Source organism: Arsenicibacter rosenii, assembly GCF_001870735.1.
Classification (GTDB): Bacteria; Bacteroidota; Bacteroidia; order Cytophagales; family Spirosomataceae; genus Arsenicibacter; species Arsenicibacter rosenii.
In genome coordinates this window covers 115,343-173,013 of the sequence record NZ_MORL01000007.1, presented here as the reverse complement: position 1 = coordinate 173,013, position 57,671 = coordinate 115,343, and the positions used below count along the sequence as shown (strand labels likewise).

The following is a 57,671-nucleotide window of genomic DNA, read 5'->3' as shown; positions in this document are numbered from 1 at the left end:
CCGGATCGACCTTAATGACGACCGTACGCGAGTTGCCCCCGAACGGCGCGGGAGCAACAAGGCCCGGAATCGAACTGAAACCAGACCGGACATAGACGTTGGCCATGTCCTGTAATTCGTTGTTGGTTCGCTTCGGGCTACTCAGAACGAGCTGACCGACCGGCAGCGTTGAGGCATCGAACCGGAGAATAAACGGCGGCTGTGACCCGGGCGGAAAGATCGCCTGCGCCCGGTTTGAATAGGCCGACACTTCGGCCGCGGCCTGCGCCATGTTGGTTCCCTCATAAAACGTCAGTTTCAGCAGCGTAAGCCCCTGAATGTTTTTCGTTTCAATGCTCTTTACCCCCGACACATACAACAGCAGGTTGACATACTGTTTGCCGAAAAACGACTCCATCTGATTGGGCGTATAACCGCCGAATGGCTGGGAGATGTAAATGACCGGCAGGTCGAGGTTCGGGAAAATGTCAATTTTAATGGTACGGACCGCTTTGATACCGAAGAAAAACAAACTCATCACGATCACCAGAATGGTAATCGGTTTGCGTAACGCAGCACGTATTAAATTCATAAGGTAATTGAGTTAATGAAGAGACTCCGGCACGCTTTCCGTCCTGCTGACAGAAAGAATCAGACAAAAGTCAATTTTTTCCAGAATACATCACATGATTCAACGTTCGGTCCTAAAAGTTACGAATTTGTCGTCTATTTTGCACATTCGATAGACATTTGTACCTACATGATAAGGGTAAAGCCGCGCAATTTTAACATCGCAGGGCTACTCCTTTTTCGGTGAGCACCCGTGTGATATTTATCACTGAACGGTCTGCCGTCACTCATTTACTTTGTTGTCTTTATAACAGTGTAAGCCTTTCTCCGTATCCGGAGTAAGGGGAATTTAACTCATTTTTAACCGACAGAACTTTATGAGGCCTGTTTCCGGTTTTTCACAGATAACGGCATCGAGCATCCGGAATCAACCATTCAGTATCCAGCGCTTATGAATCGGTCTTTACTTGACGGCTTAACCGGGCGTTTTGAACCGGCCCTGATTGACGAAATTGCCCGCGTCGGTATTTATCAGGAAATAGAAGAAGGAGCCTATCTGATCCGGCCGGGAAGTTATATCCGGTCGGTACCCATTCTGCTCAACGGGTCGGTCAAGATTATGCGGCCCGATACGGAAGGGCGTGAGGCACTGCTGTATTACCTCGGCGGCCTCGACTCCTGCGCCATGTCGCTGACCTGCTGTCTGGAAAAGAAGCAAAGTGAGATTGTGGCCGTGGCGGAAGAGAAAACGCAGCTGATTGCCATACCGGTTGAAAAGGTCGAAGAGTGGATCTGCCGCTTCGCGACCTGGAAGCAGTTTGTGTTCAAGACCTACCAGCGGCGCTTCGACGATATGATTGCCACCATCGACAGCATTGCCTTCCAGAAGCTCGATGAGCGGCTGCTGGCGTATCTGAAAAAGAAAGCCCAAAGCTGCCAGTGTTCGGTATTACAGATCACGCACGAAGAAATTGCCAACGAACTGGCGACCTCCCGCGAGGTAATTTCCCGTCTGCTGAAACAGATGGAAAAGATTGGCTATGTAAAGTTGTCGCGGAATAAAATTGACATTTTATAGTACGGCCCTGATTGTGTAACAATTATCACGGACTCAACAAACGAACTTGCGTTGATTTGCTTACCGGTTCGGATAAGCGTCAACTTTTAAACGGAATACAGCGATGAAAATCGAACAAATCTATACGGGCTGTTTAGCTCAGGGGGCCTATTACATAGAATCAGCCGGCGAAGTGGCCATCATCGATCCGCTGCGCGAAGTAAAACCATACATCGAAAAAGCGGCCAAAGAAGGCGCTGCCATCAAATACGTGCTGGAAACCCACTTCCACGCCGATTTTGTGTCGGGCCACCTCGACTTGGCGAAGCAAACCGGTGCTCCTATCGTTTACGGTCCCAATGCCAGAACCGGTTTTGATGCCCACGTGGCAACCGACGGCGAAGACCTGCCGCTGGGCAAGGTAAAAATCCGTGTGCTGCATACGCCGGGCCATACCATGGAATCGACCTGCTACCTGCTGATCGACGAGAATGGCAAGGAAAAGGCCCTGTTCAGCGGCGATACCCTGTTTATCGGTGACGTAGGCCGCCCTGACCTTGCCCAGAAATCAGACCTGACCATGAATGATCTGGCCGGTTACCTGTTTGATTCCCTGCGGCACAAAATCATGCCCTTGCCCGATGACGTGATCGTCTATCCGGCCCACGGGGCGGGTTCGGCCTGTGGCAAAAATATGAGCAAGGAGACCACCGATACGCTGGGCAACCAGAAGCTGTTTAACTATGCGCTGCGCGCCGATATGACACGCGACGAGTTCATCAGGGAGGTTACGGACGGCCTGCTCGCCCCGCCGAAATATTTCCCGCAAAACGTGATGATGAACAAGGAAGGGTACGAAAGTATTGATACGGTGCTGAGCCGCGGGGCCCAGCCGCTGAGCCCGGAAGCGTTCGAGGCGGCCGCTAACGAAACCGGCGCGGTAGTACTCGACGTGCGGGCGGCCCAGACATTTGCCAAAGGGTTTATTCCGAATTCGATCAACATCGGCCTTGGCGGGCAGTTCGCCCCCTGGGTGGGCGCGCTGATTCCCGACGTTCGGCAGGAACTGTTGCTGGTTTGCGAACCGGGCAAGGAGCAGGAAACGCTGACCCGGCTGGCCCGTGTGGGCTACGATCAGGTACTGGGGTATCTCGAAGGTGGTTTCCCGGCCTGGGCAGCCAGCGGCATGGAAGTCGATACAATCACGTCGATTTCGGCCGATGAACTGGCCGACCGCATGGACCAAGGCACAATTACGGTAATCGACGTCCGGAAGCCCGGCGAATTTGCGGCCGAACACATCGACGGGGCCAAAAGCCTGCCGCTCGACTATATCAGCGAACTGATGGCCGAATTCCCCAAAGACGAAACCATGTACATCCACTGTGCCGGTGGCTACCGGTCGATGATGGCCGCGTCGATTCTTAAATCACGGGGATATGATAACCTCGTCGACATCGACGGCGGTTTCGGAGCTATCCAGAAAACCGGCCGGTTTAAAACTACCGATTTTGTATGCCCGTCGACGCTGAAAAAAGCGTAATCGTGCTATAATAAAGCGAAACGGGGGAGCATCGGCCGATGCTCCCCCGTTTCGCTTTATGTCAGATTATTACAGATTCCCTTTCCGGAATTCGCTGGCAGCATAATTGGCCGCACGGGCCGTGATGGCCATAAAGGTCAGCGATGGGTTCTGGGTCGAGTTGCTGGTCATGCAGGCCCCGTCGGTAACGAACACGTTTTTGCAGTTATGGAACTGGTTCCATTTGTTAAGCATCGACGTTTTCGGGTCTTTACCCATCCGGACACCACCCATTTCGTGAATGTCGAGGCCCGGCGCTTTATCGGGTTTATCGTGCGTCTGGATATTTTTGAAGCCCGCAGCGGTATACATTTCCGTCAGTTGTTCGTGGAAATCCTTAATCATCTTCTCATCGTTGTCGTCGTAACCCACGTTGGTCCGGATGAGCGGCACGCCCCAGGCATCGACCTGCGTTTTATCGAGCGTCACAAAGTTTGACTCCTTCGGAATGGTCTCGCCCATCATGTGGGAACCAACCCGCCAGTTACCGTATTTTTTGGTATTAAGGCTGTTTTTCAGGTCTTCGCCGATACCAGCCGTATCGTTGTAGGTCATCCGGGTGGCGCTGAAGCCCGCCGCATAGCCCCGCAGGAAGTCGGTTTCCTGCTTAAATACGTTCCGGAAACGCGGAATATAGCTGCCGTTTGGCCGGATGCCATCCGTTGTCATATCCTGATAGCCTTCGTATTCTCCCGAAATCGTTGTCCGGAAGTTGTGGAACGCCACGTATTTACCCAGCAGGCCGTTGTCGTTGCCCAGCCCGTTCGGGAAGCGGCGTGAGGTGGAATTGAGCAGGATCAGGTTAGTGTTTACGGTAGCCGCGTTTACGAAAATAATCCGGGCGTAGTACTCCGTCATTTGCTTTGTATTGGCGTCGACCACCCGCACGCCGGTAGCCTTCCCTTTGGCTTCGTCGTAAATAATTGAATGCACGACCGAATGCGGGCGCAACGTCAGATGGCCCGAATTCAACGCCCACGGAATGGTCGATGAGTTGCTGCTGAAGTAACCGCCATACGGGCAACCGCGCTGGCACAGGTTCCGGTGCTGGCACTGCCCCCGCCCCTGCTTCAGGTGAATCGGCTGTGGTTTGGTCAGGTGCGCACACCGGCCGATGACCACCGGACGCGTATTGTTGTAGAGCTTATTCATCTGCGTGGTGAAGTGCTTTTCCACACATGTCTGCTCATGCGGCGGCAGAAACTCGCCGTCCGGCAGTTGGGCCAAGCCGTCGCGGTTACCGGAAATGCCGGCAAACTTTTCGACATGGCTATACCACGGCGCAATATCGTGGTAGCCGATCGGCCACTCTACCGCAAAGCCATCCCGTGCCGGCCCGTCGAAATCATATTGTGACCAACGTTGCGTACCGCGTGCCCACATCAGCGACTTGCCGCCTACATGGTAGCCACGAATCCAGTCAAACGGTTTGTCCTGAATGTAGGGGTGGTCCGCATCTTTCACAAAAAAGTGGGTAGTATCTTCATTGAGAGCGTAACACCGGCTGGCAATCGGGTTAGCATCTTTAAACGCCTTTGGCAACTGGTTCAGGTGCTCAAACTCCCAGGGCGACATCATCGTCGTCGGGTAGTCGGTAACGTGCCGTACATCGCGGCCCCGTTCGAGCAACAGCGTTTTCAGTTTTTTATCAGTCAGTTCCTTGGCGGCCCAGCCACCACTGATACCCGAACCGATCACAATGGCGTCGAAGGTCCGGTCTTTAACAGAATCAATAGTCAGAAATGCCATGAAATACGAAGGTTGAACGATTGTTGATGGACTATTTGGCACTCACCGGCGTCAGCGAACTAACCGGCACACAGCCATGGAAATAGCCGGGCGCCATGTTGTATTTCAGTACGTTGACCATGTAGTACTCGGAGTTGGTGTACCCGCGAATGGTCAGGCCCTTGACCAGGTCGGCAAACTGTTTTTCGGCAGGGTTGGCCGATGCCGCCATTTTCACCAGCAGGTCAGTACGCTGCGTTTTATCGCAGGCAGCAAACGGTTTGCTGTAGGCCTGTTGCGCCAGCTCATCGGTTTTCAGCAGCCCTTGCTGAAAGACAGTCTGTACGGGTTCACCGTAACAATCGTTAATCATGCGGTAAACAAAGCGGTGAACGTTGAGTGTTTTGGCGCCCGGCGATGTCGTTTCGGGAATAATCGTTTCCACGATTTCGGCCAGCAAAGCATCATCGGCCGCCGTTACCCCGGCATTGGCGCCAATGGATTCGGGCGTCCACTGTGTGGCCCAGGCAGGCAGACTAACCAGTCCGCCAACGGCTACCGAGAGGCTTTTAAGGGCTGTGCGTCGTTTCATGTTGATCAAGTTTATATGCGTTCCATCGAATCAAAAAGCGACAATCAGAAAAAAACTACCGCCCGCCAGGCAATGTGACAAAAATCACATTCCGGGGTTTATCATGTAGTTACCTTTGTTGCAGTCAGAAAGCCTGCGGGTTTTCTTCACCATAAAACGAGCCAACGCCATGTTAAAGGGGACCAAACTATATAGCATTCTGTTCAATAAATGTCCTCGTTGTCAGGAGGGTGATTTTTTTATCACCAACAATGCCTACGACCTGAAACGCTTCGACAAAATGCATACCCACTGTAGCCATTGTGACCTCCGGTTTGAGCCGGAACCCGGCTTTTTCTTTGGGGCGATGTATGTTAGTTACGCATTTTACGTAGCCTTTATTATCAGTACATTCGTGCTTTTTAACGTACTGCTCCAGATTGACCTGACGTATTACCTGATCGGGTTGATTCCGGCACTTATTATGCTGACCCCGTTTTTCTTCCGGCTGGCGCGCCGTACGTGGATCAACATCTTTGTCCGTTATAAGCCCGATCAGGCAAAAGCACATTCATAGATTTTACTTTATTGAACGTTGACTGAGCCTTGACGCTGATCGACAGGTTTAGCGTCAGACCTATCAGGCCTGGCAATAGATTTCGCATAACAAAACGGGATTAATAACTACATAAAAGGGTGATTGATTTACCAAAACGGCGAATGTATGACGAAAATTAGTGCGCCATTGTGATAATTGTCACAGAGTTTCCGTCCGGTTTCTGCTTCCTTAGAAACAAAAAAAGAAGCTATGAAAAAGAACATTGGTGCTACCGACCGCTACATACGCATTGCGCTGGCCGTTATCCTGATTGCGTTATCTGCCGCTGACGTTCTGACCGGCATCTGGACCCTGGCTGGGTTTATTGCTGCCGGTATCCTGCTGCTGACCAGCCTGGTCAGCAGCTGCCCGCTGTACCTGCCCTTCGGCATCCGGACTAACCGCGCCCACAAATTGCGGTGACCGGCAAAGAAACGGGCTCTGTGTAACAATTATCACGGAAAAGCGGCTTGTTGATGGCGTGATTTGCTGAAAAATACGGCAGATCATGCATACAGTTGAAATAATAGGTTTTTCCGCCTCGATCCTGATCGGGGTCAGCTTAGGGCTGATCGGCGGTGGAGGCAGCATTCTTACCCTGCCCGTTTTGGTTTATCTGCTGGGGATCAATCCGGTAATATCAACAGCGTATTCGCTGTTTGTTGTCGGTACAACCTCGCTGGTAGGTTCGGTCAATTACATGCGCAAACAGCAGGTCAATTACAAGGCGGCCATGGTGTTTTCGATTCCGTCGTTTCTGGCGGTTTTCCTGACACGAAAATACGTTGTTCCGGCCATTCCCGATCCGGTATTCAGCAGCGGAGCTTTTGTGCTGAGCAAAAGCGTAACAATTATGATGTTCTTTGCGCTGATCATGCTGGCGGCGTCTTTCTCAATGATCCGCGACAAAAAGGGAGAAACTACCATAACCGAAGGTCCGATCAGGTTTAACCTGCCGCTGATTGCCCTGGAAGGGGCACTGGTGGGTACCCTGACCGGCTTCGTCGGGGCGGGCGGTGGCTTCCTGATTATTCCGGCGCTGGTTTTGCTGGCCCGGCTTCCCATGAAAATGGCGGTTGGTACATCGCTGCTCATCATTGCCGCCAAATCCCTGATCGGGTTCCTGGGCGACCTCTCCAACATGGCCGTTGACTGGACGTTCCTGCTCGAATTTACGGCCCTGTCAGTCGTCGGTATTTTCGTCGGCTCTTACCTATCCAGATTCATCGCGGGTGAAAAGCTGAAACGGGCATTCGGCTGGTTTGTGCTGGTAATGGGAATCTATATTCTTGTTAAGGAAACGATGTTTTAACTAATTCGCTCAATTACTTAACAGAAACTATGGTTGATCTAAAGAACCGGGGGCTGATGCGGATTATCCGGCTGGTGGCAGGTGGTCTGGTGCTGTGGAGTGCCGTTGTTGATCAGCAGCCAATGCTGGGTATCCTCGGCGGATTATTTCTGATGCAGGCCATCCTGAATGTCGGCTGCGCGGCCGGTAGCTGCAGTGTACCGGCGCCCCGCCATTCGGTAAAACCGGACGAAGCCCATTAGGATATCCCGTATGAAGAAGTTCATTAAAGGCTGTGGCATTTTTTTGCCCACCTCAACTTGTTACCAATGAAAGAATTCTGGGAAACCCGCTATAGTAATCCGACCTATGCCTACGGGACCAAACCCAATGCGTTTTTTAAAGAATGTATTGACAAACTTCAGCCCGGCCGGTTGTTGCTACCCGCCGAAGGCGAAGGCCGGAATGCGGTCTATGCCGCCCTGCGGGGATGGACTGTCGACGCCTTTGATTTCAGCGAAGCCGCCAAAGAAAAAGCCATGGCACTCGCGGGCGGGGCCTGCACCACCATTCAATACGACATTGTAACGCTTCAGGACTTTGACGGTCAACCCGATACCTACGACCTGATCGGACTGATTTACGTACACCAGCCACCTGTCCTGCGCCAGCAGTTTCACCGGAAACTGGTCAGCTGGCTCAAACCGTCGGGGTATCTGGTGCTGGAAGCCTTCCACAAAGAGCAGCTTGGCAATTCGTCGGGCGGGCCGCAACAGGCCGATATGCTCCTTAACCGGACTGAACTGCTGGATGATTTCAAGGAACTGGACATTCTACAGATTGATGAGCGTTACACTGACCTGAACGAAGGACCGTTTCACAACGGGTCTGCCTGCGTGATCCGGCTCATTGCCCGAAAGCAAGTATAAAACAGGGTTGGTAGCTGATAAAGCCCGTTGCCACGTAGCGACGGGCTTTATCAGCTACCTCGTCAATGAAATCCTGTACCCGGGCTGGCATAATTACTTCTACTGGCTCGTCGGCTTATCGCTCGCGGTCCGGGCACTCGAAATCCTGTTTCCGTGGCGCAAAGACCAGCCTGCTTTCCTGAAAAACTTCCGGGTCGATCTGTTTTTCAACTTTTCCTGTTTTCGCTGATTGGCTACAACGCCCTGTCGAACGTAGCGGTACAGGCCTTCAACGATTTTCCGGGACTGTTTGGCATCCGCAATGATGCACCTGTTGCACCACGTACATGACCTGCCCGAAAATCATCCTGACGGGATTAATTACCGCGCCCGGCAAAAGATCTCCGCAAAGACTGGCCGGACATCGCCGGCAAGCCGGTCGATCACCCGCTTGAGCCGTATGCTGATTCTTTCCCCGAAAAGCAGCATAAATACGGCCCGTATAAGCCCATCGATGCATTTCGAAAAACACATAGCAATGAGAAAAAGGCAGTTACACGATAACCAAAGCAGCCGGATAAAACCTGACCACCATCATATCTTCTCCGTAACAAACATCACAGAATACCCATCCGCAGATGGCCAATTTTGATCCATCGTTTAAACACAGAGAAGACATGAAAATCGAACAAATGTACACGGGTTGTCTGGCAGAAGCCGCTTATTATATTGAATCAGCCGGTGAGGCGGCCATCATTGATCCGCTGCGCGAAACCAAACCGTATATCGAACGGGCTCATGCAGACGGAGCCCGCATCAAATACGTTTTCGAAACCCACTTCCACGCCGACTTCGTATCGGGCCACCTTGACCTGGCCGCCAAAACCGGCGCGACCATCGTTTTCGGGCCAACTGCCCAACCAAACTATCCGGCACACGTAGCGACGGACGGAGAGCTCTTTACCATCGGCAACATTCAGATTAAAGTGCTGCATACGCCGGGCCATACCATGGAATCATCGACCTTCCTGCTGCTGGATGAAACCGGCAAGGAAACGGCCCTCTTCACCGGCGATACACTCTTCATCGGCGACGTTGGCCGCCCCGATCTGGCCGTCAAAAGCGATCTGACCCGCGAAGACCTGGCCGGTCACCTGTTCGATAGCCTGCACCAGAAAATTATGACGCTGCCGGACGACGTCATCGTGTATCCCGGGCACGGAGCGGGATCGGCCTGCGGCAAGAATATGAGTAAGGAAACCACCGATACGCTGGGCAACCAGAAGCGGTTTAACTACGCCTTACGGGCACAAACCAAAGAGGAATTTATTAAGGAAGTCACCACGGGCCTGACAACCCCTCCGCAATATTTCCCGAAAAATGCAGTGCTGAACAAGATGGGCTACGGCTCTGTTGACGAGGTTATCCGTCAGGGAACACAAGCACTGTCGCCGGCCGCCTTTGACGCCGCTGCCAACGAAGAAGAAGCGCTGGTGCTCGACGTACGCGGGGCACAGGTGTTTGCCAAAGGCTTTATCCCGAACAGCATCAACATCGGCCTTGATGGTCAGTTTGCGGGCTGGGTCGGTACATTGGTTACTGACCTGAAACAGCCGATTCTGCTTATCACGCCCGAAGGCCGCGAAGAAGAAGCGGTTCTCCGCCTGGCCCGCGTTGGCTATGACAACTGCATTGGTTATCTGAAAGGTGGTTTTGCAGCCTGGGTTGCCGATGGCCGTCACACCGACACCATAGAATCCATTTCGGCCGACACGTTTGCAGAACGGTTTACGGCTGATAACGGTCTGCCCGTTTTTGATGTGCGCCGGCAAAGCGAATATGACTCCGAACACGTTGTGGGCATTGAGAACCTGCCGCTTGAAAGCCTTAACCAGAACATGGCCCGTCTCGACCGCAACCAAACCTATTACCTGCATTGCGCCGGTGGGTACCGGTCAATGGTTGCCGCGTCGATTCTGAAAGCACGTGGCTACGGCAAGCTGATCGACGTAGCGGGCGGCTTTGCGGCCATCAAGCAAACCGGCAAGCTGCCCCTCACTGATTACGTTTGCCCGACTACTTTACTGTAATTCATTGATTTTGCCACGAAGACACCAAGACCTGACGTAACACAAAGACCCGAAATCGTTGTGCACCTCTGGTTCTTTGTGCTTTTGTGGCCAGCCATAAACCAATACAACCATGACACCGCATTATTACGACGTACATCTTGGCTGGCAGTATGCCCGCCTCGGTCAGCTAAGCTCACCGGCCCTGACCGATACCATTGAGGTTGCCACCCCACCGGAATTTGCCAAAGGCATGCCGGGTGTCTGGTCGCCCGAGCACCTGCTGGTGGCGGCGGTATCCGGCTGTTTCATGACCACCTTCCTGGCCATCGCCGAAAATTCGAAACTCGACTTTTCGGACTTCGACTGCCGCGCCACCGGTAAACTCGAAGAGACCGAAAACGGGTTGATGATCTCGGCGGTGCACCTCTTCCCGAAAGTGGTGGTGTTACACGACAGCGACATCGAAAAGGCCCGACGCGTCCTGCTTAAAGCCGAACGCCACTGTCTGATCACCAATTCCGTGCGGTCTCAGGTCACAATGGAACCAACTATAGTGGTCGCCATTACCGAATTCGATTAAGAATGCCAGCCTTTGTAACTATTGTCACGGAAAGGGGGGAAATGTCGGTCTAGTTTTGTCAGGTAAATGATTCAACCTGTCACCATGTCAAGGCATTTTTTACTGATTTTATTAATAATGTACAGTGCTGCCGGCACGGGCTTTTCTTCGGAAACGGACGGACTCGTTCCTGAGGATCAGCCGGTACCGGCAGACTCGGCTAAAGCGATGGCCCGCTTGCTGAAAAAAGGAATTTTCTCTGGCCATGTCCGCTCCTATTTCATGGCTACCGACAACAAACCGGGTTTGACCGATTTCCACGCCCTCGGTATCGGGGCCGGTATCAGCTACCACACCCCCCGGCTTTTCAAGCATGTCGAACTGGGTATCAGCGGCTTTTTTACGTTCAATGCCCTGTCGTCGGACCTGGCAGCCCGCGACCCGAAAACCAATCAGACCAGCCGCTACGAAGTCGGTCTGTTTAACCTGGCCGACCCGAACAACCGGCGCGATCTCGACCGGCTGGAAGAACTCTATGCGCGTATTTACATCGGTCATCAGTCTAAACTGACCGTTGGCCGTCAGCTCCCCCACTCGCCGTTTATTAATCCGCAGGATGGCCGGATGCGACCAACCCTGACTGAAGCGGCGGTGCTGGAATGGAATGAGTGGAAAAACACCCGCTTTCAGCTTGAGTATATCTTCGGTATTTCGCCTCGCTCGACCGTACGCTGGTTTACGGTTGGGGAAAGCATCGGGCAGTATCCGGTTGGCGTTGACCTGAATGGCAAACCCTCGCAGTATGCCGGCCACATCCGGACGAGCGGTATTCTTCAGGCTGGTCTGACGCGGAAGGCAGGCCCCCTTTCGCTGCAGCTCTGGAACACCTATGTCCCGAATGTCTTTAACCTGCTGTATGGCAATGCCGAATGGCGTTCGTCGCAGACAAGCCCTGCTTACTGGATGGCCGGCCTTATGGGTGGCTACGAAGAGGCGATTCGCAATGGCGGCAGCGAGGTGATTACTCAAACATATATTACACCGGGCGCCACGGCCGGCTTTGTCTCCGGCCGGATCGAATACCAGCGTCCGCACTGGCTTGTTAACCTGAATGCCACCCGCATTACGGCCGCCGGGCGGTTGCTGATGCCCCGCGAATGGGGACGCGAGCCGTTATACACCTTTATGTTTCGTGAACGCAATGAAGGGACCGGCAACACCACTGCCTTTACTGCCAATATCCGCTATTCCCCCGTCAAGAATCTGAAAGTTGATCTTGGCACCGGGTATTACCACCTGCCGGACGTGACGGATTATACGCTCAATAAATATGGCCTTCCTGCTTACATACAGGTTAATTTAGGAACCACTTACCAGTTTACCGGGTTATGGAAAGGACTTGATGTACAATTACTTCTGGTCCGGAAAGATCCTCTCAATTCGCCGGTCATTTCAGACCGGTACATCATTAATAAGGTGAGTATGACCCAACTAAACGCAATAGCCAATTTTCATTTTTAATAAACAACTTTCCCTATGGATTTTTTAGAGTTAGTTCGTCGGCCCTGGCCGTGGTACGTTGCCGGCCCACTTATCGGCCTGACCGTTCCGACGCTGTTGCTGATCGGCAATAAGTCTTTTGGCATTTCCTCGTCACTGCGGCATATCTGTGCGGCCTGTATACCGGCCAATATTTCGTTTTTTAACTACGACTGGAAAAAAGAAATCTGGAACCTGGTTTTCGTATTCGGGATATTTATCGGCGGCATCCTGGCCACCAATTTTCTGGCGAACCCGAATGATCTGGTGCTCTCTCCGGACACGGTGGCTGATCTGAAAGCGCTTGGTATCAAAGACTTTGCAGGGCTAATGCCGACTGATCTGTTTGAGGTCTCGAACCTCTTTACACTAAAAGGGTTTATCTTCTTTATCGTTGGCGGGTTTCTGGTCGGCTTCGGGACGCGCTGGGCCGGGGGCTGTACGTCGGGACACGCGATTATGGGCCTTTCGACGCTGCAATGGCCCTCTCTGATTGCCACCTGCTGCTTTATGATTGGTGGTTTCACGATGACACACCTGCTTTTACCGTACATTTTCAACCTGTTTTAAACGCCTCATAACATGCAGAAAGTAGAATTTCCGGAGCCGATGGTGTGCGACGCACCCAACGACATGGCGAAAAAAGAAAGCATTTTTGCAAACGTAAAATACATGGTGGTCGGCATTATGTTCGGAATTGTGTTTGTGAAAGCCGAAATCATTTCCTGGTTCCGGATTCAGGAAATGTTCCGCCTGCAAAGCTTCCACATGTACGGCGTGATTGGTTCAGCCGTTATCGTGGGGATGCTTTCAGTTTATCTTATTAAAAAATTCAATATCAAGACTTTGTCCGGCGAGACCGTGCAGTTTCATCCCAAGAAATTCAACCGCGGGCAGATTTTCGGCGGACTGATGTTCGGTCTGGGCTGGGCTATCACGGGCGCCTGTCCGGGTCCGTTGTTTGCCCAGATCGGCAGCGGCTATGTGGTAGTGATCGCTACGCTCCTGAGCGCCATCGCCGGTACGTGGACCTATGGCCTGCTGCGCGACAAACTGCCGCACTAACACAGTTGCTGGATGCAAGGCGGCAGCGGGCCGTTTAAGTTCCCGACTGGCATAAAAAAGTGGTGGCACGACTCTAACAGGGCCGCCTGGCGGTCGTGCCACCACTCGCTCTTTCGCTCTTTTGCCGCAGCGGCGGCCACTCTTTCACTCTTTGACAGCGCGTCGGCCACTCTTTCGCTCTTTAAATATTCCGCCAGCTACCGGCGTCGTACAGGTCGGTGATGCCCTGGCTGGTCAGAAATCCTTTGGCACGGGCACTGCGCATGCCGGATGCACAACACAGAACAATGGGTTTCTGGTAGGCTTTTATTTTGCCAAGTTTAGCTTCCAGCTGATCGAGCGGAATATTTACCGCCCCTTTGGCATGGCCACCGGCAAACTCTCCGGCTGAACGAACATCAATAATAACGCCCCCCTGCGCGATTACCTCGCCGATTTTTGTATTGTCAGATCCACCACCGAATACGGATTTCAATAGATTCATCATGGTCGTACGTGTTTAAATGATGCCGTAAAACTAGCATCCCTACTCCCGTGATTCCGTGACAAATATCACGAACGGAAAATCATTTGCCGTACAGGTTCTTACTTAAGAAATCGTTGCGGAATTTACCTTGCGGGTCGTAGGTTTCAACCAGTTTTTTGAAATCGTCCAGACGCTCGTAGCGGGATTGCAGTACCGACGGCGCAATGCTGAAGAGTTTCCCCCAGTGCGGGCGCACGTTATACGGTGCCAGCGCCTTTTCGATCTGCGGCAGCACCTTGCTGACGGCCGGCCAATCCTGCTGCCAAGTAAAGTGAATGGCCACGCTGTCCTGTTTATAGCAAGGGCTCATCCAGAGCGTATCGGCCGCAATCGTCCGGATTTCGGTGATCATCAGGTGCGGGCTGATTTGGGCGTGCAGGCGCTCTACCGCCAGAATCGCATCAACCGCGTTCCGTCTCGGCACAAAATACTCGGACTGTAATTCCTTGCCGCTACTTGGCGTAAAGCCCATCTTAAAGTGCGGTAGCCGCTCAAACCACGGGCCGGCTATGCCCAGCTGCTCCGTACAGTTTTCGGCCGACAGTTCGGCTATCGGATGCAGGTTCTTTGCCGATTTTTTGGCCCCGTAAAACTCAGCCTTCGCCTCAAATGGCTTGTCCTTGCCAACGCGGCTCTTGATCCATACCTCGTTGAACCGCTTGTTTTTCCAGTCCGTAAAGAGGCTGACGCTGTAGGCACTTCCGGTAATGTCGTCAAAATGGGCCTTCAGCTGATCCAGCGGCAGGTTTTCGTACACATACTGACGTACCGAAAACGTCGGTTCAATGTCAAGCGTCACTTTGGTAATTACCCCCAGTGCACCGAGGTTGACTACGGCTCCGTTGAACGTATCGCCGTCTTTTTCTTTGGATAGCTGAATAACATCGCCCTTGGCATTGATCAGTTCGAGACCGGAAACCGCCGTAGCCAGATTGCCGTTTTTATTCCCCGATCCATGAGTCGCAGTAGCACAGGCACCGGCCACCGAAATATGCGGCAGCGAGGCCAGGTTATGAACCGCGAACCCCTTGCCGTGCAGATACGGCGACAACTGTCCGTAATTCATCCCTGCCTGGATCGTTACTTTTTTAGCCTTTGCATCCAGCGAAATTACCTCATGCAGGTCTTTCAGCGACAGCAGTTCGGTCGACGTATCGGCAATGATATTGAAGCAGTGGCGTGTACCCAGCACCTTAAACTTAGCATGCTGTTTCACAAACACCTTCGCCTGATCAAGCGATTTTGCAGCTGTCAGCCGGTCGGTACTGTAGGTCAGGTTACCGGCCCAGTTTTTTAGTTTTTCGCCGGCACTCCAGGCCGATAAGGGGGAAAGTAGTGGTGCTGCCAGCATGGCAGAAGAGAGTTTTAAAAAGGTACGTTTATGCATGGTTAAGGGGCTCAGTTACTGCATAAAAGTAAGGAATAGTATGAAATTACGTATCGTTGTCCGACAATAATTCAAGAAGGCTCCTGAAAAAAGAAGACAGTAAAAAATGCCCTTTTTTCGCTTATTTTAGCACATTGACGCTATTCCGTCAGCTTTACTAGTCAGAAGAATACATGAACCTTACCAAGTCGATCCTGCTCACCGTATGCCTCGGGGCAGCGCTGGGCGCGCAAACGCTGTTCGCGAAGCCCCGGCCAGAACGCCCGGCCGCTACGTCTAAGTTTTACGAAATCCGTGTGTATCACGCTGCTCCCGGCAAATTCGACGCCATCGTTGACCGCTTCCGGCAGTACACGACTAAGATTTTCGAGAAACACGGCATGGAAAACATCGGATACTGGCTGCCAACCGATACCAGCCGCCACGAAATCATTTACATCCTGGCTTACCCGAGCCGCGAAGCCCGCGACGCTTCCTGGAAAGCCTTCGGAGCCGATCCGGAATGGAAGGCCGTTGTGGCCAAAACCGAAGCCAACGGCCGTCTGGTGTCAAAAGTCGATCAGGTATTTATGACCGAATGGGAGCACTCGCCCAAGCTGAAATTAAAGGAGAAAACGCCGAACCGTACGTTTGAACTACGGACCTATACGGCAAGCCCCGGCAAGCTCCCGGACCTGCTGTCGCGCTTCGAAAACCATACGATGAAGCTGTTTAAAAAGCACGGTATGGAAAACATTGCCTACTGGATCACCACCGACCCAACCAAACCCGACGATTCGGGTCAGCCACGGTTGGTGTATCTGCTGGCGCACCCAAGTGCAGCTGCGGGTGAAGCCGCTTTCAAAGCCTTCCGGGCCGATCCGGACTGGGTGAAAGCCAAAGGCGAATCCGAAAAGAACGGTTCGCTGACGGTGAAAGTCGAATCAACCTATATGACCCCAACCGATTATTCGAAAATTAAATAAAGGGTAAGTAGTCACAAATCGGGAACCGGTACAAAACCGGTTCCCGATTTGTTTTTACGCTACATGTTCCGCCGGTATTGCCCGCCGACCGCATACAGCGCATTCGATAACTGGCCGAGCGTACAGACCTTCGTCGCCTCCATCAGCGCGGCGAAGACATTGCCGTTTTCGAGCGCCGTCTGTTGCAGAACCGAGAGTGCCGTTACGGCTTCATCGCGGTGCCGCTCTTCATACGCCCGGCATGCCTCTACCTGAAACGTTTTTTCCTCCGTGGTCGAACGAATTACCTCAGCCGGTACAATCGTCGGTGAGCCGGCCGGATCCAGGAAGGTATTCACCCCGATAATCGGCAGTTGCCCGTTGTGTTTCAGCGTTTCGTAATACATCGACTCTTCCTGAATCTTACTCCGCTGGTACATCCGTTCCATCGCACCCAATACACCGCCTCGCTCATTGAGCGACAGAAATTCCTGATACACTGCTTCTTCCACAAGGTCCGTCAGTTCTTCGACCACAAACGACCCTTGGAGCGGGTTTTCGTTTTTGGTCAGCCCGAACTCGCGGTTAATCACCAGCTGGATCGCCATTGCCCGCCGCACCGATTCTTCGGTCGGTGTGGTAATGGCTTCGTCATAGGCGTTGGTATGCAGCGAATTGCAGTTGTCATAAATGGCCAGCAGTGCCTGTAAGGTGGTCCGGATATCGTTGAAGGCAATCTCCTGCGCGTGCAGGCTCCGGCCCGATGTCTGGATGTGGTATTTCAGTTTCTGCGACCGGTCGTTGGCCCCGTATTTGTGTTTCATGGCCTTAGCCCAGATGCGCCGCGCCACCCGGCCCAGCACCGTATATTCGGGGTCCATGCCATTGGAGAAAAAGAACGACAGGTTCGGGGCAAAATCGTCGATATGCATCCCGCGGCTCAGGTAATATTCGACAAACGTAAAGCCGTTGGAGAGCGTAAAGGCCAGCTGCGAAACCGGATTGGCACCGGCCTCGGCAATGTGATAGCCGGAAATCGACACCGAATAAAAGTTACGCACCTGCTGTTCAATGAAATAGGCCTGAATATCGCCCATCATGCGGAGGGCAAATTCGGTCGAGAAAATACAGGTATTCTGCGCCTGATCTTCCTTGAGAATATCGGCCTGCACCGTACCCCGTACCCGCCGGAGCGTATCGGCTTTGATTTTTTCGTAAACATCGCGGGGCAGCACCTTGTCGCCGGTAGTGCCGAGCAACAGCAGGCCAAGACCGTCGTTGCCGTCGGGCAGTTCTCCGTTATAGGCTGGTTGGCCTCCTGCCTGTTGCGGGAGTGGCAGGTTATGCTGTCGGATATAGCGTTCGCACTGCTGATCAATGGCCGCATTCAGGAAAAAGCCCAGCAACATCGGCGCGGGCCCGTTGATGGTCATCGACACCGACGTGGCCGGATCGCAGAGATTGAACCCACTGTAGAGTTTTTTGGCGTCATCCAGCGTACAGATGTTCACGCCTGAGTTGCCGACCTTGCCGTAGATGTCAGGCCGGTAATCCGGATTTTCGCCGTAGAGCGTCACCGAGTCAAAGGCCGTCGAGAGCCGTTTGGCGGGCATGCCTTTCGAGACGTAGTGGAACCGGCGGTTGGTGCGCTCCGGCCCGCCTTCCCCGGCAAACATCCGCGTCGGGTCTTCGCCTTCGCGCTTCAGCGGAAACACACCGGCGGCATACGGAAACTCGCCCGGTACGTTTTCGGTCATCAGCCAGCGAAGCACATCGCCCCAGTCGTGGTATTTGGGCAGGCTGACTTTCGGAACGCGCAGGTGCGAGAGCGTTTCGGTAAACAGCGGTTGCCGGATTATCTTGTCCCGTACCTTAAATTCGTAAAAGTCAGCGGTGTACTGTGCCTGCATCTCCGGCCAGCGTTTCAGCAGGTCACGGCAATCCGGCAATAACCGGGCTTCAAGCTGATGATAAATAGCTTGTAGTGCTTCCCGGAGTGATGTCTGTTCCGGTTCCGTCAGCGACTTTATTGTACCATTTATCTGGTACAGCTGCCGGGCAATGGCTGCCTGATCACGCACCAGCGCATCGTACCGGCGGCTTTCTTCAACGATTTCGGCCAGATACCGTACCCGTTCGGCGGGCATGACCGGCTGCGATACCGTACCACCCTGACCGACAGGATCACCTGCTTTGACGCCAAAGCCTACCTTCTGCATCAGGACCGTAAAGAGCTGATTCATGCCGGCATCGTTGAACTGAGCCGCAATCGTACCGATAATCGGCAGGTCTTCATCGGCAGTTGTCCAGTCGGTATGATTGCGGCGATACTGTTTCCGGACATCGCGCAGGGCATCCAGCGAACCGCGCTTATCGAATTTATTGATGGCAATCACGTCGGCATAATCCAGCATGTCGATTTTTTCGAGCTGGGTAGCTGCCCCGTATTCGGCCGTCATCACGTAGAGGCTTACATCGGCGTGCTCCGTGATTTCGGTATCGGATTGCCCGATGCCCGAGGTCTCCACAACAATCAGGTCAAAATGTGCCGCTTTACACACATCAACGGCATCCTGCACATACCGGCTCAGGGCCAGGTTTGACTGCCGCGTAGCCAGTGAGCGCATGTAGACCCGCCCGCCGCTCGCTACCGGATGGATGGCGTTCATACGGATACGGTCGCCGAGCAACGCCCCGCCGGTTTTCCGCTTCGACGGATCCACCGAAATAATGGCCATCGTCTTATCGGGATAGGTTCGCAGAAAACGCAGTACCAGTTCATCCACCAGCGACGATTTCCCGGCCCCGCCTGTGCCGGTTATGCCTAACACCACCGATTGACTGCCGGCCGGTGCGGTAAACACCTGCGTGAACTGTTCAGGAGTATTTTCGGCGGTAGTAATCAGTCTCGGAATGGCATCCCGGCTGATGGGCTGTGTGCCTGATGCCGGCGGCAGGGCATAATCACACTGTTGCAGCAGATCGTCGATCATGCCCTGAAGTCCCATTTCCCGACCGTCGTCGGGCGAATAAATGCGGGCGATCCCATAGGCGTGAAGTTCGGCAATCTCCGCAGGCAGAATCGTTCCGCCGCCCCCGCCGAATATTTTTATATGCCCTGCCCCGCGTTCGTGCAGGAGGTCATACATATACCTGAAAAACTCAAGGTGTCCGCCCTGATAGCTGGTAATGGCAATGCCCTGTACATCTTCCTGAATGGCACAGTCGACGATTTCGGCCACAGACCGGTTATGCCCCAGATGAATGATTTCGGCACCGGATGCCTGCATGAGCCGGCGCATCAGGTTGATGGCTGCGTCGTGTCCGTCGAACAGCGAGGCCGCCGTGACAATCCGGATTTTATGGTTATACGATGGTTTCATGATTGTGTTTATGCTGATGAAGCTTTGAAAAGTCAAAGTTAATCATCGGATCAGCACAAAAGTATGCAGCATCAGGCTTTAAATACGAGGGCTTTAATTGGCTGGATGCGGTTGATAACAAACGTTGGCAACCACAGTACGGCCGCAATCACCAGCACCGTACCGATGTTGAGGACTAAAATAAAGGGCCAGTTCCAGACAATAGGCACATAGCTCATGTAGTAATTTTTAGGATCGAGCGGAATGATCCGGAAGGTGTCCTGAAGCCAGCAAAGCCCGATACCGATGACGTTGCCGAGCACCAGCCCCCACACGACCATGTTCAGGCCGACGTAGAGAAACATGCGCCGCAGCAGCCCGTTGGTGCCGCCAAAGGCTTTCAGGAGTCCGATCATCGGCGTGCGTTCCATCATCAGCACCAGGAGTACCGAGACCATGTTAAAACTGGCCACAAACAGGATCAGGACCAGAAAAACGGCCGTGTTGGTATCAATCATCAGCATCCAGTCGAACAGCGCCCGATAGTTGTCGGTCACCTTGCTGATGCGCATGTCGGGAGTGATTACATTCATTACCTGCCGGTAGGTGTCATCGAGCTTATCGAAGTCCTTGACAAAAATTTCGTAGGATGCGACCGTATCGGCTCCCCAGTTGTTCAGGCGCTGGATCATGCGGATATCGCCCATCAGCACCGTATTGTCGAACTCCTCCAGCCCTGTTTCGTAGATGCCCGACACAGTCAGCTTACGCGGGCGCGGGGCATTGGTTTCGCCCCCCAGAAAATACATAATCACATGGCTGCCTGTCTCCAGCCGCAGCTGATCCGCGATCTTTTTGCTGAGTAGCACACCCGTCGAATAGGCCGTGTCTTTCGAAAAATCAGGCACACGACCCGCTACCAGCGACTCTTGCAGCATCGACCAGTCATAATCGGTACCCACGCCTTTCAGGACCACACCCGCCAGCTCGTCGGGGGCTTTCAGGATACCGGCTTTCATCGCCACGGCCTGGATGTGGCGCACACCGGGAATACCGGCCGCCTGATCATACACCTTCGTATGCAGCGGCAGCGGACTGCCTTCGTAGGAGCGGTTGAGCGAAAATTTAGATACCTGCAGATGCGCACCAAACAGAAAGACTTTCTGCGCAATGGTTTGTTTAAAGCCAAAAAGAACCGCAAAGGCAATAATCATTACCCCCAAGCCAATGGCGATACTGGCGATACCAACTTTGGTGACGGTCGCCGAAAAGCTGGCGATAGGAGCATGACGGATGCGTCGGGCAAGAAAAAAAGGGACGTTCAAGGGATCAAAACCGTTTGTTTGTTGTGGGCTGGCGCTGGTGCACCAGGCGAACAGCGCCGTAAAAATAACGGTTTTGGCAGGCGAAATGATTTGCAGGCAGCTTTTCTTGTGTTTGAACTCATCCACGAGGACATTCTATCCAACTGTTACCTTAACGCTGCTTGCTCCCCCTCGTTATTATTTATATATTTGACTACAAACAGTTTTGGTAGTGTAATGATTATAACGACGGCCACATCCGGATTCCCGACTTTTCTGAGGACGATTGAGGAGTTTGAAGCCTGGGAGAAACAACAGCCTCATGAGGGCAGCTATGAGTTTGTCCGCGGACGCATCATTCCTAAACCCTCAATGAAACAGGAAGAGTTTTATATTGCCGATTTTCTGACTCGTAAATTTATCAGAACGAAAGCTTTTGAAGCAGGCCATACCCTTATGGCCGAAGGAGATTCATATATTGACAACGTCCGGAAGCGGATTCCGGATTTAACCTATACCACGGCCCAACAACATAAAGCAATACGTTGCGGAGAGCGGATAAACACGTTTTTTGCGATTGAGATCCTTTCGGAATCAGAATCGTATGACGACGTATTGGAGAAATTACAGGATTATTTTGACGGTGGCACAAAACTTGTCTGGTACATTATTCCCAAACGCCGGAAAATTTTTGCCTATACATCGCCGGATGAGTCAAAAGCCTATAAAGAGCAGGATGTTATATCAGCATCTCCCCTTTTACCAGACTTTTCCTTTACCGTATCAGATTTGTTCGCGTAAGTACCTGAATGACCTTTTGTAGCCGCTGGACGGGCGGCTGGTGAACGGGATTTGATACCCCGCCTCATACGACTGCTTTTGATGACTATCTCCCTGCTAAACCACCCTCTCTCTTCTCTACTTTTAAAAATAACTTGCCCACCTCGTTCAAAATGCAGAACTTTGCGTTTTGAAGACCTGTCATGGCAACCGAACAAATTCTGATTCTTGATTTCGGTTCGCAATATACCCAACTCATTGCTCGCCGGGTACGCGAACTGAACGTTTACTGCGAGATTCATCCCTACAATCACATTCCTGCGATTACGCCCGAGGTTAAGGGTATCATTCTTTCCGGCAGTCCGTGCTCTGTACGCGACCAGGATGCCCCCATGGTTCATCTGGCGGCTTTCCGTCACAAACTACCTGTTTTAGGCGTTTGCTACGGGGCTCAGTTACTGGCCCATACCAGCGGCGGCGAAGTACAGCCCTCCGCCCACCGTGAATATGGTCGTGCGAAATTAGGTACCGTAGATGCGGAAAGCCCGCTGATGCAGGGTATCGACCAGCATTCGCAGGTATGGATGTCGCACGGGGATACCATCACGCAGATTCCGGATAACTTCCGGATCATTGCCTCGACCGAATCGGTACGGGTTGCCGCGTTCCAGGTAGAAGGCGAACAGACCTACGGCATTCAGTTCCACCCTGAAGTGACCCATTCGCTGCAAGGTAAACACCTGCTGCAAAACTTTGTGGTCGACATCTGCGGTTGCTCACAGGACTGGACATCAGCGTCATTCGTAGAAAGCACCGTTGCCGGCCTGAAAGAAAAACTCGGCGACGATAAAGTGGTTATGGCCCTGTCGGGTGGTGTCGATTCATCCGTAGCAGCCATGCTCGTACACCGTGCCGTCGGTCAGAACCTGTTCTGTATTTTCGTCGATAACGGTCTCCTGCGCAAAGACGAATACGAAAACGTTCTCGAATCATACAAACACCTTGGTCTCAATATCAAAGGTGTCGACTCAAAAGACCAGTTCTACCATGCGCTGGAAGGCTTAACCGATCCGGAAGCCAAACGGAAAGCCATCGGTAAAACCTTTATCGATGTGTTTGATCAGGAATCTCACCTGATTGAAGATGTCGTCTGGCTGGGTCAGGGAACAATCTACCCGGACGTTATCGAGTCGGTATCGGTAAAAGGCCCGTCGGCCACCATCAAGTCGCACCACAACGTAGGGGGGCTGCCTGATTTCATGAAGCTGAAAGTGGTGGAGCCACTGAATACACTCTTCAAGGACGAAGTCCGGGCGGTAGGCCGTACGTTAGGCCTGCCGGACAACATCCTGAAACGTCACCCGTTCCCGGGCCCGGGCTTAGCCATCCGGATTTTGGGCGACATTACGGCCGAAAAAGTACAGATCCTACAGGAAGTAGATGCGCTGTTTATCAACGGTCTCAAGCGTGAAGGCCTCTACGATCAGGTCTGGCAGGCAGGCGCGATTCTGCTTCCGGTACAGTCGGTAGGCGTTATGGGCGACGAACGGACGTATGAGCGCGTTGTGGCCTTACGGGCCGTTACCAGTGTCGACGGTATGACCGCCGACTGGGCGCATTTGCCATACACCTTCCTGGCCGACATCTCGAACGAGATCATCAACAAGGTCAAAGGCGTCAACCGCGTCGTATACGACATTTCCTCGAAACCACCGGCCACCATCGAGTGGGAGTAGGGGCGACCCCACGTAATTTAGCCATGTAGGGGCAACCCCACGTAGTTTAGCCATGTAGGGGCAACCCCACGTGGTCGCCCGAAGTCTCGTGGTCGCCCAAAGCGCTAGATTGAGACTACATATGACAAAAAAAGAAGGGGGAACGTTTTACGTTCCCCCTTCTTTTGCCCCCAACGGGGCTGTATCTGTAACACAGGGCACCACCCTGTGCAGCACCGCACTGACGACCCCATGCAGGGCGACCACGTAGGATCGCCCCTACTTCGAACCGCCATGCAGGGCGACCACGTGGGATCGCCCCTACTTCGAACCGCCATGCAGGGCGACCACGTGGGATCGCCCCTACTTCGAACCGCCACGCAGGGCGACCACGTGGGATCGCCCCTACTTCGAACCGCCACGCAGGGCGACCACGTGGGGGCGCCCCTACTTCGAACCGCCACGCAGGGCGACCCCGCGTGGTCGCCCCTACTCAGCTAAATAATTGCCGATACCGACAATGACTGACGACAACACTACGGTCATAATCCCCAGCGAAATCGTACGCATCGTCGACCGGCTCGAGCCTTTCCACTCGTTCAGGTACAGACCCCAGAAGCTGCTGAAGGCAATGATAAAGGCCATGTGCAGCGTCCAGCCCGAGAAGCGATACTCGCCCATTTTGCTGTCGCCCATGCCGTAGAAAAAGAACTGGAAGTACCACGTCACACCCGCCAGGGCGCAGAAAATGATATTGGCCACAATCGGCGTCGAGATGTTGGTATAGTCGGTATATGACTTGTTTTTGATGTTGAGGTAGATCGTCCAGATAGCGTTGGTGGTCAGGCCACCCAGCAGCACAATCACCAGCGGGGCGTTGTTGGCATATAGCGGATCAGTACCATTCTGCAACGCCAGCTCGGCAATCGGCTGACCGGCCGTCAGGCCAAAGGAGAAGCAGGCACTCATCACGCCCGAGAAGATGGCCACCATCAGGCCTTTCCTCAGATCAAATTCCGCGATATTCGCTTTTTTTGCCTCCTCGGGCAAGTCTTTTTCTTTCATCATACCGGCAATCCCGCAGATCGAAATGCCCAGCACACAAACCGCCACGCCCAGCACAATCACCTGGCCTGAAGTCGTACTGACCAGCTGACCAAACTGACCGGCCCAGATCGGCGGCACCAGCGTACCGAAGACCGCACACAGGCCAAGCGCCACGGCCATACCCAGCGAAAGCCCCAGATAACGCATGGCCAGTCCGAACGTTAAGCCACCGAACCCCCAGAGCACACCCCAGAAGTATGTCCACCATTTGGTTTCAGACGGTGCATTTGCCAGCACATCAAACAGGCCGGGTACTGTAATAGATCCCAGCACCAGCGGAGCAATTACCCATGAAAAAATACCGCCTGTCAGCCAGTAACTCTCCCAGGACCAGCCTTTTACTTTTTGATACGGAAGGTAAAAACTACCGGAAGCAAAGCCTCCTAATGCGTGCAGGACGACGCCCCAAATTACTCCCATTTGACTATTTTATTTTTTCGTGACTGATGATTCCGTGTCAAAACGTTGCCGCCGGTTTCCGGTTGCGGGCAACCATCAACAAATCTGGTTTATAAATACCGGTCAACTCTCCTGCTCTCTCCTGAAAAATAGTACAATACAAAGCACAAATTGACTCTCAGCCAGTTATGTATTAAGGAAAAGAGTATGTCTGTAATGACCTCAGCTTTTTCTGAAAAGGCAGTCTTCAGCCTTACAACCCGTACCGTAACGGCTCTGTATGCTAAAGCACTTTTCAGAAAAATATAACTAATCACAGGATAGTACATGATACTCAACTACGGGAATCATCCGTACTTTGCCCAAAAACCAGGACTTTGACCGATAATTATTGTCGCATGCATACAACACAAACCTTTCGTCACGTCAGCTACCTGTGGGACGAAGCCAAAGCCCTCGAACTGGCCGGCAACGAAGTCGACTTATTCATTTACCGTTCAAACCTGCTCGGTGCAGACCTGCGACTGACCAACTACGCAGGGGGTAACACCTCGGTTAAAATCACCGAAACCGATCCGCTGACGGGTCAGCCGGTCGAGGTGATGTGGGTAAAAGGCTCCGGCGGCGATATTGGTACCCTGACCAAAGCCGGTTGCGCCAACCTGTACGTCGACCGCCTGAAGGCACTGAAAAACCGGTACCGCGGCCTCGAGTTCGAAGATGAAATGGTTGAGCTGTTCAATCACTGTCTGTTCGATCCGAAATGTGCGGCACCATCAATTGATACCCCGCTGCACGGTCTGTTGCCCTACAAACATATCGACCACCTGCACCCGGACGCCCTGATCGCCATTGCCGCCAGCAAGGACGGCGAAACGATTATGAAAGAAATCTGGGGTGACCAACTAGCATGGATTCCGTGGCAGCGCCCGGGATTCGATCTGGGTCTGCAGCTGGAAAAAGCCGTTACCGACAATCCAAACCTGCGCGGTATCATCCTCGGCGGCCACGGTTTGTTTACATGGGGCAGTACCTCGTACGAATCATACATCAATACGCTCGAAGTAATCGAGCAGGCATCGGAATACCTGAACGCAAATTATGGCAAAAAACGTGCTGTATTTGGCGGGCAGAAACTGGAAAACACCGATGCTGAAACCCGCAAGGCGCGCGCCGCTGAACTGATTCCTACGCTGCGCGGCTTAGCATCAAGCTACCGCCGGATGCTGGGCCATTTTACCGACGACGCCCGCGTGCTGGAGTTTGTCAATTCAAACGATCTGGATAAGCTGGCGCCGCTGGGAACAAGCTGCCCTGACCACTTCCTGCGAACGAAAATCCGGCCGCTGGTGCTGGAACCGGCCGATACCCTGATACTGAAATCAGCCGAAGAACTTAAAACGTATCTTGTTGAGCAGTTTGAAGCCTACCGCGCTGACTACGCGGCGTATTACGAGCGTTGCAAACATGACAACAGCCCGGCCATGCGCGACCCGAATCCGGTGGTAATTCTGTGGCCGCAGGTGGGTATGTTTACCTTCTCGAAAGACAAGCAGACGGCCCGCGTCGCCAGCGAATTCTACATCAATGCCATCAACGTTATGAAAGGCGCAGAGGCCGTTTCAGAATACGTTGGCCTGCCAGAGCAGGAAGCGTTTGATATTGAGTACTGGCTGCTCGAAGAAGCCAAGCTGCAGCGTATGCCGAAGCCGAAATCACTGTCGGGCCGGATTGCGTTCGTAACCGGCGGGACGGGCGGTATCGGTAAGGCGATCTGCGAAGTGTTGCTACAGAACGGAGCTTGTGTGGTTGCCGCCGACCGCGACCGGCTGGACGACGTACAGACTGAACTGCGCAGGCAATACGGCAAAGACAGCACCATTACCGCCGCCATTGACGTGACCAGTACCGACGTTATTGCGGAGTCGCTGAAGCAATCGGCATTGCAGTTTGGCGGGGTCGACATCGTCGTCAACTGCGCCGGTCTGTCGATTTCGAAGCCACTAGCCGACCATACCGAAAAAGACTGGGACATCCTCCAGGACGTTCTGGTGAAAGGTCAGTTCCTGGTCACGCAGAAAGCCGTAGAAATCCTGCGCAAGCAAAAACTGGACGGCGATATTGTGAACATTGCCAGCAAAAACGCCCTCTTTGCCGGACCAAACAACGTGGGCTACGGAACGGCCAAAGCCGCTCAGCTGCACATGAGCCGGTTGCTGGCTGCCGAACTGGGGCCTGAGAAAATCCGTGTGAACACCGTGAACCCTGATGCCGTACTGCGTGGCAGCAAAATCTGGGAAAGCGGCTGGGCCGAAGGCCGGGCAAAGGCCTATGGCATTGCCATGGAAGATCTGCCGGCTCACTATGCCAAACGGACGCTGTTGAACGAAGAAATTCTGCCGGAAGATATCGCTAAAGCTGTGCTCGTTTTCGTTGATGGTAGCCTTGGCAAATCAACCGGTAACGTACTGAACGTTGACGGTGGTGTAGCCGTTGCCTTCGTCCGGTAAGCTATATCAACAACCAACCCAAGCCCCTTCTCATGCTCTCCGGAGCCTGAGCGGGGGCTTTTCTCATTTTTACCCCTCCTAGCTTAAATACAATTTAACCTTGTACTATTTTCCCATAAACCTGTATGATTCTTACAAAACACAGCACGTGTCTTTATCTCATTATTATCTTTTTCTCCCTTTTATTTAACCTTATCTAAATTTTATGCTTTTTTGGCAACGTTCCCGATAACGATTGCATAAATAAACCGGCTCCGGACCGGCCAACTTAATCATCAAATTGTGTAAGCTTATGGTATCTGATTTTCGTCAAAAAAACAGTGCAGCAAAACTAAATCCTCAAAAAATCCAGAACTCAGCTACCCATGATTGCCAAGCCAACATACACAGGTCGGAGTCGGAACCAGACAGTCGGTTTTGTCGATACATACAATCCATCAGTCGGAATGTATAAGCTTCAGTTTAATCCCTTCGACAAGACCCCTAAGTACAAACAGATTGTACAGTCAGTGATCACGGACATTGAGCGCGGGGTACTGAAAAAAGGTGATCAGCTGCCTTCGATCAGTGAATTAAGTGTGGAGTATTATCTGGCCCGTGACACGGTCGAAAAAGCGTATCGGGAGCTGCGGGAACGCGGATACATTACATCGGTGCAGGGGAAGGGCTATTACATCCAGACCAATGACACCAACAAGCTGAAGGTGCTGCTTATTTTCAATAAACTCAGCTCCTATAAGAAGCTGATCTATTACGCGTTTATCAACGCCCTCGGCGACCGGGCAACGGTAGACCTGCAGATTCACCACTACAACGCCCGTCATTTTAAGGACATCATCGAGAAAAATCTGGGCAAATACAACTACTACGTGGTAATGCCGCATTTTACCCAGGAGCTCGACAAAGCCAATTACATGGACGTACTCGAAATGATTCCGGCCAATGAGCTGGTGCTGCTCGATAAAGACATCCCTGATCTGTCCGGCAATTGCCTGAGTGTGTTTCAGAATTTTGAAAAAGACATTTTTAATGCCCTCGAAACAGCGCAGGACCTGTTGAACCGCTACAAACGCATGGTGTTGATTCTGCCCAGCGACGGCAACTATCCCGACGAAATTGCGCGTGGCTTCCGGTCGTTCTGTATTGTCCATGACAAGCAGTTTGCCGTCAAGGAAAATGCCATGGATGAAGCCCTCGAAGCCTCCACGGCATACGTCACCGTCGAAGAAACCGATCTGGCCGAGCTGGTGAAGAAAGTGCGCCAGTCGAGTTTTCTGCTGGGTCGCGAAATCGGGCTGATTTCGTTCAACGAAACCACGCTGAAGGATCTGCTGGGCATTACGGTCATTACCACAGACTTTGAACACATGGGCCGGACAGCCGCCACCCTGCTGCTGGACAAACAGCGGGTTAAAGTCAAAAACCCGTTTTACATGATCCGCCGGGGCAGCTTGTAGCACGGCCCACCGGTCGAAAAGGGTAATTCCTATAATATCCCGAATTAATGCAGGAGAGACCAGAAGAGTTTAAGTAGAATCCGGTCGTAACTTGCTTCTCAATATGTAGTTTCATCATAGGTAGGTTAGTAGTAAGCCCATTAGATTATCTAATGGGCTTATTTGTAGCACAACAGTCTGATTGGCGCCAGCTGCCTGAAACGCATAGACGTACGGATTTTTTTAACCCTGAAACTTGAAGTAACGTATATGATCTCCGAACAACGCATTCAGGAACTTAACCATTCTCTGCAGGACGACCACCAGTTCCGCTTTAACTTTCTGGCCGAGTGGCTCGACCGGCGTGGCATTGCGGTTCAGGAAATTATTGATCAGGTAGCCGCTTTTCAGGTAGCCATTCCCAGCTGGGCATTAGGAACCGGCGGAACCCGTTTCGGCCGGTTCCCGGCCGGTGGCGAACCCCGTAACCTCGAAGAAAAAATTGAGGACATCGGCCTGCTTCACCGGCTGAACCGGTCGTCTGACTCTATATCGCTGCACATCCCGTGGGATATCCCGAAAGATGTACCTGCCTTGCAGCAACTACTGGCCGAAAACAGCCTGACCATCGACTCCGTTAACTCGAATACCTTTCAGGATCAGCCGGATCAGCCGTTCTCCTATAAATTCGGTTCACTGTGTCACACAGATGCCAGTGTCCGGAATCTGGCCATTCAGCATAACATCGACTGTATTAACTACGGGAAAGCACTGGATGCCAAAACCCTGACGGTATGGCTTGCCGATGGATCCAACTTCCCGGGCCAGCAGCACTTCCGGCGCGCCTATCAGCGGACCGCCGAATCGCTGGCATCGATTTACGAATCCATGCCGGCCGACTGGACCATGCTGATTGAGTACAAACCCTACGAGCCGCATTTCTATTCGATGGTTATCCCTGACTGGGGGACATCGTACTCGCTTTGCCAGTACCTTGGACAGAACGCGCAGGTACTCGTCGATCTGGGCCACCACCTGCCTAATACCAACATCGAGCAGATCGTTGGCCGCCTGCTGCACTTCGGCCGGCTGGGTGGTTTCCACTTCAACGGATCGATGTACGGCGACGATGACCTGACAACCGGCAGCATCAAACCGTACCAGTTCTTCCTGATTTTCAACGAACTCGTTGATGGCATGACCGATCCGGCGGTGAAGAACCCGTCCCTCGCCTGGATGATCGACGCCAGCCACAATACCAAGGACCCGCTCGAAGACCTGCTTCAGTCGGTACAGAGCATCCTGACGACCTATACCAAAGCCCTGCTCGTCAACCGCGTGGCGCTGTCGCAGGCGCAGGAAGGCAACGACGTGGTGGTAGCCGAAGAGTTGCTGAAAGACGCGTTTCAGACCGATGTCCGCCCGTTGGTGGCCGAAGCCATGCGTCAGTCCGGCGGTGCGCTTGACCCGATCGCTGCGTATAGGGCAGCTCACATCCGCGAAGGTCTGATTCAGAAACGGGGTAAGCTCAGTATCGCGACAGGACTATGATGCAAACGGAAACACCGCCGATTTCGGCCCAGGGCAGTGGCCGTAAAGCCATTTATGCCGTCTTCGACGTCGGAAAGACCAACAAAAAGGTCATCCTTTTCGACGAAACCCGGCAGGTGGTCGAAGAGCGGCAGGAGGTTTTTCCGGAAATTACGGACGAGGATGGCTTCCCCTGCGACGACGTTGACCGGCTCACCGGCTGGGTACTCGACTCGTGGGAAGCCCTCCGCAACGACCCGAACTACGCCCTGAAGGGAGTCAATTTTACCGCCTACGGGGCCAGTTTTGTGCACCTGGGCGCTGACGGCAAACCGGTTTTACCGCTCTATAACTACCTGAAACCGTTTCCGGAAGCACTCGCCTACCAGTTTTACGACACGCTGACCGAAAACCGCGACGACTTTGCTGCGCTCACCTGTTCGCCCCGGCTGGGCATGCTCAACTCGGGCCTGCAACTGTACTGGCTGAAATATGCACGCCCTGAACAGTATCGCCACATCCGGACGTCCCTGCATTTACCGCAGTACCTGTCGTATCTGATCACGGGCGAAACCTTCAGCGATTATACATCGGTGGGCTGCCACACAGCACTCTGGGACTTCGGTCAGGACCGTTACCACGACTGGGTAATCCGGGAGGGTATCGATGAAAAACTAGCCCCGCTGACCCGCGACTCCATCGCTTCGGTGGTGGATGGCATTATGATCGGCGTAGGGCTACACGACAGTTCGTCGGCCCTGGTACCTTACCTGCTCCAGAGCGATGAGCCGTTTATGCTGCTCTCGACCGGAACCTGGTGCATTAACCTGAATCCGTTTAACCAGCTCACCGTCGACGGGAAAGCGCTGTCGGCCGACATGCTGCGCCGTGACTGCCTGAGTTATATGTCGCCCAAAGGGCAGGCGACGAAGGCCTCCCGTGTCTTTTTCGGCCGTGAGCATGACTATCAGGTTGAGCGGATTGCCAAACAGTTTAATGTATCGCCGGACTTTTACAAAGCGATCAGTAAACCGGAGCCGGTAACCACAGGAGTCCCTTTTGAGCCTGCCTGCATGGCCGGCACCGGACCCTTCCCTGAGCAGGACGCGCGGCCGTGGGACATCAGCGGATTTGCCACCGCTGCCGATGCCTATCAGGCATTGATGGCCGGCCTGATGGCGATTCTGAAGACATCGATTGACCTCATTTCTACGGACGAATCTCTTTTTTATGTAGATGGCGGTTTCGCCCGCAACGGCGTTTTTATGCAGTTGCTGCGGCAGCTTTATCCGGCCAAACGCGTACAGATGCTGGAGGTGCCCCAAGCCACCGCACTCGGCGCGCTCATGCACCTTGAACAAGGCGAAGCCCATAAACAGACACGGCTGCTGTTTACATAAAGCCTATGCGGGCTCCCTTTGGGCTCTGTGATGTGGTGGAGCCCCCCAAACCCGTACGGGCGACCCCACGTGGTCGCCCATTCCCAATGTGGGCACCAATTACAAACAATGGGCATCCACCCAAACCCGTACGGGCGACTCCACGTGGTCGCCCATTCCCAATGTGGGCACCAATTACAAACAATGGGCATCCCCCAAACCCGTACGGGCGACCCCACGTGGTCGCCCATTCCCAATGTGGGCACCAATTACAAACAATGGGCATCCCCCAAACCCCTACGGGCGATCCCACGTGGTCGCCCATTCCCAATGTGGGCACCAATTACAAACAATGGGCATCCCCCAAACCCGTACGGGCGACCACGTGGTCGCCCATTCCCAATGTGGGCACCAATTTCAGACAATGGGCATCCCCCAAACCCGTACGGGCGACCCCACGTGGTCGCCCATTCCCAATGTGGGCACCAATTACAAACAATGGGCATCCCCCAAACCCGTACGGGCGACCACGTGGTCGCCCATTCCCAATGTGGGCACCAATTTCAGACAATGGGCATCCCCCAAACCCGTACGGGCGACCCCACGTGGTCGCCCATTCCCAATGTGGGCACCAATTACAAACAATGGGCATCCCCCAAACCCGTACGGGCGACCACGTGGTCGCCCATTCCCAATGTGGGCACCAATTTCAGACAATGGGCATCCCCCAAACCCGTACGGGCGACCCCACGTGGTCGCCCATTCCCAATGTGGGCACCAATTACAAACAATGGGCATCCCCCAAACCCGTACGGGCGACCACGTGGTCGCCCATTCCCAATGTGGGCACCAATTTCAGACAATGGGCATCCACCCAAACCCGTACGGGCGACCCCACGTGGTCGCCCATTCCCAATGTGGGCACCAATTTCAGGAAATGGGCCATCATCAGGCAGTGGGCGACCACATGGGGTCGCCCGTACGGATTCAGGGATTGCGGATGAATGCCCGACACATAGATTCGGGCATACGCGCCGATAAACAATTTAACCGGGCGGCCACATGGGTCGCCACTATACACATGCATTTTCTTTTCAAACCCTTCCTGCCGGGCATGCTGGCGCTGCTGGCGACAGCCTCGTTCGGGCAAAAAATTGACCGCAAGGCCCTTGTCAGCCGCCACAACGTTGTTAATACCCGTTTTGATTCCCTTGGCTCTGTGACCGTTGGTAACGGCGAGTTTGCCTTTACGGTTGACGCTACCGGCCTGCAAACCTTCCCTGATCATTACCTGCGCGGTGTTCCGCTCGGCACCCAGTCGCAGTGGGGCTGGCACAGCGTACCGAACACGAATAATTACCGGATTGAGGAGGTCTATAAGGAATATGAAGCCCAGGGGCGCAAGGTGCCGTATACCTACGCGTTCAACGCCAACACGGGCCGCAAGGGCGAAGTGACCAACTATTTCCGCGAAAATGCGCACCGGCTGGATCTCGGCCGTGTCGGTTTTGTGCTCAAAAAGGCCGACGGTAGCCTTGCCGGCCGGCACGACATTAAACAAATCCGGCAGACCCTCGACCTCTGGACCGGCGAAATCCGCAGCCACTTCGAGCTCGAAGGACAGCCAGTGGATGTGGTAACCATTTGCCACCCGTCGCTTGATCAGATTAACGTGCAGGTTAAATCGCCGCTGGTGCAGAAAAAACGGCTGACGGTCTCGCTCCGTTTTCCTTATGGCGCTACCGACTGGGAGGGTGAAGGCGGCTGGGATATGCCCGATAAACATACCACTACCCTGCGGTCGACCGGTAGCCGGAGTGTGGTGCTCGAACGGAAGCTCGACACGACCCGCTACAGCGCGGCAGTTGCCTGGACCGGTGAGGCCCGCCTACAGGAAAAGGCAGCCCATCTGTTTGAGCTGACGCCTGCCCCGCAAAAAGATCTTCTGGCGTTTGCCGTTTTGTTTTCAGAACAGGCCAACCCCAAAGCGGTTGCTGCCTTTACCGTGGTTCAGCCGCTCAACAAGTCGCATTATGAACGCTTCTGGCAAACCGGCGGGGCTGTTGACCTCAGCGGTAGTACCGATCCCCGTGCGGGTGAACTCGAACGACGGATTGTGCTGTCGCAATACCTGACCAAAATCAACTGCTCCGGCACCATTCCGCCGCAGGAAACCGGTCTGGTCTACAACAGCTGGTATGGTAAACCCCACCTCGAAATGCACTGGTGGCATGCGGCCCATTTCATGCTCTGGAACCGGCCCGCCCTGCTCGAACGGAGTTTGCCGTGGTACCAGACCATCAGTCACAAGGGCCGTGAACTGGCACAACGTCAGGGCTTTGCCGGTATCCGCTGGCCTAAAATGGTGGACGACGTGGGGAACGAAAGCCCGTCGCCCATCGCGCCGTTTCTGATCTGGCAACAGCCCCACTTCCTGTACTTTGCCGAGCTGGCGTACCGGAATCATAAGGATAAAAAAACGCTTGATACCTACAAAGACCTTGTTTTCGCGACGGCCGATTTCATGGCGTCCTACGCCTATTTTGACAAAGCGAAAGGAAAATATATTCTGGGCAAAGGCCTGATTCCGGCCCAGGAGCGTTTCAAGGCTGAAGACACCTTCAACCCGCCATTTGAGCTGGCGTACTGGTACTGGGGTCTGTCGGTGGCGCAGCAGTGGCGCGGGCGGCTGGGCATGGGCCGGAAACCGGAATGGGATCAGGTGATCAAACAACTGTCGCCCCTGCCGGCACAGGATGGCGTGTATCTGGCTGCCGAAAGTGCAACCGATTCCTACACCAATCCGCCCTACATGACCGACCACCCGACCGTACTTGGGGCCTATGGCTACCTGCCGGGCACACCCGACCTCGATATGCCGACCATGCAACGGACGTTCGATAAGGTGATGACCGTCTGGTCGTGGGAGAATACCTGGGGCTGGGATTATCCGCTCGTGGCGATGACGGCGGCCCGCCTCGGTAAACCGGAACAGGCTATTGATGTGCTGCTGATGAACGTGACCAAAAACACGTTTCTGCACAACGGTCATAATTACCAGCGTGATAACCTGCGCATCTACCTGCCAGGCAACGGCGGGCTGCTGATGGCCATTGCGATGATGTGCGAAGGCTGGGACGGCGATAAAGGGACACCGGCCCCCGGTTTTCCGAAAAACGGCAAATGGAAGGTCCGCTGGGAAAATCTGGCCAAAATGCCGTAAAACTGAGTGGTGGCACGACCAGGCATTTCTGTCTAAGTCGTGCCACCACTTGTTGTCAAAACCCTAACTGCGAGCGGCTGACCGGGTCGTTGTTCGGGAAGGCGGCACCGGATGGCAGCGATTTTGGTACGTACCGCATCAACTCCGGATCATAAAGACCATTACGGATAAACGACGCAATCTTCTGCATGTCGGCCGTTGACAGATTCAGTGGCTTAAACTCCGCTGCCAGTTGTGTTTTCGGTACATTGGCATTCTGTGCTACCGCCGCATTCTTGTAAGTGATTACCTCTTCAATCGTTCGGAACGACGCACCGTGCCCATAGAACGGACTGTCTTTCAGGTTATACAACTGCGGCACCTTAAACTTATACATGTCTTCCGCTCTGCCCGTAAACCCGCCACGACCTTTGTGCTCCGCTTTCGTCGGGTCGGCCTGCACAACCACTGCCTTACCGCTTGGAGCGCCATCCGTTAGGTCACTCATGCCAAGTGCGTAGAACTTCATGGTGTTCAGGGCCGGACCATTGTGACATTGCGCGCAACCCGCTTTCCCGAAAAAAAGAATAGCGCCTTCCTTTTCTTCCGACGACAACGCCCCCGCTTCGCCTTTCAGCCAGCGCTGAAACGGTGCCCGTGTTGATAACAAGGTCCGTTCGTAGGCGGCAATGGCCATACCGGCATTGATCGCCGTCTGCGCATCGTTGGTCCAGTTATCGTTGAACGCTTTTTTGAACAGTTCTTTGTAGGTCGCATTACCCTGAAAGGCTGACGCCTTCATGTTGAGCCGGTGCACATCCTGCCCCGCAATGGCCTGGGTTTCTACCCCCTGAAAGCCCAATGTGTTCTTTTCCTTCGGGGTTCCCTTCGTCCAGGCCGCTTCTGTGCCGGTATTTACGCCGGTTGCGCCGAACTGCCCGTTCCAGAGAATGTTGGTCTGGTAGGCAATATTGAGCGCCGACGGGCTGCGTACCGGTTGCACATCTACCTCACTGCCCTGATACTGGCTGTTGATCGCCCGTGCTTCGCCATTCTGCCCGAAACCAACCCCGCCGTCGCCGATCCCCTGCGGTACACACGCCTGAAAGCCGGCTTTGGCATGGTGGCAACTCGCACACGAATAGGTCCCGAAACTGATTATTTTCATCGGGTGCTGCGAAAGGGCCGTCTCATGGAACAGTAACTCCCCGAGCGCCACCTTTTCGGCCGTAACCGGATTTTTCGGATCCTGCGGGATCCGCGTATAGTCTGTACTCTCCGGCAGCTGATAAAAGGCTTTACCCTGCCCGGACGAGGCCTGGTCAATCAACGTTTCCAACTTATCATCTAAAGGTCCTTTTTGGGTCAGATCGCTGGATGGCTGGCAAGCCATCAGCAGGATAGCGATTCCCGGAACAGCTATTACGCCCGGTAGTATCTGTTTTTTCATGGTACGTTGTATTCTTTGGGTAATCAGGCCGAAACCTTTGCGTAAATCCGACACAACAATAGTGCCATGGAACCTATGATTCTCATCATCAAAAACCTTACAAAATACTACAGCCTCTGAAAATGAATACCTTCCGAAACCGGTACAGTTTATCAAATTACCCTTAATTGTCAACATGTTATATTCGCCTTAGTAGTCTGATACCTTCCTCTGATTACTGACGGGCGATGGTAACAGGCAGTAATTTCCGGATAACCCATTGTCCGACATGCTCTCCCTGAACCGTTCCTTCCTCAACCCCGTCCCTGAAATGAATCCCCCCGTACACACGGCTGATGGAGGCTTCCAGATAAGCGTCTTTTACCGATGCAAACGACCGGACGCCATGTCCGTACGGGTGCTCGGTAGAATCGGTAAAAGCAATAGTGCCGCCTAATAAGCGGTTGATCACCTGACCGGCCGCCGCCGAAATGCAGCTGTGACCGCTCACATATTCGGGAAAGGCAGGCGTCTCCAGAAACGGCCGCCACATCGGGTCGATGTATTGATTAATCACGGTTTCAGGTCGTATCCGTACGCTGCGGTACTTTTCATCCCAGCAGGCGATGAAGCCGTCGTAGAGCGCAATGGCAGTCAGCGAATACAACTCGGCTGCCTGAATCATGCTGACCTTTTTCTGACGGGCCAGGGTGGTAGCAATCGCAATCCAGTGGCCCGGCGGGGTCATTTTTTTGCTGCCAAACATTACGTGGCCTTTTACATTGGTTACGAACGCATTATCGTCCCAGAAATAGGCAATATCCCGCTGCTGACTGGTCAGGTGTTTACCAATGTCGTACACTTCAGTCGTAAGTTTCCAGAACCGGCTGTTTTTGTCGAGGCTATAGGCAGCGGGGGGCAGACACCGGAACTGCTGCGCAGAGTCGAGGGTAAACGTCCGCACAGTATTCCATTGCGGCTCACAGGCATCGGCATAAGCCGGCGGGGTCGGCACCCAGGTCCCGGGCTTTCCGGAAATGGTATACCGGAAGCCCCGTGTTTCCTTGTAGTGATCTTTGCTGGCATAGGCCAGAATGTGTTTGGCTACCTGATCGCCATAGGCCATTGATCGTTCGTACACGTCGGAAGGCACGCCGAGTTTTTCCAGTTCGGGCAGGAACGTATGTTCGTACGTATCCCACATGTCGGCCGAAAACGTTAAGGCGCGGCCGACCGACAAAAACGCTTTCAAGCCAGCGAGCGGAAAGCAATACGCCTGACCGGCGTCGGGTTGCGGGGTAGCTTCCGACCCGTTCAGTTTTCCCATAATGGAGTGATGTCCCTTATCGCCCGGCACCATGGCTTCATAGCTGGCCAGAAACGCATATCCGTAGATCCGGCTGGCGACAGGCGGCTTAAAAATATCATGAATCATCACATTGGTCAGTTGTTTGGCCGACGCATATAACAGTTCAGGATTCCCGGCTCTGGCATTGTACTCGTCCGGTGAAGTATTGGGCTGACAGGCACCCAGGCCCATCAGCAAAAATAGTATCAGTATGTATGTCTTATTCATAAACAGTTCGTACGGAATGATTGGGAAGCAGAAATGCAGGAATAGCCCAACCCGCCGGACAGTGCGACGTAACGCACCTGCCGGGGAACAGGATTCCGGTAAACAATCAGGAAGCCGGACTAATGTTCGGGAGGAGGCGACAATAACCTGCCTGTCTGCGGGTAGTGCCCGTAAATGACTTGTGTCAGCGGGGCTGGCAGGTAGTTTAACATGGGGTAGTTTTCTGAGGGCCAGCCGAATACCGGCGGCAGATAGGTATGGATGCGTAATTTCAGGAGCGTCAACGCTTCAGACAACGGCGATTTCGCCCCTTCGGTCTGCTGGTCTACGAGTTGCTGCACCGAATTGGCCAGCTCGGCAAAGCGGTCGCGTGCCGGCAGGTTGGTTTTCATCAACGTATAGAGCGTATCGTTTTCAATGTGCTGGCGGGTAATGTTATAGAATGACTCACCCTGCTGAATCAACCCATGCTGATCCGCAGCATTTTCCCAATAGGTAGTGTAAGGCAGTGAAAGGGGAATTTTCATCACCTGCCATTCATCCTGCTGTGATACCGGCGAGGCGGTTTCGAAGCGATCATCGAAGCACAATACGGCCACAGGCACCCCTATCGTATGATACAGGAGCAGCAACAGCAAGCCGATAGCGCCTAATGACCGCATGGATTTATTGTATTTTCCCGGCCCAAAACTGCACAATCTACCCGACTCATGCAACTCATCCGGCCAGTCTGCCGCCAAACCTGACAAGAATCAGGTTCGGCGGCAGCTATGCGGCATTGACTTAGCCGGTCGGATACAATCGCTTGATGAGCCGCTCCATCGTAAGCCCCTGGCCAACTACAGAGAACAGCACCACGGCATAGGTTATACTAACAATCAGATCGCTGTCCGGGACAGCTTTTCCGATAGACAGCGCCATGGCAATGGAGAGCCCGCCCCGCAAGCCGCCCCAGGTCAGCATCAGCGGGGCTTTATTGTCGAGGTCCAGCCAGCGTCGGGCAACCGTAAATGGTATAATGATTGATAGATAGCGTGATACTAAAACGATCACAATAGCAAGTGCACTAATCATCAGGTTCGAAGCGGTAAAATCAATTACCAGCAGCTCTACACCGATCAATACAAACAGAATCGCATTCAGAACCACGTCGAGCAGTTCCCAGAACCGGTCAACGTATTCGCCCGTCTCCTCACTCATGGCACTCTGACGCGCCCGGTTGCCGATAAACAAACCGGCCACAACCATGGCCAGCGGACCCGACACATGCAGCTGATGAGCCAGCAAGTACCCGCCCATTACGCCGGCCAGCGTCAGCAACACCTCGGTCTGGTAGTGATTAATGGAACGAAGCAGCCCGAACAAACCGTAGCCGAGCAAGGCCCCGAACAAAATACCGCCCCCCGCTTCCTGTAGAAAGATCAGCAGCACTTCCCCCGCCTGAATGGAAGAAGAGCCATTCAGAACTACCTGATAAAGCGTTGCAAAAATTACAACAGCCACCCCGTCGTTGAATAAAGACTCACCGACGATGTTGGTCTTCACACTTTCGGGTAATTTAAACTTAGCCAGGATGCCCAGTACGGCAATCGGATCGGTCGGCGAAATAAGTGATCCGAACAACAGGCAGAGAGCGTAGGGCAGCGCTACCCCGATCCAGCCAGCCAGCCAATAAAGCAACGTGCCGACAAAAAACGTACAAAGCAATACCCCTACAAAGGCAAAGAGGATAATTGACCGGCGTTCTACCTTCAGTTTGGCCGCATCGGCATGATACGCGCCGGCAAAGAGCAGAAAACACAGCATGACATCGAACAGTACATAATGAAAGTCAATGTCACGAATGGTCTGTCGGGTCAGGGCAAACAAGGTGGGTTTCAGCTCGTTTACACCCAATACGATCAGGGAGAAAAATAACGATACCAGCATGATGCCGATGGCGTCGGGCAGTTTCAGAAACCGGACGTTGACATAGGAGAACAACGCGGAAACAACGATCAGAATGGTTAGTAAATGAAATAATTCCATGAGTATGTCCGTTCGGTAAACCGGTTAGGCCGGTAAGGCAAAAAAGCCTGAAAGCCAGGCAATCAGGGCAGTCAGTAAAAATAAACAGACTATCCAGATTACCAGCCAGTCAGGCTTACGAACAACCGTCTGATCGGCGTTTTGTTCACGTGTTTCTTCTTTCGATATGATTTCCAGCTCCCCTTCAGGCGCAATGCTTGTTTCTTTTTTCATGGTGTTTCCGGCTGTAGATGAACGACTTGGTACAAAGCACTACAAATCAGCTTAGACACTCCTGAACAAAGGCTTAGAATTTCATTAGAACGGGGCTGAATGGTAAAACTCGATGATAAATGAAGTAGGCTTTCCGGGAGCCGATTCGACCGTCAGTTTACCGCGATGCAGCCGGACAATCCGTTCTACCAGCGACAGACCGATGCCATAGCCGCTGGTCTGCGCCGTTTGCTGGCTCCGGTAAAACGGTTCAAAAATATAGGGCAGGTCATGGGCCGGAATAGGCTCGCCGTGATTCTGCACGTCAATCCGTACCGAGCTGTCTCCGACGCTAACATGAACCATCGCGGTATGGTCCGGCGAGAATTTACAGGCATTCTCCGTCAGGTTTTTCAGTGCTGTCCGGAGTAGCGAGGCATTGCCGGCCATGGTGAGCTGTTCAAAGTCCTCCTCGGGCAGGTTCTTAAACTGTATCCGCACCTGATAACGCGGGTTGATTTCCCTGACCATGTCCCGCACATCCCACACAATTTCGTCCATCCGGACCTTGTCGGTCAACAGACTATCGGCATCTTCCTCGTTTATTTTCGATAACTCAAGTAACGCTTTGGTCAAGGCCGACAGCGCACCGACATCGTCGAGGACCGACCGGATGGTCTGCACATACTGCTCCGGCTCCCGGCGACTCAGCAGGGAGACGTCGAGCTGCGACTGAATCTGCGTCAGCGGGTTTTTCAGCTCGTGCGAGACATTGGCCACAAACATCCGCTGCAGCCGGAATGACTCATCAATCCGGTCGAGGAGCTGGTTGATGGTCACCGATAGCCGGCCAATCTCATCATTTTCCTTTTTTAGTGGCAGGCGCTTGTGCCGGTTCTTCGGAAAAATGGCGTTCAGTTGCTTTGATATCCGCTTCATCGGTTGCAACGCATCGCCGGCATAAAGCCAGCCCGAAAACGCCACCAGCGCAATAATCAGGAAGAAAAAAATGATCAGCGCCCACCGCATCGTCCGCAGAAAATCGTCGCCATACAGATTTTCGGCACTGGCCAGGACCACATACTGACCCGTCGGTGTATCATACCGCACACCAGCTACGTAAAAGTACCGCCACCGGAACATCCGCCGGACCTGCTGCCGGATTTTATTGATTTCCCGAACCGGTATGCCTAAACGCAGGCCATCGTTGCTGGTAAAAAAAGGCGTATTCTGCGCATCGTAGATGGTAATTTTCTGGCTGGGGAGCTGATCGGCATGGAGCAGACTGAGTTTTTTCAGCGCCTTGTGGTCGTGGCCGTACATGACCAGTGCAGTACCGTAGGGTTTCGTCTTTTTCTCAAGCCGCCGGTTAAAATCGGAGGTGATAAAATACGCGGTAAACCAGTAAATACAGGCAAACGACACCGCCACGATGGCCGTCACCAGCCCCGTAAAGCGCAGGGTCAACCGGGTCCGGATCGTCATTCGTCTGCTTTTAACACATATCCCATACCAAACTGGGTATGAATCAGTTTGGTGGGGAAGTCACGGTCCAGTTTTTTGCGCAGGTAATTGATGTAGACTTCTACAACGTTGGTGCCGGTATCGAAATTCAGATCCCAGACCTGTTCGGCAATGTCGATTTTGGACAGTACACGCCCCTGATTACGCATGAGGTATTCCAGCAACGCAAACTCGCGGGCGGTCAGATCGATGTGCTGGCCATCGCGGGTGACGGTTTTGGCGTCGAGGTTCATTTCCAGCCCCGCATAGCTCAGCGTCTGGGCCGTCATGGTGACCTGCGTGCTGCGTTTGGTCAGGGAGCGTACCCGGGCCAGCAGCTCGGCAAACTGAAACGGTTTGGTGAGGTATTGATCGGCCCCGGCATCAAAACCGGTGACTTTATCTTCGGTTTCACCCAGCGCCGTCAGCAGCAGAATGGGGGTGGTCAGTCCTTTATTCCGCAGTTCTTTAATCAGCTCAAAGCCGTTTATACCCGGCAGAATAACATCGGTGATAATCAGGGCATAGTTATTTTTCAGGGCCAGTCGCTGGGCAATCAGGCCGTCGTAGGCAATATCAACCTCAAACTGACTCTCTTCCAGCCCCTGCCGGATGGCATTGAGGGTTTTGGGTTCGTCTTCAACCACTAAAATTTTCATACGTTGAGCAAATGGGATAAGCCTATAACCGAATTACCGGTAAATAGGTTGTTCGTTTTGCCCGACAAGATTGCAGGCTTTCGTGGTTAATCCTGCAATCCTGTCTGAAACAGCCCCTCTTACTTACTCATTGGCCAGCACGCGCACCGGCCCGAGCAGTCCCGACGGCATCGGCTCCCAGCGGGCCGCGTCGAACGGCTTGTAGGTGATGTCGACAATGTTAATATCGTAAAACTTCTTCCAGGCCGGTTGCTGTTTGTCGCGCAGGCGCATGTAGTTGGCCGACAGGTTGGTTACTTCAATCTTCAGTTGGTTGCCGGTCTGTTTCAGCCAGCCCGCCGGAATTTCCAGCTCAAACGGAATCGACCAGGCAAGACCGGCGTCGTGGCCGTTGATCCAGACACGGGCCGTTTCGCGGACATCGCCTAGGTCCAGGCGATAGATCGTTTTGGCTTGGGGGGCGGCGGGCAGGTCAAACGTGGTAGTATACATCGCCTTGCCGGAAAAATAGACTGCCGAGTCGCCGAGGGCAGGCCAGGAGGTCAGCTGCGCCAGCGAGCGCGTACCCGACAGCGCCGGCCGACCCGCACCGAACGACAGCGACCATGGGCCGCTCAGCTGTATCAGCGGGCGGAAGGTGGTCGTTTTCTGCACTTTCGGCAGAATTTCGGGAGTGCCCCACGCATCCGTGCTCACCAGACTGCTCAGAAAACACGACTGCCCCGGCAACAGCCGCAGCCAGACTTCGTCGCTCCTGTCCGGCGTTTTGCGGGTAATCAGCATTTCGGTTTTGTTGGTGAGCGGATCAAACCGCTGCGACACCGGCCGGTTTATGGGCACCCAACCCTCGGTAAACCGGTTGTTTAGGTTGGCGACGAAATACAGGGCTGCGTCATCGGCTTTTTTCCGGATAAACGACAGGCCGTTAGCCCCTAACGCTTCCGGCAGCACCTTTAGTCCCGTCAGCGTGGCCGGTACATCGGCAGCTACCCGAACGCCCGGGCGTTTGGCCAGAGCCTGCGCCATGGTTTTGACCAAAGCATTCCGGCGGGCCGCATCGCGGAAACCCGGTGCCTGCTGCGGCAGGTTTTTCTCAAAGACAATCGTAGCCCCCTGCCCCGCCAGCCGCGCCAGTTGCTGCATGGTTCCTTCGGGCATATACCGGCAGTCGGGCACCACAATCACCCGGTAGCTGCTCCCTTTCGACAAAATCCGGCCGTTGACCGCCCGTAATCCCGTCAGCTGCGCATCCGAAACGGCATCGAACGTAAAGCCCTGCTGCCGGAGCTGCTCACATAGTTTGCCGAACGGCTGCGGCGACAGCCACCGCTCCACATGGTGTACATCCAGTTGCTGAATGCCGCCCTGCGACTTGCCTGGCAGCGCCCAGATATCCTGCATCGGGAAATACACCAGCAGGTCGTTGTCGGGGCGGCTCGCCTGCAACCGTGCCTGCGAACGCTCCACGTAGGCGTTCAGCGCCGGGTATTCGTTCCAGAAGTGGGTCGACGGGCTATAGTTGGTCGAGGCGTAGAAAAGCCAGCCCGGCCACGCCTCACCGGGCGGCGAATAGGTGGTGCCGTGGTAAAAAATATGGTTGATCCCCGCCGTAAACAGCTCGTCGATCTGCGGTTTTATCTGCGACAGCGACACCTTGAAATGGTTGGCCAGCCAGGTCGTAGTCTCGGAGCTGACCAGCGGTTTGCCCAGCAGGTGCGCGGGCGACGACGCCAGTTTCATGGCCAGCACGCTGGGGTTACCGAAGCGGTCGGGTTCGTAATCGGGATCGACCCGGAGGCCGGGAATCGGAAATTTGCTGGTGCCGAACGATTCGGTTTCCGGAATATCGGCCAGGGCATACAGATCCAGCAGGTTACCCGGCGAGCCGTGGGCCTGATTGCGGGTCAGGTAGCCGTTCTGGCGTGCCCAGCCGGTCCAGGTAGTAGTAAACTGATCGAGCAACAGCTCGGCAATGGTCTGGTAATAATCCTGCCGTACCCGCACGCTGGCCTCGGCCATGGTGGTATCCAGAAACGCGGCTTGCTGGCTGTTGAGGTCGTAGCCGCGCCGCTTCCGGAATTCGGGCAGAAACTGGTCGGTCCAGTTGGCGCCGTAAATTTCGTAGGAGTCGTTATACATCGCCCGTGGCTTTTCGGCCAGCGGAATCAGGGTTGAGTCGAAGCGGGTCAGGTACTGCCGCACCGCCTGTTTGTCGAACGGGTCAACCACGAGCCCTGCCCCGCCGGGAGCCGGTCGTTTCACCTGCTGCCGGGTCGGTACGCTCGTCAGTTTGCCGTCGACCAGTTTCCACTGCTTCGCGCCCATTGCCGGTGTCACGTTGGGCCCGCCGAATGGCCAGCCGGTCCCCGTAGTCAGGTCGACACCGAGGCGTAAGCGTTTGGCTTCCTGCACCGTAAACTGAAAATGAGCCAGCCACTCCGGCCCGAGAAACGGCTTAAACTGATTTTCGTAGCCTTTTACCCCGTAAATCGGAATGATGTGTACGCCGCCCAGACCAGCTTTGGCAAACTGTTCGAGCTGATAGGTAATGCCCTCGCGGGTGACGGCACTGCCCATCCACCACCAGTAAGTCCACGGTTTGGCCGTGTTCAGCGGCTGCGCCGTGAGGGGTTGCGAAAAGGGCCGCACAAACGCAAACCCCGATAGCAGCAGGAAAAGAATAGCCTTTTTTCGGATTCGGGTCGTAACCATGGCAATCGCCTGATGAAGATGGGTTAAGTAAAAATTTGTGTAAACATAATCCAATACAGACGCTGAACTGTTATGCAGTTTCATGTACATCGCCTGGCAGTGTTACCTACACAAAAATCAAATTTTAATATATTTCTAAGCCGCTGAGTATGTTTGATCTACTCACAACTTGATATTCTTGTATCACTTTCAACCCTACCCTTACCACTATGGATTATTACACTGAACGAAAAACAGACGAAGAACAGGCCCCCGAAAAGCGCTCCCAGCGCTATGCCCTGCTGGCCCTGCTGCTGCTCCTGCTTGGCTCCCTGGGCTGGGGCATTTACCACTGGAACCAGGGCACCGAACTGAAAGCGGCCAACAACACCCTGACCAAGCAGGCCGACTCCTTGCTGACCACCAAAAAGACGCTGGAGCAGGAAGTCCGGACCATTTCCGGTCAGCTGGAAACGGTGCGTGACGAAAACAAATCGCTGAACGAGAACCTCGCCGGTCTGACCAATACGCTGGCCGAAAAAGACCGCGTGCTGACCCGGCTGAAAAAGGAAAACAACTCGCTGGGTTCGCTGAAAAAGCAGGTAAGCGAGCTACGGAAACTACGGGCAGCGCTGGCCGGACAGCTCAATACCCTGACAAACGATAATCAGCGGCTCGCCAGTGAAAACCAGCAGCTCCGCGAGAAAAACGACGCGTTGCTGGTCGAAAATCAAATCCTGAAAAGCAAACCCGAGAAGGTCGAAGAAAAGCCGAAAGCACCCGTGTTGCGGGCCAATTCCCTGCGCGTCGAAGTCATCCGCCGCCGCGACAAGCTGACGGTAAAGGCCCGCCGCGTGCGCAAAATTGCGGTTATTGTTGACCTTCCCGACGAACTGGCAGACGCATCGGCTGGCAAACAGACGATTTATGTCAGCCTGAAAGATATGGCCCAGCGCCCGCTGAAAGCCGAGGACAGCCGGCAAGTGACGGTCGATGCACCGGGGATTATGAACCCCGTCACCGTCCACATGAGCCAGGTGGTTGACGTCTCGAAAGCGGGGAAGCGGCTAACCTTCCCCTATGAGTTGAGCGAACGCCTGAAGTCAGGCATTTATTCTGCCGAGCTCTTTACAGACAAGGCCTTTCTGGGCCGAGTCGAGTTCCGGTTGCAGTAACGGTCACGGGCCTCTCCAATTGGGGAGGCCCGGATTTTTGGAGGGGGGGGGTATTATACCATTACGCCACACAGAGAGTTTGAAGAATTCCCAAAGCCGCTGAACGGGGTGTAAAAGTTATGTATGTTTTGAATTGTTCGTAAAGCAGTAAACTTGCTGACAATACAGAATACGCTACTCGCATTTTGTATTGTACAAGCTAACTACCTAAAGCCAAATAACCCTCATCCACCTCTATATCAGCCGCTTGCGTAGCAAATAAGTTGAAGATTCGGAAAACTTTGACAATTTCTTACTTTTGTCTTAGATAGGTGTAAGTTGCGCCTATTTGGGAGTTGTGGCTCATTTTAAAACGACCGATACGACAAAGACGAAATGATTGATTTTAATTGGAAATATGAAATTCAACAATGGACTGACAAGAAGCGGAAAATAAAACCGTTTCAAACAGACTTGGTTGACTTTTTTGAAACAGCCTTTAAAAACACAACATTTCCAGACAGAGCATTATTTGGGACAAATGATTACAGTATATCATTATTGACAGGTGGAATTTTCTTTGCAGCCTATACAAGAGAAGGTGTAATTTGGTTGCTTCTGGACAGACAATTTAAAGACATTCCAAATTCAGATAGCAAAATAGTTAAATCAACAAAGAACTTTTTGGAACCATTATTCTGGTTAGAAATAGAAAACTTGAATAACCTAAAAGCACTTATTGACAGACAAGATATTTGGGACAGTTTTAAGACTGCAACAGGAAGGATTTATGACAGTAAAATGGTGACTTCTTATAGAGGTCATATTGCAAAAAATAAAATTTCGCTTGCTGATTTTTACTCAAACGAACTTCAAAATATACCTTCAAAAACGGCTTACGAAATAGAAAAGAAACTTGAAGAAAAAGTTAAACAAGCAAGAAAACTATCACGTAAGAAAAGACAAGAAATATTATCAAAATCAAACCCAAAACCTACAAAGACAACTGTAAAACAAACTATTTTTAACAGAAATCAATACGTAATTGCAGAAGTTTTGGACAGGGCAAAAGGAATTTGTGAACGTTGCAATAAATCAGCACCGTTTATAAGAGACCTTGATAATTCACCTTATTTGGAGGTTCACCATAAAAAACCATTGGCAGAAGGTGGAGACGACACAGTAGAAAACGCAATTGCACTTTGCCCAAACTGCCATAGACACGCACATTATGGAAAGACATCTTACTGACAGACAAAGAAAAACGAACCGCTAACACGGGTTTTGCGTTAGGCGGGGTAACGTTCAAACTTTGAGCTTTGTGCCTTTAATAACCTTTTGTAATAAATTGAAACTTTGTGCTCCGAATCCCGCCCGATCGCAAAGCCCGAAACCGTTGGCGGCAAGTGTAACAAAGACTCCACTAATAGAAATAAAGCGACAATCTAAAATTTAAACGATGATAACACCAGAACAAGCAAACGAGATTAGAAATTTTCTGATTAAGGAGCTAAACAACAATGGCTTTGGCGACATCGTGACAGAAGTTAACACAAGACTTGAAGAAGAATATGAAGAAGAAAATTTCGAAAGACAGCCTCGTTATCTTTTAGATTTTTATCTAACTCAAAGCATTGAAGTTTTAGAAAATTTATCAAATAAAAATTTTCAAGAATTGATAAATCGCTTAAATGAGTTTACTAAAGGCGAAAAAAAAATTGAAACAATTAATGTTGAACTTTTAAATTCTGGAGAACAAGTCTATTATGACTTGAGTGAATTACCTAACTATGACAAAATTATTTCAACATTCCGAGAAATTTTACAAGAAATTCGAGAAGAAAATTAATTATGACAGCAGCAGACGTAGCTAGAATAAAAGGACAGATTACAGCAATACTTCAAGCGAATGCAGGTGTTTCTCCTGCAAGGATAACAAATCTTTTGCCGACAAGAAGTTTACAAGGCAAACTTTATGAAGCCCACGTTCTCGCAACTATAATTGAAAATTTAGTAACTCAAGAAGGGCTTCAAGTCACACTTATCGGTGGAAGTATTTTAACACTTCGTCAAAAGGGCGGACAAATCAATCGAGTTTATCCGTATTTTGAAGTAAGAAATGGAGGAGTGCTTTTCGGTGAGTTGTTTACTGATACATACTTTGCAACTATTAGCTATCAAATGCGTGGTGCACCACTTAGAAAAACAAACGGAGACTATCACGAACTTGACATTGCTTTACTTCAACCAAATCTAACAGGTTATCCTCAACATACAGATGTAATGTTAGCCGTTGAATGTAAAAATACTTCCATTAAAAAAAGTATTATAAGAGAATTATTGGGGTTTAGGCGAGAATTAGCTTTTTATACTGCTGCTATGCAACGGACACATTTTACTACCTATCCTACAAATCAAACTATGTCTAACCCAAATTCCGTTCATATGCTTTATTGTTCAGACATCCGAATAAACAGATACACTGCAAATTGTTTACAATTTGGAATTCTATTACAACATCACAGAATTTAAAGCAACGACTAAAACTCAAAGAATAAAACCAGCCGCCAACACGGGTTTTGCGTCAGGCGGGCTGACGTACAAACTTGAAGCTTTGTGCTTCTAATAAACTCTAGTAATAGTTTGAAACTTTGTGCTCCGAAGCCCGCCCGAACGCAAAGCCCAAAAACGTTGGTGGCAAGTGTAAAAAGACAGTGTAACAAGACTATGTGTAGTAAAATAAACTAAATTTGAAAACTGAAATAAACGAAAATGATAAGCTCAATAACAATAAAGAATTTTATGGCTCATTCGGAATTGAGCTTAAAAGACATTCCTTCTATCAATGTGATAATTGGAAAGAATGATACAGGTAAGACAGGATTGCTCAAACTTTTATATGCAACTGTTAAATCATTAGAAGTTTACAGTCTTAAATCGAAACAATCAGATGTAGTGTTTAAGAAAGAACTTTCAGACAAACTTCATGACACATTTATGCCACGTAAAAATGGACTTGGCGACTTAGTTCAAAAGGGTAGTAAAGAAAAACTTGATGTAAATATTACAATAGTTGGAAACAATGGAAAATATAAGCAGCCTATTTACTTCTCATTTGGAGATAGGACAGAGAAATCTATTACTACTTGCACTGAACACGTAGAACCATTGATAAATAGTTCAATAAATGCATTATTTGTTCCAGCTAAGGAAGTTTTAACCGCTTTTACTGACATTAGAAATATTAGAGAGAATTTTTATGGTGTCGGATTTGATGACACATATTTAGACTTAATCAAGGCTCTTAGCTTGGAAACGACAAAAGGGCGAGTTGCAACTGAACTTAGCCAAGTAAACAAGTCACTTGAAGACTTATTTGAAGGAAAAATAGAACAAACAGGGCAAAAAGAGCAACCATTCGTTTTTAAGAAAGGCAATCAACAGTTTGCAATGCAACAGACAGCAGAAGGGATTAAAAAAATAGGAATTCTGACGACTCTAATAACGAATCGTCAATTAGGTAAAGGAACAATTCTATTTATGGACGAGCCTGAAACTGCATTACACCCAGATGCAGTAAGACAAATGGTTGAAATGCTAGTTGCAATGAGTAAGGCGGGTGTTCAAATTTTTCTAGCCTCACATAGCTATTTTGTTATAAAACAGCTTGCTAATTGTGCAAAAAGAGACGATTTAAATGTTTGCTGTTGGAATTTAAAAAGAGAAATGGGAAAACCTGTAAGCAACTCTTTTCACGACTTAATTGATGGAGTTTTACCTTCCAATTCAATTATTGATGAAGCGCTTAAAATGTATGATGAAGAAATTAATATTGACCTAAAATAGTTTTTAAAATGCCGATTACAGAAAGTTCAATAACATTAAATTTTCCCGACAACAACTACTTTAGGTTATGTGATTGTGATGGCTATAAAGCTATTCAAAATAATTTCGCTGAAATGGATGTTTGTTGGTATGACCAAACAAGCGATACACTCTATATCATTGAATTGAAAAATTGGGAGAATAATACTCTTGCTGAAGAAAGTGACCCGAATTATACACCTGACGAGATTCAAAAAATGAAAGCAGGAATTTCAAATTATAGAATAGAAAATCTTCTAAAAAAGTCTGTTGACACGACTTGTATGTTTATGTCAATTTTACTCGGTAAGGTAAACGGCAATAAAATTCAACAATGTTCGCCTTTTACGATTTCAAATAACACTACAATCAAGCTATTATCAATTATTAATTGGGCAGACATTGATAGCACATACATTTCAAATATAAACACCCAATACAAATCAAAATTTAATTCATACGCAAAGTTGTTTGACATAAAAACTTTTTTGGTTTTACCTAAGAACAAGGCGACTCAATTATTCACTTGGATAAGCTAAGAACAATAAAAACACCAGCCACCAACAGGCGTTTGGCTCAATGGCGGGTGACGTGGTTAATTGAACATTCTACCTCGCATCAACATTTATAGTGTGTTGACAGTTTAGTGCTCCGAATCCGCCACTGCGCCAAGCGCCAAAACGTTATGCGTCACCAATGGAAACAGTGCGACAATTGAAAAATCTTATCATTGTCAAAACATTTTGTGAAAGTTTTTTTCTTAACTTTGCAACAGAGTTGTAGCTCAGCAAGGTTAGAGCACTCGGTAACGCCGAGAGGTCGCAGGTTCGATTCCTGCCGGCTAATGCACTCCTAACAGGACTTCGTTAGCCGGCACAATTGGTCAAAATTTTTAAACTATGCCACACGCTGACACATACAAATTTTTTCAAGCATACGTAACTAACGTTCGCGATTTTCTATCGGCTGAGACAGAAATTAGAAGAATAATTAATAGGTCTTTAAAGACAGGCAAAAGATTAACTGCATCCGTTCAGACAAAAGTTTACGCTTTGCTTTACTCGACATATTCCGAAGCGAGTTTTATGAAAATGATTTTAACTCCTCACGGTTTTGACCAGCCATTTGTAGACGAAATTCTTCGACAAGAAAGTATCCAAGAGAAATGGTTAAAGTGCCTTGAGCTTGCTTTTCGAAAATTTTCGAAACAGGCTAAGGGTTCAGAGATTCCAAATAAAGCTCTAGAACTGAAAAGAATAATTCAGAAATTTATTGTTGACCCAAGTATAATTAGAAATAAAATTGCTCACGGTCAATTGACAGTTGCACTCAATAGTAAGAATACAAATCTTAATCTAACAATTACAAATCAACTCGACAATCTAGACTTCGTAACTATTTACAGATGGTTTGAGATAAATAAACAGTTGTGTAGCATTATTGAAGACTTAATAGAATCACCTGACAAAGCACATCATAATTACTACTATTCAAAATATCAATCTTTAGAAGCGTTTATTGTAAAAACAAATTCTTGGACAGTTGAGACTAAATTGAAGACGAAAAGTATGACCAAAATTGTAATTCGGAATGGAACGATAAATTCCTGACTTTACTAACCAAATAGACGACAAGGAAATTTGGCAACCGCATAACATCGGTTTGGCGATATGGCGGCTGACAGAATTCTAATGAACATTTGTGCTAAAAATCCGCCACATCGCCAAACCAAAAAACGTTACCAGCAATGCCCAGTTCTCGCTCGTCTGAGAGGAGTGAAGAATATTTGGAAGGGCGGCTGTAGACAGCTCCCACCCATTTAATAATTCATGCCAATCCAACTTACCGATTAGAGAACATCTCTCCAATATTTAGAAAGTATGAAAAATGGGGCTCTCTAGTCAAATCCCCCGTCCGAACGCCCCGCTCCAAACCGTTAGCAACAACGCAAACAGACACCAACAATGACGACACAAATCGTAATCGTAGTACTGCTGACATTTGTAATCAACCTGATTACGACACTATCCTATTCGGTTAGAATAGTCGATATCCGGACAGGACGGATTGCTATTTCCTTTGCCTTGTTTACTATTCTTGTTCTTGTGTCGAGGACAGCAAACGGTTTCCAGGCACCGCTTCTGGCAAAAACCGTTGAGAATGACATTAAAATCGGTGTATACGACAACCTTGAGACGTTTCGGCTTATCATTCTTTCCTGTACCATTGCTACACTTATCGGAGCCTTTCTCATTCCGACATTTCAACGGGTTTTGTCGAAAGCGGTAGTTAATTTCAGCGTTCATAAATCAATGGGAAAGCTCATACTGCATGGCTTTTCAAAAACAGGTATTCTGTACTTTAAGGACAATTTGACCATTCCGCACAAAGACAATATTGCACAACTAAAAATCGACAGCGAATTTCCCTGGCGAATCTTCATTTTAAACATTTTTGCCGTTGCGATCCTGACAATTGGTGTTTTATCTGCTGTTTATGCTTCCTATCTGAATCCTGACTACCGAACAACAGCGAGTAACTTGTCGGCTTTTATTAATGGTTTTGCGACAATTCTGATGTTTGCCTTTATAGACCCTCATTTATCAGCCATGACAGATGATGTAACATTGGGGCAACGTTCAGGAAATATATTGTGTATATGACCATAGCCCGACTGTTCGGGACAATGCTGGCGCAAGTATTCTTTTTACCAGGTGCTCAGTTATTAGCGTGGACAGCAACACACATTTAGGCTAAAGAGAATGCCCGCACGGGCGTAGATCGAACAACGCCCAAAGCAGGAAACCCAGGTCCCTGTGAACTACCCTCGCACCATTTTCTGTTCATGGCAACAGGATGTAGCTTTTCTGATGCTGAACATTTTCCGATTTGGTCAGAAATTGCTAATATGAATGCCAAATGACTTTAGTGTATGGAACTTAAACAGGAAATCGTGCAGATTGTAGATAAGCTGCCCGACGATGTTCCGGAAGACCTATTGCAATACCTTCGCCAGGTAGAAAAAAAACTGCTGATAAAATGCGTCTTTCACTCAACCTAAACACAATTTTGACAGAAGACCGGAAACTGCTTGAAAAGCTGGCGAAATGATAGACTACCAGGAGGTTCTTGCTATTCATCAAGTATTGTATTGATACAGGAGTTTGGTGGCTCGCCAGGTGTCAGCGATGAAAATGGGCTGAAATCAGCCCTCTAACGACCGTTCAGTGGTTTTGGTGCAACTGAATTTTATCCTGGTCCTGAAGAAAAAGCAGGTGCCATTAGTGCCATACCCGCCTTTTTGCGGCCCTCGATAGCTCCTTATACCAAACTACCTATTGCTTCTTTATTCTGTATTCTTCTCCCCACTTAGCCATTGATAGCATTATTGGCGACAGCGTAAGTCCAAACTCGGTTAGAGTGTATTCAACCCTGGGTGGAATTTCAGCATAAATTTTCCGGCAAATTATACCATCATGTTCCAGTTCGCGAAGTTGTGAAGTGAGCATTGATTGAGTAATCCCTTTAACACTTCGTTTCAATTCTCCAAATCTTGCAGGCGAGGTATGATAGATGGCATTAATTAAAATTGCTTTCCATTTTCCCCCTAAAACTTGCATTGTTGCCGTTACCGGACAAGAATTTTCATCAAAAATCATTTTTTCTCCAGACTTATATTCTTGGTTTTCAACAATAGTATTATTTTTCATACTAACACATTTTTAACATCCTGGTTGTTTTATTTAGCTTAACCCTGCAAATTTGAAGTACAAAAATAATTAAAAATTAAAATCAATTCAAAATAGACAATTTTATGTTTTTTATTCTGAGGCGGTGATACTCAAAAACCCAATACCTTAGCATCAAAAGAAACTATAGAATACATTCAATCATGGACGAACCGGATGCAAGTCCCTGATCAACAAGGAATTCCTGCAGGCGGAGCACCTATTCAACCAACCGGCAAACAGGTAAACGAAAAAACAAAGTCAGGATAGATTGAGCATCTTTTTTGGCGTTAGTCCATTCAATACTACAACGAAAAAACATAAACAATTAACTTTTAATAAACATGGTAAATACGCTAAACTGGTTTGAAATCCCGGCAACAGATTTTGCCAGAGCAAAAGCATTTTATGCTACAGTATTAGATGCCCAAATTAATATCGATCCTAATCCAAATATGCAATATGCTTATTTACCGTCTGACTCGCTAAAAGGGGGATTTGGCGGGGCAATTGGTTGCGGTGAAAACTTTGTTCCTTCAATGACCGGCACAACTGTTTACTTAGATGGCGGAAATGATCTTTCAGTTCCATTAGGCAGAGTAGAAAGTGCCGGTGGTAAAGTAATTCTGCCGAAAACTGCAATTGGAAACAATGGATTTATTGCACTGTTTATAGATACAGAAGGCAACAAGGTAGGTTTCCATTCAATTGGATAGTACAAAATTCTTCTGCATGTTTGTAAAATAGCCGATAGAAGTGTTACCATGACCTTCGGCAATGCCCGCGGCGGCGAACCGCGCCCGCCCGTAGACTGATTTAGGTCAAGAACAGCTTACGGGCGGGAGATTCTTCCTGATATGTGTCAAGGCTCCGGCCGCCGGGCACTATATGTGATCAATGGCGGAATTGATTCAAAGCCGGTTGGAGACCGGTTAACGCACGGACGTAGGTCAATCTACACTCAACGGAGACTCCCCTCTTCACGAACCAACCTCAAGCCGATACCCTTTACCGCGTATAACGGCAATACTGATTGTTGGGTCCGGTTCGAGTTTTTTTCTGAGTTTGGAGATAAACATATCCAGACTGCGGCCTACGATAACCCCTTCATCTTCCCATATCTCTTTCTGCAGCCGGCTTCGCTCGATCACCTCGTTTGGCGTCAGCGCAAACATGCGCAGCACGCGGGTTTCCGTTTTGGTCAGCTCGGTGGCCGTTTCATTGAGCAGAAGCTTACGCGCCTCCGCGTCGAACGTCATCGTTCCCAACGTAAACACATCGGCAGACAGATGCCGCAATCCGGCACGATGTTCCTCCGGGATAGCCGGCTGCTTTTCGGGCGCAACACGTTGCGGTTTGGCAGGCCTCAGCAAAAGATATCCCATAACGGCCACTAACGCCAGGATACCCGGCAGATACGCGTTCCCGGCGATATTACTTTCCGCAGACCGAAACCTGATGTTTATCCGGTAAAACGCTTTGGGCTGCTTTCTGCCCAGACAAGAGATAATATCATCTTTTTTATTACCGGACACAGCGAATCCATACGCTACCCCGGCATCGCCCCCATGCAGTACCTTAACCACATACTCCCCTGCCAGTGGATCTTTGGCCAGCCAATGGCGGGTCGTCTTTACCAGGAAGTCGGGCCGAAACGTAAAGGCCTTCTCAAAACTGATCTGGTATTCATTGCCGGCGATCTTTTTTACCGGAAGCACCCGTGATGTGCTGTCGCCGGACTGAAGCAGTAGTTCATGTCCGATCCGGCGCAGTAAAATTTCCCGTTTGTCAACGTCAACGTCATCCGTGCCGGTCATGCTGAACGCCACGCAGAGTACAGAAACAAACGTGAGTAAGACCAGACCTGCAAGGCGCTTTCGGCTGACTGGCAATATATTTCTGTTAACAAGCATAGTGTCAGGAAATTATTTACAAAGTTTACACGATTATTTACAATCCGGGGGCCTCCGTTTGCACACCACCCGTGTATGTTTGTTGCACAAACGTTACCATATCTTCACCGGATTTGATCTGTCAGACGATTGCGTTACGTTGTTTAAAACTACAAAAAATATGAAAAAGGGTATCTATGCACTGATCGTAGTGCCGGTTCTGGTAAGCGGACTGGTACTGGCTAATCACGGATTCAGCAATGAACCGTCTGAAAAAGCAACCGCAAAACCGCTCACTGCTGCTGAGCGGAAAACGGCACGGGAAAAATGGGAGGCTACACCTGAAGGGATAACGTTCGTAAACTGGAAAGCGTCTCCCGCAGGGAAAAAGGTGCTTGCCGGTGCGGCTAAACTAAGAAACCCGATCCGTGATTCGAGCAACATGGAGGCAGTTGTCTCGTCACTTTCGCTTCCGCCGGGTTCACGGTTAGGTTTCGGCGTGATGGTCCGGATTGACGGTGAGGAGTATATTCTTAGTTTCGGGCCGGAGCAATCCGGCGAATTCAGGCAACTGCATAGCCTGAAGGTTAATGACAAAATCCGTATCAAAAGCCATGCTGTCTCGTACGCACCCAAGTATGCCTATCCAATCGTAGCGGGCGACTATGTAGCGCGGGACGGCAAACTACTTTACAAACGCGCCCCCCGCAAAGGTGGTTGCTGAGTAAAGCGTGTGGCCCTTACTGCTACCTTTACCACAGCCGCACGGGCGTAGGTTAACCTACGCCCGTACGTTAGCCGGTCGGAGACCGGCTAATTATCTGAAAACGATCAGGAGCTACTAACTCCTTAGTTCCACACACGCAATTACACATGTCCCCGGCACCCCGCCTGTCAGCACCGGGAGAATACCCATAAATCTCTTCCCCTTACAATACCGACGCCGGCAGCCCCGGCAATACCACGCTACCCGGCGCGGCCGGAAACACCTTTTCGGCACCCGGCAGTCCGCAGGTCCGGTCAGGTCCTTGTCGGCCAGGCCGGTGGGTCATCGCCAAACAGGTACTTAGTAAAACTAAACCATTTATATATTTACTTATAAAAATTATTTACGACTATACATAAATAGTATATTTTTTTATCTCTAATTTTATATAATCATTGAAAAAATACATATAAGAATCTTTTATAATTAGTAGTGTATTACTTCATTAGTTTCACCATTTAATGTAAACATGAAAAAACTACTATCTGCACTAGGGATAACCTTCCTGATTTTTCTGGTTTCATTTCTCCTGTTAAGTAACGTTGGGATCGATTATGATGGTCCTATACGCCAGTTGCATCTACTCGATCCACTGCAGGCTATGGGTATAAGCATAGGCTTGCTGAGTCTGGATGTGGTTTTACCGATTCCATCAAGTTTATTGCTGCTGGGTAACGGAATGCTTTTCGGCTGGTTTTCGGGAATGCTGGTTTCCTTAACTGGTGTCATGGCCTCGTCTATTCTTGGTTTCTATCTGGGCCGAAGCAGCCGACAGTACATCAACAGGCGTCTTAGCCCCGAAACGCAGTTACGTGTGCAGGCGTTTTGCCGGCAATACGGGGTTATTGCGATTGTAATTTCCAGACCCATCCCGCTCCTTTCCGAAACAATCAGCTTGTGGGCCGGCATTAGTGGTGTCTCCTTCTCCGGAATGGTCATCTACTCGCTGCTGGGACACCTTCCTGCCTGCTTACTGTTTGCCCTGGCCGGCGCGTTTGCCACTAACTTCCAGCAAGCGCTTCTGGCTTTTATACTCGTCATGATCGTATCTGGTTTGTGCTGGAAGTGGGGGCAACGTTGGCAAGACTG

The 57,671-nt window shown here is 51.2% G+C and carries 51 protein-coding genes and 2 pseudogenes (2 of these 53 running past the window's edge); 34 read left to right on the top strand and 19 right to left on the bottom strand.

Annotation, left to right across the window (positions count from 1 at the left end; genetic code table 11):
• Positions 1-571, bottom strand: the start of a protein-coding gene (locus tag BLX24_RS15165) for an efflux RND transporter permease subunit (RefSeq protein WP_071503998.1). It extends 2,723 nt beyond the left edge of the window; 571 of the gene's 3,294 nt are visible here — the first part of the coding sequence; it begins with the start codon at positions 569-571; its stop codon lies beyond the left edge, outside the window.
• A gap of 429 nt (positions 572-1,000) precedes the next feature.
• Here BLX24_RS15165 and BLX24_RS15160 point away from each other — a divergent pair, with 429 nt between their 5' ends.
• A complete protein-coding gene (locus BLX24_RS15160) occupies positions 1,001-1,627 on the top strand; it encodes a Crp/Fnr family transcriptional regulator (protein ID WP_071503997.1) in 627 nt (208 codons plus the stop codon).
• A gap of 103 nt (positions 1,628-1,730) precedes the next feature.
• Complete coding sequence (locus BLX24_RS15155; RefSeq protein WP_071503996.1) at positions 1,731-3,149, top strand: MBL fold metallo-hydrolase; 1,419 nt, start codon at positions 1,731-1,733, stop codon at positions 3,147-3,149.
• Positions 3,150-3,218: 69 nt separating this feature from the next.
• On the opposite strand, the gene BLX24_RS15150 is transcribed toward BLX24_RS15155, so the two are convergent.
• Positions 3,219-4,937 (bottom strand): GMC oxidoreductase, encoded by a 1,719-nt coding sequence (locus BLX24_RS15150; protein WP_071503995.1) that lies wholly within the window; start codon positions 4,935-4,937, stop codon positions 3,219-3,221.
• A 31-nt stretch (positions 4,938-4,968) separates the two neighbouring features.
• Positions 4,969-5,508 carry a gluconate 2-dehydrogenase subunit 3 family protein gene (locus BLX24_RS15145; protein ID WP_071503994.1) on the bottom strand — a complete coding sequence of 180 codons (540 nt, stop codon included), beginning with the start codon at positions 5,506-5,508 and terminating at the stop codon, positions 4,969-4,971.
• 169 nt (positions 5,509-5,677) lie between these two features.
• On the opposite strand from BLX24_RS15145, the gene BLX24_RS15140 reads away from it, so the two are divergent.
• From BLX24_RS15140 to BLX24_RS15090, 11 genes and pseudogenes are all read left to right on the top strand, one after another.
• Positions 5,678-6,064: a DUF983 domain-containing protein gene (locus tag BLX24_RS15140; RefSeq protein WP_071503993.1), complete on the top strand. Its 387-nt coding sequence runs from the start codon at positions 5,678-5,680 to the stop codon at positions 6,062-6,064.
• 231 nt (positions 6,065-6,295) lie between these two features.
• On the top strand, positions 6,296-6,508 hold the full coding sequence (locus tag BLX24_RS15135) for a YgaP family membrane protein (RefSeq protein ID WP_071503992.1): 213 nt from the start codon (positions 6,296-6,298) through the stop codon (positions 6,506-6,508).
• Between the two features lie 85 nt (positions 6,509-6,593).
• The gene (locus BLX24_RS15130) at positions 6,594-7,397 is read left to right on the top strand and encodes a sulfite exporter TauE/SafE family protein (protein ID WP_071503991.1); all 804 of its coding nucleotides are present in this window, start codon (positions 6,594-6,596) and stop codon (positions 7,395-7,397) included.
• A 29-nt stretch (positions 7,398-7,426) separates the two neighbouring features.
• Positions 7,427-7,639: a hypothetical protein gene (locus BLX24_RS15125; protein WP_071503990.1), complete on the top strand. Its 213-nt coding sequence runs from the start codon at positions 7,427-7,429 to the stop codon at positions 7,637-7,639.
• A gap of 66 nt (positions 7,640-7,705) precedes the next feature.
• Positions 7,706-8,305, top strand: a complete 600-nt coding sequence (locus BLX24_RS15120; RefSeq protein ID WP_071503989.1) for a class I SAM-dependent methyltransferase — start codon at positions 7,706-7,708, stop codon at positions 8,303-8,305.
• Between the two features lie 7 nt (positions 8,306-8,312).
• A pseudogene (locus BLX24_RS15115) lies at positions 8,313-8,608 on the top strand (hypothetical protein); the annotation flags it as partial.
• Between the two features lie 353 nt (positions 8,609-8,961).
• Positions 8,962-10,374, top strand: a complete 1,413-nt coding sequence (locus BLX24_RS15110; RefSeq protein ID WP_071504144.1) for an MBL fold metallo-hydrolase — start codon at positions 8,962-8,964, stop codon at positions 10,372-10,374.
• Between the two features lie 112 nt (positions 10,375-10,486).
• A complete protein-coding gene (locus tag BLX24_RS15105; RefSeq protein ID WP_071503987.1) occupies positions 10,487-10,936 on the top strand; it encodes an OsmC family protein in 450 nt (149 codons plus the stop codon).
• 117 nt (positions 10,937-11,053) lie between these two features.
• Positions 11,054-12,436, top strand: coding sequence for a hypothetical protein (locus tag BLX24_RS15100; protein ID WP_083421999.1), 1,383 nt, complete (start codon positions 11,054-11,056; stop codon positions 12,434-12,436).
• Positions 12,437-12,451: 15 nt separating this feature from the next.
• Positions 12,452-13,024 carry a YeeE/YedE family protein gene (locus BLX24_RS15095; RefSeq protein WP_071503986.1) on the top strand — a complete coding sequence of 191 codons (573 nt, stop codon included), beginning with the start codon at positions 12,452-12,454 and terminating at the stop codon, positions 13,022-13,024.
• Between the two features lie 12 nt (positions 13,025-13,036).
• Positions 13,037-13,519, top strand: coding sequence for a DUF6691 family protein (locus BLX24_RS15090; RefSeq protein WP_071503985.1), 483 nt, complete (start codon positions 13,037-13,039; stop codon positions 13,517-13,519).
• Positions 13,520-13,700: 181 nt separating this feature from the next.
• On the opposite strand, the gene BLX24_RS15085 is transcribed toward BLX24_RS15090, so the two are convergent.
• Complete coding sequence (locus BLX24_RS15085; protein ID WP_071503984.1) at positions 13,701-14,006, bottom strand: rhodanese-like domain-containing protein; 306 nt, start codon at positions 14,004-14,006, stop codon at positions 13,701-13,703.
• A gap of 79 nt (positions 14,007-14,085) precedes the next feature.
• Positions 14,086-15,432, bottom strand: a complete 1,347-nt coding sequence (locus BLX24_RS15080) for a D-arabinono-1,4-lactone oxidase (RefSeq protein ID WP_071503983.1) — start codon at positions 15,430-15,432, stop codon at positions 14,086-14,088.
• Between the two features lie 173 nt (positions 15,433-15,605).
• Here BLX24_RS15080 and BLX24_RS15075 point away from each other — a divergent pair, with 173 nt between their 5' ends.
• A complete protein-coding gene (locus tag BLX24_RS15075; RefSeq protein WP_071503982.1) occupies positions 15,606-16,397 on the top strand; it encodes an NIPSNAP family protein in 792 nt (263 codons plus the stop codon).
• A gap of 59 nt (positions 16,398-16,456) precedes the next feature.
• On the opposite strand, the gene BLX24_RS15070 is transcribed toward BLX24_RS15075, so the two are convergent.
• Positions 16,457-19,759, bottom strand: a complete 3,303-nt coding sequence (locus BLX24_RS15070) for a methylmalonyl-CoA mutase family protein (RefSeq protein WP_071503981.1) — start codon at positions 19,757-19,759, stop codon at positions 16,457-16,459.
• 71 nt (positions 19,760-19,830) lie between these two features.
• Positions 19,831-20,952, bottom strand: a complete 1,122-nt coding sequence (locus tag BLX24_RS15065) for an ABC transporter permease (RefSeq protein WP_310590781.1) — start codon at positions 20,950-20,952, stop codon at positions 19,831-19,833.
• On the opposite strand from BLX24_RS15065, the gene BLX24_RS33995 reads away from it, so the two are divergent.
• On the top strand, positions 20,878-21,843 hold the full coding sequence (locus tag BLX24_RS33995) for a Uma2 family endonuclease (protein ID WP_310590780.1): 966 nt from the start codon (positions 20,878-20,880) through the stop codon (positions 21,841-21,843). The two genes, BLX24_RS15065 and BLX24_RS33995, sit on opposite strands and share 75 nt — an antisense overlap.
• Before the next feature lie 182 nt (positions 21,844-22,025).
• Entirely contained in the window at positions 22,026-23,558 is a 1,533-nt protein-coding gene (guaA, locus tag BLX24_RS15055; protein WP_071503979.1) for a glutamine-hydrolyzing GMP synthase, read from the top strand.
• Between the two features lie 468 nt (positions 23,559-24,026).
• Here the strand turns inward: guaA and rhaT are convergent, their stop codons facing one another.
• Positions 24,027-25,064: an L-rhamnose/proton symporter RhaT gene (gene rhaT / locus BLX24_RS15045; protein ID WP_071503977.1), complete on the bottom strand. Its 1,038-nt coding sequence runs from the start codon at positions 25,062-25,064 to the stop codon at positions 24,027-24,029.
• A gap of 377 nt (positions 25,065-25,441) precedes the next feature.
• On the opposite strand from rhaT, the gene BLX24_RS15040 reads away from it, so the two are divergent.
• The 6 genes from BLX24_RS15040 to BLX24_RS15020 all read left to right on the top strand — a co-directional run bounded on the left by BLX24_RS15040 (position 25,442) and on the right by BLX24_RS15020 (position 35,121).
• Positions 25,442-27,553, top strand: coding sequence for a bifunctional aldolase/short-chain dehydrogenase (locus tag BLX24_RS15040; protein ID WP_071503976.1), 2,112 nt, complete (start codon positions 25,442-25,444; stop codon positions 27,551-27,553).
• 446 nt (positions 27,554-27,999) lie between these two features.
• Positions 28,000-29,010 carry a GntR family transcriptional regulator gene (locus BLX24_RS15035; protein WP_229201814.1) on the top strand — a complete coding sequence of 337 codons (1,011 nt, stop codon included), beginning with the start codon at positions 28,000-28,002 and terminating at the stop codon, positions 29,008-29,010.
• A 249-nt stretch (positions 29,011-29,259) separates the two neighbouring features.
• A complete protein-coding gene (locus tag BLX24_RS15030) occupies positions 29,260-30,540 on the top strand; it encodes a sugar isomerase (RefSeq protein WP_071503974.1) in 1,281 nt (426 codons plus the stop codon).
• The gene (locus tag BLX24_RS15025) at positions 30,537-31,919 is read left to right on the top strand and encodes an FGGY-family carbohydrate kinase (RefSeq protein ID WP_229201813.1); all 1,383 of its coding nucleotides are present in this window, start codon (positions 30,537-30,539) and stop codon (positions 31,917-31,919) included. Before BLX24_RS15030 ends, BLX24_RS15025 begins: the two co-directional genes overlap by 4 nt.
• Before the next feature lie 623 nt (positions 31,920-32,542).
• Positions 32,543-32,902 carry a hypothetical protein gene (locus tag BLX24_RS32165; protein ID WP_177225846.1) on the top strand — a complete coding sequence of 120 codons (360 nt, stop codon included), beginning with the start codon at positions 32,543-32,545 and terminating at the stop codon, positions 32,900-32,902.
• On the top strand, positions 32,836-35,121 hold the full coding sequence (locus tag BLX24_RS15020; RefSeq protein ID WP_229201812.1) for a hypothetical protein: 2,286 nt from the start codon (positions 32,836-32,838) through the stop codon (positions 35,119-35,121). The genes BLX24_RS32165 and BLX24_RS15020 overlap by 67 nt, the downstream gene beginning before the upstream one ends.
• 55 nt (positions 35,122-35,176) lie before the next feature.
• Here BLX24_RS15020 and BLX24_RS15015 read toward each other — a convergent pair whose 3' ends face one another.
• From BLX24_RS15015 to BLX24_RS14980, 8 genes are all read right to left on the bottom strand, one after another.
• A complete protein-coding gene (locus tag BLX24_RS15015; protein ID WP_071503972.1) occupies positions 35,177-36,550 on the bottom strand; it encodes a cytochrome-c peroxidase in 1,374 nt (457 codons plus the stop codon).
• A 214-nt stretch (positions 36,551-36,764) separates the two neighbouring features.
• Entirely contained in the window at positions 36,765-38,105 is a 1,341-nt protein-coding gene (locus tag BLX24_RS15010; RefSeq protein WP_071503971.1) for a vanadium-dependent haloperoxidase, read from the bottom strand.
• Between the two features lie 119 nt (positions 38,106-38,224).
• Complete coding sequence (locus BLX24_RS15005) at positions 38,225-38,767, bottom strand: hypothetical protein (RefSeq protein WP_071503970.1); 543 nt, start codon at positions 38,765-38,767, stop codon at positions 38,225-38,227.
• A gap of 121 nt (positions 38,768-38,888) precedes the next feature.
• Positions 38,889-40,133, bottom strand: a complete 1,245-nt coding sequence (locus tag BLX24_RS15000; protein WP_071503969.1) for a cation:proton antiporter — start codon at positions 40,131-40,133, stop codon at positions 38,889-38,891.
• A 24-nt stretch (positions 40,134-40,157) separates the two neighbouring features.
• Positions 40,158-40,346, bottom strand: coding sequence for a hypothetical protein (locus BLX24_RS14995; RefSeq protein WP_071503968.1), 189 nt, complete (start codon positions 40,344-40,346; stop codon positions 40,158-40,160).
• An 84-nt stretch (positions 40,347-40,430) separates the two neighbouring features.
• Complete coding sequence (locus tag BLX24_RS14990) at positions 40,431-41,810, bottom strand: sensor histidine kinase (RefSeq protein WP_071503967.1); 1,380 nt, start codon at positions 41,808-41,810, stop codon at positions 40,431-40,433.
• Positions 41,807-42,487 carry a response regulator gene (locus BLX24_RS14985; RefSeq protein WP_071503966.1) on the bottom strand — a complete coding sequence of 227 codons (681 nt, stop codon included), beginning with the start codon at positions 42,485-42,487 and terminating at the stop codon, positions 41,807-41,809. Before BLX24_RS14985 ends, BLX24_RS14990 begins: the two co-directional genes overlap by 4 nt.
• 123 nt (positions 42,488-42,610) lie before the next feature.
• Positions 42,611-45,199 carry a glycosyl hydrolase gene (locus BLX24_RS14980; protein ID WP_071504140.1) on the bottom strand — a complete coding sequence of 863 codons (2,589 nt, stop codon included), beginning with the start codon at positions 45,197-45,199 and terminating at the stop codon, positions 42,611-42,613.
• A 209-nt stretch (positions 45,200-45,408) separates the two neighbouring features.
• On the opposite strand from BLX24_RS14980, the gene BLX24_RS14975 reads away from it, so the two are divergent.
• The 9 genes and pseudogenes from BLX24_RS14975 to BLX24_RS33910 all read left to right on the top strand — a co-directional run bounded on the left by BLX24_RS14975 (position 45,409) and on the right by BLX24_RS33910 (position 53,257).
• Entirely contained in the window at positions 45,409-46,353 is a 945-nt protein-coding gene (locus BLX24_RS14975; protein ID WP_071503965.1) for a DUF8428 domain-containing protein, read from the top strand.
• Between the two features lie 375 nt (positions 46,354-46,728).
• Positions 46,729-47,583, top strand: a complete 855-nt coding sequence (locus BLX24_RS33400) for an HNH endonuclease (protein ID WP_071503964.1) — start codon at positions 46,729-46,731, stop codon at positions 47,581-47,583.
• Between the two features lie 208 nt (positions 47,584-47,791).
• A complete protein-coding gene (locus tag BLX24_RS14965) occupies positions 47,792-48,181 on the top strand; it encodes a hypothetical protein (protein WP_071503963.1) in 390 nt (129 codons plus the stop codon).
• Between the two features lie 2 nt (positions 48,182-48,183).
• A complete protein-coding gene (locus BLX24_RS32160) occupies positions 48,184-48,864 on the top strand; it encodes a hypothetical protein (RefSeq protein WP_143092691.1) in 681 nt (226 codons plus the stop codon).
• A gap of 240 nt (positions 48,865-49,104) precedes the next feature.
• Entirely contained in the window at positions 49,105-50,178 is a 1,074-nt protein-coding gene (locus BLX24_RS14960) for an AAA family ATPase (protein WP_071503962.1), read from the top strand.
• Positions 50,179-50,186: 8 nt separating this feature from the next.
• Positions 50,187-50,735, top strand: coding sequence for a hypothetical protein (locus BLX24_RS14955; protein WP_071503961.1), 549 nt, complete (start codon positions 50,187-50,189; stop codon positions 50,733-50,735).
• Between the two features lie 360 nt (positions 50,736-51,095).
• Positions 51,096-51,806, top strand: coding sequence for a hypothetical protein (locus BLX24_RS14945; RefSeq protein ID WP_071503960.1), 711 nt, complete (start codon positions 51,096-51,098; stop codon positions 51,804-51,806).
• 354 nt (positions 51,807-52,160) lie between these two features.
• Positions 52,161-52,948 (top strand): annotated as a pseudogene (locus tag BLX24_RS14940) (lipid II flippase Amj family protein).
• A 180-nt stretch (positions 52,949-53,128) separates the two neighbouring features.
• Entirely contained in the window at positions 53,129-53,257 is a 129-nt protein-coding gene (locus BLX24_RS33910; RefSeq protein ID WP_262482989.1) for a hypothetical protein, read from the top strand.
• Between the two features lie 274 nt (positions 53,258-53,531).
• Here the strand turns inward: BLX24_RS33910 and BLX24_RS14935 are convergent, their stop codons facing one another.
• The gene (locus BLX24_RS14935; protein WP_083421998.1) at positions 53,532-53,906 is read right to left on the bottom strand and encodes a winged helix-turn-helix transcriptional regulator; all 375 of its coding nucleotides are present in this window, start codon (positions 53,904-53,906) and stop codon (positions 53,532-53,534) included.
• Positions 53,907-54,268: 362 nt separating this feature from the next.
• Between BLX24_RS14935 and BLX24_RS14930 the strand changes: the two genes are divergently transcribed.
• On the top strand, positions 54,269-54,640 hold the full coding sequence (locus tag BLX24_RS14930) for a VOC family protein (protein ID WP_071503959.1): 372 nt from the start codon (positions 54,269-54,271) through the stop codon (positions 54,638-54,640).
• Between the two features lie 264 nt (positions 54,641-54,904).
• Here the strand turns inward: BLX24_RS14930 and BLX24_RS14925 are convergent, their stop codons facing one another.
• Positions 54,905-55,837, bottom strand: a complete 933-nt coding sequence (locus BLX24_RS14925; RefSeq protein ID WP_071503958.1) for a winged helix-turn-helix domain-containing protein — start codon at positions 55,835-55,837, stop codon at positions 54,905-54,907.
• A gap of 160 nt (positions 55,838-55,997) precedes the next feature.
• Between BLX24_RS14925 and BLX24_RS14920 the strand changes: the two genes are divergently transcribed.
• A complete protein-coding gene (locus tag BLX24_RS14920; protein ID WP_071503957.1) occupies positions 55,998-56,540 on the top strand; it encodes a hypothetical protein in 543 nt (180 codons plus the stop codon).
• A gap of 205 nt (positions 56,541-56,745) precedes the next feature.
• Here BLX24_RS14920 and BLX24_RS33905 read toward each other — a convergent pair whose 3' ends face one another.
• Positions 56,746-56,868, bottom strand: a complete 123-nt coding sequence (locus tag BLX24_RS33905; RefSeq protein WP_262482988.1) for a hypothetical protein — start codon at positions 56,866-56,868, stop codon at positions 56,746-56,748.
• Positions 56,869-57,051: 183 nt separating this feature from the next.
• Here BLX24_RS33905 and BLX24_RS14915 point away from each other — a divergent pair, with 183 nt between their 5' ends.
• Positions 57,052-57,671, top strand: partial view of a TVP38/TMEM64 family protein gene (locus BLX24_RS14915; protein ID WP_071503956.1) — the 5' portion only. The gene runs 1 nt beyond the window's last position; only the first 620 of its 621 coding nucleotides appear in the window; its start codon is at positions 57,052-57,054; its stop codon straddles the right edge of the window (only 2 of its three bases are visible, at positions 57,670-57,671).

Coding starts and splice junctions, on each gene's coding strand:
- BLX24_RS15160 (WP_071503997.1), top strand. CDS start 1,001: ATGAATCGGTCTTTACTTGACGGCTTAACCGGGCGTTTTGAACCGGCC.
- BLX24_RS15155 (WP_071503996.1), top strand. CDS start 1,731: ATGAAAATCGAACAAATCTATACGGGCTGTTTAGCTCAGGGGGCCTAT.
- BLX24_RS15150 (WP_071503995.1), bottom strand. CDS start 4,937: ATGGCATTTCTGACTATTGATTCTGTTAAAGACCGGACCTTCGACGCC.
- BLX24_RS15145 (WP_071503994.1), bottom strand. CDS start 5,508: ATGAAACGACGCACAGCCCTTAAAAGCCTCTCGGTAGCCGTTGGCGGA.
- BLX24_RS15140 (WP_071503993.1), top strand. CDS start 5,678: ATGTTAAAGGGGACCAAACTATATAGCATTCTGTTCAATAAATGTCCT.
- BLX24_RS15135 (WP_071503992.1), top strand. CDS start 6,296: ATGAAAAAGAACATTGGTGCTACCGACCGCTACATACGCATTGCGCTG.
- BLX24_RS15130 (WP_071503991.1), top strand. CDS start 6,594: ATGCATACAGTTGAAATAATAGGTTTTTCCGCCTCGATCCTGATCGGG.
- BLX24_RS15125 (WP_071503990.1), top strand. CDS start 7,427: ATGGTTGATCTAAAGAACCGGGGGCTGATGCGGATTATCCGGCTGGTG.
- BLX24_RS15120 (WP_071503989.1), top strand. CDS start 7,706: ATGAAAGAATTCTGGGAAACCCGCTATAGTAATCCGACCTATGCCTAC.
- BLX24_RS15110 (WP_071504144.1), top strand. CDS start 8,962: ATGAAAATCGAACAAATGTACACGGGTTGTCTGGCAGAAGCCGCTTAT.
- BLX24_RS15105 (WP_071503987.1), top strand. CDS start 10,487: ATGACACCGCATTATTACGACGTACATCTTGGCTGGCAGTATGCCCGC.
- BLX24_RS15100 (WP_083421999.1), top strand. CDS start 11,054: ATGTACAGTGCTGCCGGCACGGGCTTTTCTTCGGAAACGGACGGACTC.
- BLX24_RS15095 (WP_071503986.1), top strand. CDS start 12,452: ATGGATTTTTTAGAGTTAGTTCGTCGGCCCTGGCCGTGGTACGTTGCC.
- BLX24_RS15090 (WP_071503985.1), top strand. CDS start 13,037: ATGCAGAAAGTAGAATTTCCGGAGCCGATGGTGTGCGACGCACCCAAC.
- BLX24_RS15085 (WP_071503984.1), bottom strand. CDS start 14,006: ATGATGAATCTATTGAAATCCGTATTCGGTGGTGGATCTGACAATACA.
- BLX24_RS15080 (WP_071503983.1), bottom strand. CDS start 15,432: ATGCATAAACGTACCTTTTTAAAACTCTCTTCTGCCATGCTGGCAGCA.
- BLX24_RS15075 (WP_071503982.1), top strand. CDS start 15,606: ATGAACCTTACCAAGTCGATCCTGCTCACCGTATGCCTCGGGGCAGCG.
- BLX24_RS15070 (WP_071503981.1), bottom strand. CDS start 19,759: ATGAAACCATCGTATAACCATAAAATCCGGATTGTCACGGCGGCCTCG.
- BLX24_RS33995 (WP_310590780.1), top strand. CDS start 20,878: ATGCGCACCAAACAGAAAGACTTTCTGCGCAATGGTTTGTTTAAAGCC.
- BLX24_RS15065 (WP_310590781.1), bottom strand. CDS start 20,952: ATGATTATTGCCTTTGCGGTTCTTTTTGGCTTTAAACAAACCATTGCG.
- guaA (WP_071503979.1), top strand. CDS start 22,026: ATGGCAACCGAACAAATTCTGATTCTTGATTTCGGTTCGCAATATACC.
- rhaT (WP_071503977.1), bottom strand. CDS start 25,064: ATGGGAGTAATTTGGGGCGTCGTCCTGCACGCATTAGGAGGCTTTGCT.
- BLX24_RS15040 (WP_071503976.1), top strand. CDS start 25,442: ATGCATACAACACAAACCTTTCGTCACGTCAGCTACCTGTGGGACGAA.
- BLX24_RS15035 (WP_229201814.1), top strand. CDS start 28,000: ATGTATAAGCTTCAGTTTAATCCCTTCGACAAGACCCCTAAGTACAAA.
- BLX24_RS15030 (WP_071503974.1), top strand. CDS start 29,260: ATGATCTCCGAACAACGCATTCAGGAACTTAACCATTCTCTGCAGGAC.
- BLX24_RS15025 (WP_229201813.1), top strand. CDS start 30,537: ATGATGCAAACGGAAACACCGCCGATTTCGGCCCAGGGCAGTGGCCGT.
- BLX24_RS32165 (WP_177225846.1), top strand. CDS start 32,543: ATGGGCATCCCCCAAACCCGTACGGGCGACCACGTGGTCGCCCATTCC.
- BLX24_RS15020 (WP_229201812.1), top strand. CDS start 32,836: ATGGGCCATCATCAGGCAGTGGGCGACCACATGGGGTCGCCCGTACGG.
- BLX24_RS15015 (WP_071503972.1), bottom strand. CDS start 36,550: ATGAAAAAACAGATACTACCGGGCGTAATAGCTGTTCCGGGAATCGCT.
- BLX24_RS15010 (WP_071503971.1), bottom strand. CDS start 38,105: ATGAATAAGACATACATACTGATACTATTTTTGCTGATGGGCCTGGGT.
- BLX24_RS15005 (WP_071503970.1), bottom strand. CDS start 38,767: ATGCGGTCATTAGGCGCTATCGGCTTGCTGTTGCTGCTCCTGTATCAT.
- BLX24_RS15000 (WP_071503969.1), bottom strand. CDS start 40,133: ATGGAATTATTTCATTTACTAACCATTCTGATCGTTGTTTCCGCGTTG.
- BLX24_RS14995 (WP_071503968.1), bottom strand. CDS start 40,346: ATGAAAAAAGAAACAAGCATTGCGCCTGAAGGGGAGCTGGAAATCATA.
- BLX24_RS14990 (WP_071503967.1), bottom strand. CDS start 41,810: ATGACGATCCGGACCCGGTTGACCCTGCGCTTTACGGGGCTGGTGACG.
- BLX24_RS14985 (WP_071503966.1), bottom strand. CDS start 42,487: ATGAAAATTTTAGTGGTTGAAGACGAACCCAAAACCCTCAATGCCATC.
- BLX24_RS14980 (WP_071504140.1), bottom strand. CDS start 45,199: ATGGTTACGACCCGAATCCGAAAAAAGGCTATTCTTTTCCTGCTGCTA.
- BLX24_RS14975 (WP_071503965.1), top strand. CDS start 45,409: ATGGATTATTACACTGAACGAAAAACAGACGAAGAACAGGCCCCCGAA.
- BLX24_RS33400 (WP_071503964.1), top strand. CDS start 46,729: ATGATTGATTTTAATTGGAAATATGAAATTCAACAATGGACTGACAAG.
- BLX24_RS14965 (WP_071503963.1), top strand. CDS start 47,792: ATGATAACACCAGAACAAGCAAACGAGATTAGAAATTTTCTGATTAAG.
- BLX24_RS32160 (WP_143092691.1), top strand. CDS start 48,184: ATGACAGCAGCAGACGTAGCTAGAATAAAAGGACAGATTACAGCAATA.
- BLX24_RS14960 (WP_071503962.1), top strand. CDS start 49,105: ATGATAAGCTCAATAACAATAAAGAATTTTATGGCTCATTCGGAATTG.
- BLX24_RS14955 (WP_071503961.1), top strand. CDS start 50,187: ATGCCGATTACAGAAAGTTCAATAACATTAAATTTTCCCGACAACAAC.
- BLX24_RS14945 (WP_071503960.1), top strand. CDS start 51,096: ATGCCACACGCTGACACATACAAATTTTTTCAAGCATACGTAACTAAC.
- BLX24_RS33910 (WP_262482989.1), top strand. CDS start 53,129: ATGGAACTTAAACAGGAAATCGTGCAGATTGTAGATAAGCTGCCCGAC.
- BLX24_RS14935 (WP_083421998.1), bottom strand. CDS start 53,906: ATGAAAAATAATACTATTGTTGAAAACCAAGAATATAAGTCTGGAGAA.
- BLX24_RS14930 (WP_071503959.1), top strand. CDS start 54,269: ATGGTAAATACGCTAAACTGGTTTGAAATCCCGGCAACAGATTTTGCC.
- BLX24_RS14925 (WP_071503958.1), bottom strand. CDS start 55,837: ATGCTTGTTAACAGAAATATATTGCCAGTCAGCCGAAAGCGCCTTGCA.
- BLX24_RS14920 (WP_071503957.1), top strand. CDS start 55,998: ATGAAAAAGGGTATCTATGCACTGATCGTAGTGCCGGTTCTGGTAAGC.
- BLX24_RS33905 (WP_262482988.1), bottom strand. CDS start 56,868: ATGACCCACCGGCCTGGCCGACAAGGACCTGACCGGACCTGCGGACTG.